The sequence below is a fragment of the Micromonospora sp. LOL_025 genome (assembly GCF_048060285.1).
Taxonomy (GTDB): Bacteria; Actinomycetota; Actinomycetes; order Mycobacteriales; family Micromonosporaceae; genus Micromonospora.
Genome location: NZ_JBHMIR010000035.1, coordinates 1 through 55,033 on the forward strand (window position 1 = coordinate 1; position 55,033 = coordinate 55,033).

The 55,033-nt window shown below is 73.3% G+C and carries 51 protein-coding genes, 3 tRNA genes, 1 pseudogene and 1 riboswitch; of the genes and pseudogenes, 21 read left to right on the forward strand and 34 right to left on the reverse strand.

From position 1 onward, the window contains the following. Positions 1-229, forward strand: a pseudogene (locus ACFHW0_RS27735) (hypothetical protein); the annotation flags it as partial. 13 nt (positions 230-242) lie between these two features. Here the strand turns inward: ACFHW0_RS27735 and ACFHW0_RS27740 are convergent. The 3 genes from ACFHW0_RS27740 to ACFHW0_RS27750 form a co-directional block, all read right to left on the reverse strand. Beyond that, the gene (locus ACFHW0_RS27740; protein WP_416612288.1) at positions 243-1,010 is read right to left on the reverse strand and encodes a Stf0 family sulfotransferase; all 768 of its coding nucleotides are present in this window, start codon (positions 1,008-1,010) and stop codon (positions 243-245) included. 68 nt (positions 1,011-1,078) lie between these two features. Then, positions 1,079-1,588 carry a hypothetical protein gene (locus tag ACFHW0_RS27745; protein WP_416612290.1) on the reverse strand — a complete coding sequence of 170 codons (510 nt, stop codon included), beginning with the start codon at positions 1,586-1,588 and terminating at the stop codon, positions 1,079-1,081. Positions 1,589-1,732: 144 nt separating this feature from the next. Further along, on the reverse strand, positions 1,733-2,167 hold the full coding sequence (locus ACFHW0_RS27750; RefSeq protein ID WP_416612292.1) for a VOC family protein: 435 nt from the start codon (positions 2,165-2,167) through the stop codon (positions 1,733-1,735). A gap of 93 nt (positions 2,168-2,260) precedes the next feature. Here ACFHW0_RS27750 and ACFHW0_RS27755 point away from each other — a divergent pair, with 93 nt between their 5' ends. Further along, positions 2,261-2,599, forward strand: coding sequence for a hypothetical protein (locus ACFHW0_RS27755; protein ID WP_416612294.1), 339 nt, complete (start codon positions 2,261-2,263; stop codon positions 2,597-2,599). Between the two features lie 153 nt (positions 2,600-2,752). Here ACFHW0_RS27755 and ACFHW0_RS27760 read toward each other — a convergent pair whose 3' ends face one another. The 9 genes from ACFHW0_RS27760 to ACFHW0_RS27800 all read right to left on the reverse strand — a co-directional run bounded on the left by ACFHW0_RS27760 (position 2,753) and on the right by ACFHW0_RS27800 (position 9,065). Further along, a complete protein-coding gene (locus ACFHW0_RS27760; RefSeq protein WP_416612296.1) occupies positions 2,753-3,331 on the reverse strand; it encodes a DUF4303 domain-containing protein in 579 nt (192 codons plus the stop codon). Between the two features lie 98 nt (positions 3,332-3,429). After that, a tRNA-Phe gene (locus ACFHW0_RS27765) sits at positions 3,430-3,503 on the reverse strand. Positions 3,504-3,601: 98 nt separating this feature from the next. Further along, positions 3,602-3,678 (reverse strand) — tRNA-Asp (locus tag ACFHW0_RS27770). 32 nt (positions 3,679-3,710) lie between these two features. Beyond that, a tRNA-Glu gene (locus tag ACFHW0_RS27775) sits at positions 3,711-3,783 on the reverse strand. A 153-nt stretch (positions 3,784-3,936) separates the two neighbouring features. Then, a complete protein-coding gene (locus ACFHW0_RS27780; RefSeq protein ID WP_416612298.1) occupies positions 3,937-4,731 on the reverse strand; it encodes a polysaccharide deacetylase family protein in 795 nt (264 codons plus the stop codon). A gap of 76 nt (positions 4,732-4,807) precedes the next feature. Further along, positions 4,808-5,758, reverse strand: a complete 951-nt coding sequence (locus ACFHW0_RS27785; protein ID WP_416612299.1) for a MerR family transcriptional regulator — start codon at positions 5,756-5,758, stop codon at positions 4,808-4,810. Further along, positions 5,748-6,368 carry an isopentenyl-diphosphate Delta-isomerase gene (idi, locus tag ACFHW0_RS27790; protein WP_416612302.1) on the reverse strand — a complete coding sequence of 207 codons (621 nt, stop codon included), beginning with the start codon at positions 6,366-6,368 and terminating at the stop codon, positions 5,748-5,750. Before idi ends, ACFHW0_RS27785 begins: the two co-directional genes overlap by 11 nt. Before the next feature lie 34 nt (positions 6,369-6,402). Continuing rightward, a complete protein-coding gene (gene crtI / locus ACFHW0_RS27795) occupies positions 6,403-7,911 on the reverse strand; it encodes a phytoene desaturase family protein (protein WP_416612382.1) in 1,509 nt (502 codons plus the stop codon). Then, positions 7,911-9,065 carry a polyprenyl synthetase family protein gene (locus ACFHW0_RS27800; protein WP_416612304.1) on the reverse strand — a complete coding sequence of 385 codons (1,155 nt, stop codon included), beginning with the start codon at positions 9,063-9,065 and terminating at the stop codon, positions 7,911-7,913. Before ACFHW0_RS27800 ends, crtI begins: the two co-directional genes overlap by 1 nt. A 65-nt stretch (positions 9,066-9,130) precedes the next feature. On the opposite strand from ACFHW0_RS27800, the gene ACFHW0_RS27805 reads away from it, so the two are divergent. Further along, entirely contained in the window at positions 9,131-10,087 is a 957-nt protein-coding gene (locus ACFHW0_RS27805) for a phytoene/squalene synthase family protein (RefSeq protein WP_416612306.1), read from the forward strand. Positions 10,088-10,144: 57 nt separating this feature from the next. Here ACFHW0_RS27805 and ACFHW0_RS27810 read toward each other — a convergent pair whose 3' ends face one another. Further along, entirely contained in the window at positions 10,145-11,209 is a 1,065-nt protein-coding gene (locus ACFHW0_RS27810; RefSeq protein ID WP_416612308.1) for a serine hydrolase domain-containing protein, read from the reverse strand. 92 nt (positions 11,210-11,301) lie between these two features. On the opposite strand from ACFHW0_RS27810, the gene ACFHW0_RS27815 reads away from it, so the two are divergent. The 8 genes from ACFHW0_RS27815 (at position 11,302) to ACFHW0_RS27850 (ending at position 26,215) form a co-directional block, all read left to right on the forward strand. Next, a complete protein-coding gene (locus ACFHW0_RS27815) occupies positions 11,302-12,759 on the forward strand; it encodes a dihydrolipoyl dehydrogenase family protein (protein ID WP_416612310.1) in 1,458 nt (485 codons plus the stop codon). 112 nt (positions 12,760-12,871) lie between these two features. Next, positions 12,872-13,873, forward strand: a complete 1,002-nt coding sequence (locus tag ACFHW0_RS27820) for a LacI family DNA-binding transcriptional regulator (RefSeq protein WP_416612313.1) — start codon at positions 12,872-12,874, stop codon at positions 13,871-13,873. Between the two features lie 369 nt (positions 13,874-14,242). Further along, positions 14,243-15,622: an ABC transporter substrate-binding protein gene (locus tag ACFHW0_RS27825; RefSeq protein ID WP_416612315.1), complete on the forward strand. Its 1,380-nt coding sequence runs from the start codon at positions 14,243-14,245 to the stop codon at positions 15,620-15,622. A gap of 79 nt (positions 15,623-15,701) precedes the next feature. Further along, positions 15,702-16,658, forward strand: coding sequence for a carbohydrate ABC transporter permease (locus tag ACFHW0_RS27830; protein ID WP_416612317.1), 957 nt, complete (start codon positions 15,702-15,704; stop codon positions 16,656-16,658). 12 nt (positions 16,659-16,670) lie between these two features. Continuing rightward, a complete protein-coding gene (locus ACFHW0_RS27835; protein WP_416612320.1) occupies positions 16,671-17,558 on the forward strand; it encodes a carbohydrate ABC transporter permease in 888 nt (295 codons plus the stop codon). 99 nt (positions 17,559-17,657) lie between these two features. Further along, positions 17,658-19,334 carry a glycoside hydrolase family 13 protein gene (locus ACFHW0_RS27840; protein WP_416612321.1) on the forward strand — a complete coding sequence of 559 codons (1,677 nt, stop codon included), beginning with the start codon at positions 17,658-17,660 and terminating at the stop codon, positions 19,332-19,334. Positions 19,335-19,479: 145 nt separating this feature from the next. Then, positions 19,480-22,344, forward strand: coding sequence for a discoidin domain-containing protein (locus tag ACFHW0_RS27845; RefSeq protein ID WP_416612323.1), 2,865 nt, complete (start codon positions 19,480-19,482; stop codon positions 22,342-22,344). A gap of 178 nt (positions 22,345-22,522) precedes the next feature. Continuing rightward, on the forward strand, positions 22,523-26,215 hold the full coding sequence (locus ACFHW0_RS27850; protein WP_416612325.1) for a discoidin domain-containing protein: 3,693 nt from the start codon (positions 22,523-22,525) through the stop codon (positions 26,213-26,215). A 118-nt stretch (positions 26,216-26,333) separates the two neighbouring features. On the opposite strand, the gene ACFHW0_RS27855 is transcribed toward ACFHW0_RS27850, so the two are convergent. Next, entirely contained in the window at positions 26,334-27,098 is a 765-nt protein-coding gene (locus ACFHW0_RS27855) for a crotonase/enoyl-CoA hydratase family protein (RefSeq protein ID WP_416612328.1), read from the reverse strand. Positions 27,099-27,138: 40 nt separating this feature from the next. Further along, positions 27,139-28,056, reverse strand: a complete 918-nt coding sequence (locus tag ACFHW0_RS27860) for an EamA family transporter (protein ID WP_416612331.1) — start codon at positions 28,054-28,056, stop codon at positions 27,139-27,141. Between the two features lie 109 nt (positions 28,057-28,165). Continuing rightward, positions 28,166-28,364: riboswitch (cobalamin riboswitch) on the forward strand. Positions 28,365-28,402: 38 nt separating this feature from the next. On the opposite strand from ACFHW0_RS27860, the gene bluB reads away from it, so the two are divergent. Both bluB and ACFHW0_RS27870 read left to right on the forward strand, forming a co-directional pair. Continuing rightward, entirely contained in the window at positions 28,403-29,032 is a 630-nt protein-coding gene (gene bluB, locus ACFHW0_RS27865; RefSeq protein WP_416612333.1) for a 5,6-dimethylbenzimidazole synthase, read from the forward strand. A 112-nt stretch (positions 29,033-29,144) separates the two neighbouring features. Beyond that, a complete protein-coding gene (locus tag ACFHW0_RS27870) occupies positions 29,145-29,996 on the forward strand; it encodes a Rieske 2Fe-2S domain-containing protein (RefSeq protein WP_416612335.1) in 852 nt (283 codons plus the stop codon). Positions 29,997-30,140: 144 nt separating this feature from the next. Here the strand turns inward: ACFHW0_RS27870 and ACFHW0_RS27875 are convergent, their stop codons facing one another. The 12 genes from ACFHW0_RS27875 to ACFHW0_RS27930 all read right to left on the reverse strand — a co-directional run bounded on the left by ACFHW0_RS27875 (position 30,141) and on the right by ACFHW0_RS27930 (position 39,576). After that, the gene (locus tag ACFHW0_RS27875; protein WP_416612337.1) at positions 30,141-31,514 is read right to left on the reverse strand and encodes a LysM peptidoglycan-binding domain-containing protein; all 1,374 of its coding nucleotides are present in this window, start codon (positions 31,512-31,514) and stop codon (positions 30,141-30,143) included. A gap of 15 nt (positions 31,515-31,529) precedes the next feature. After that, entirely contained in the window at positions 31,530-31,961 is a 432-nt protein-coding gene (locus tag ACFHW0_RS27880) for a pilus assembly protein TadG-related protein (RefSeq protein WP_416612339.1), read from the reverse strand. Further along, positions 31,958-32,437, reverse strand: coding sequence for a TadE/TadG family type IV pilus assembly protein (locus tag ACFHW0_RS27885; protein ID WP_416612341.1), 480 nt, complete (start codon positions 32,435-32,437; stop codon positions 31,958-31,960). Before ACFHW0_RS27885 ends, ACFHW0_RS27880 begins: the two co-directional genes overlap by 4 nt. Beyond that, positions 32,422-32,805, reverse strand: a complete 384-nt coding sequence (locus ACFHW0_RS27890) for a TadE family protein (protein WP_416612384.1) — start codon at positions 32,803-32,805, stop codon at positions 32,422-32,424. The genes ACFHW0_RS27885 and ACFHW0_RS27890 overlap by 16 nt, the downstream gene beginning before the upstream one ends. 115 nt (positions 32,806-32,920) lie before the next feature. Continuing rightward, a complete protein-coding gene (locus tag ACFHW0_RS27895) occupies positions 32,921-33,124 on the reverse strand; it encodes a hypothetical protein (protein ID WP_416612342.1) in 204 nt (67 codons plus the stop codon). A gap of 26 nt (positions 33,125-33,150) precedes the next feature. Then, positions 33,151-34,020: a type II secretion system F family protein gene (locus ACFHW0_RS27900; protein WP_416612386.1), complete on the reverse strand. Its 870-nt coding sequence runs from the start codon at positions 34,018-34,020 to the stop codon at positions 33,151-33,153. A gap of 120 nt (positions 34,021-34,140) precedes the next feature. Further along, positions 34,141-35,088: a type II secretion system F family protein gene (locus ACFHW0_RS27905; protein WP_416612344.1), complete on the reverse strand. Its 948-nt coding sequence runs from the start codon at positions 35,086-35,088 to the stop codon at positions 34,141-34,143. Next, positions 35,049-36,584 (reverse strand): CpaF family protein, encoded by a 1,536-nt coding sequence (locus ACFHW0_RS27910; RefSeq protein ID WP_416612346.1) that lies wholly within the window; start codon positions 36,582-36,584, stop codon positions 35,049-35,051. Before ACFHW0_RS27910 ends, ACFHW0_RS27905 begins: the two co-directional genes overlap by 40 nt. After that, the gene (locus ACFHW0_RS27915) at positions 36,574-37,374 is read right to left on the reverse strand and encodes a ParA family protein (RefSeq protein ID WP_416612349.1); all 801 of its coding nucleotides are present in this window, start codon (positions 37,372-37,374) and stop codon (positions 36,574-36,576) included. The genes ACFHW0_RS27910 and ACFHW0_RS27915 overlap by 11 nt, the downstream gene beginning before the upstream one ends. Positions 37,375-37,376: 2 nt before the next feature. Further along, entirely contained in the window at positions 37,377-38,033 is a 657-nt protein-coding gene (locus ACFHW0_RS27920) for an SAF domain-containing protein (RefSeq protein WP_416612351.1), read from the reverse strand. Further along, positions 38,030-39,016 (reverse strand): hypothetical protein, encoded by a 987-nt coding sequence (locus ACFHW0_RS27925; protein WP_416612354.1) that lies wholly within the window; start codon positions 39,014-39,016, stop codon positions 38,030-38,032. The genes ACFHW0_RS27920 and ACFHW0_RS27925 overlap by 4 nt, the downstream gene beginning before the upstream one ends. Further along, on the reverse strand, positions 39,010-39,576 hold the full coding sequence (locus ACFHW0_RS27930; protein WP_416612356.1) for a hypothetical protein: 567 nt from the start codon (positions 39,574-39,576) through the stop codon (positions 39,010-39,012). The genes ACFHW0_RS27925 and ACFHW0_RS27930 overlap by 7 nt, the downstream gene beginning before the upstream one ends. Before the next feature lie 602 nt (positions 39,577-40,178). On the opposite strand from ACFHW0_RS27930, the gene ACFHW0_RS27935 reads away from it, so the two are divergent. Next, a complete protein-coding gene (locus ACFHW0_RS27935; protein WP_416612388.1) occupies positions 40,179-40,937 on the forward strand; it encodes a prepilin peptidase in 759 nt (252 codons plus the stop codon). 64 nt (positions 40,938-41,001) lie between these two features. On the opposite strand, the gene ACFHW0_RS27940 is transcribed toward ACFHW0_RS27935, so the two are convergent. Beyond that, positions 41,002-41,640: a phosphatase PAP2 family protein gene (locus ACFHW0_RS27940; RefSeq protein WP_416612359.1), complete on the reverse strand. Its 639-nt coding sequence runs from the start codon at positions 41,638-41,640 to the stop codon at positions 41,002-41,004. A 263-nt stretch (positions 41,641-41,903) separates the two neighbouring features. Between ACFHW0_RS27940 and ACFHW0_RS27945 the strand changes: the two genes are divergently transcribed. Both ACFHW0_RS27945 and ACFHW0_RS27950 read left to right on the forward strand, forming a co-directional pair. After that, complete coding sequence (locus ACFHW0_RS27945; RefSeq protein ID WP_416612390.1) at positions 41,904-44,219, forward strand: glycoside hydrolase family 65 protein; 2,316 nt, start codon at positions 41,904-41,906, stop codon at positions 44,217-44,219. A 32-nt stretch (positions 44,220-44,251) separates the two neighbouring features. After that, positions 44,252-44,743: a GNAT family N-acetyltransferase gene (locus ACFHW0_RS27950; RefSeq protein WP_416612361.1), complete on the forward strand. Its 492-nt coding sequence runs from the start codon at positions 44,252-44,254 to the stop codon at positions 44,741-44,743. Here the strand turns inward: ACFHW0_RS27950 and ACFHW0_RS27955 are convergent. Both ACFHW0_RS27955 and ACFHW0_RS27960 read right to left on the reverse strand, forming a co-directional pair. Further along, complete coding sequence (locus tag ACFHW0_RS27955) at positions 44,687-45,193, reverse strand: hypothetical protein (protein WP_416612363.1); 507 nt, start codon at positions 45,191-45,193, stop codon at positions 44,687-44,689. The genes ACFHW0_RS27950 and ACFHW0_RS27955 overlap by 57 nt on opposite strands. A 122-nt stretch (positions 45,194-45,315) precedes the next feature. Continuing rightward, on the reverse strand, positions 45,316-45,933 hold the full coding sequence (locus tag ACFHW0_RS27960; protein ID WP_416612364.1) for a TetR/AcrR family transcriptional regulator: 618 nt from the start codon (positions 45,931-45,933) through the stop codon (positions 45,316-45,318). 119 nt (positions 45,934-46,052) lie between these two features. Between ACFHW0_RS27960 and ACFHW0_RS27965 the strand changes: the two genes are divergently transcribed. From ACFHW0_RS27965 to ACFHW0_RS27980, 4 genes are all read left to right on the forward strand, one after another. Beyond that, the gene (locus ACFHW0_RS27965; RefSeq protein WP_416612365.1) at positions 46,053-46,919 is read left to right on the forward strand and encodes an SDR family oxidoreductase; all 867 of its coding nucleotides are present in this window, start codon (positions 46,053-46,055) and stop codon (positions 46,917-46,919) included. A gap of 137 nt (positions 46,920-47,056) precedes the next feature. Further along, positions 47,057-48,556, forward strand: coding sequence for a SulP family inorganic anion transporter (locus ACFHW0_RS27970; RefSeq protein WP_416612366.1), 1,500 nt, complete (start codon positions 47,057-47,059; stop codon positions 48,554-48,556). A gap of 83 nt (positions 48,557-48,639) precedes the next feature. Beyond that, a complete protein-coding gene (locus ACFHW0_RS27975) occupies positions 48,640-49,026 on the forward strand; it encodes a MerR family transcriptional regulator (RefSeq protein ID WP_416612368.1) in 387 nt (128 codons plus the stop codon). Between the two features lie 155 nt (positions 49,027-49,181). Then, on the forward strand, positions 49,182-49,856 hold the full coding sequence (locus tag ACFHW0_RS27980) for a hypothetical protein (RefSeq protein WP_416612370.1): 675 nt from the start codon (positions 49,182-49,184) through the stop codon (positions 49,854-49,856). A 197-nt stretch (positions 49,857-50,053) separates the two neighbouring features. On the opposite strand, the gene ACFHW0_RS27985 is transcribed toward ACFHW0_RS27980, so the two are convergent. Both ACFHW0_RS27985 and ACFHW0_RS27990 read right to left on the reverse strand, forming a co-directional pair. Then, positions 50,054-50,332 carry a hypothetical protein gene (locus tag ACFHW0_RS27985; protein WP_416612372.1) on the reverse strand — a complete coding sequence of 93 codons (279 nt, stop codon included), beginning with the start codon at positions 50,330-50,332 and terminating at the stop codon, positions 50,054-50,056. A gap of 29 nt (positions 50,333-50,361) precedes the next feature. After that, positions 50,362-51,264, reverse strand: a complete 903-nt coding sequence (locus tag ACFHW0_RS27990; RefSeq protein ID WP_416612374.1) for a class I SAM-dependent methyltransferase — start codon at positions 51,262-51,264, stop codon at positions 50,362-50,364. A gap of 131 nt (positions 51,265-51,395) precedes the next feature. Between ACFHW0_RS27990 and ACFHW0_RS27995 the strand changes: the two genes are divergently transcribed. Beyond that, positions 51,396-51,860, forward strand: a complete 465-nt coding sequence (locus ACFHW0_RS27995; protein WP_416612376.1) for a DIP1984 family protein — start codon at positions 51,396-51,398, stop codon at positions 51,858-51,860. 276 nt (positions 51,861-52,136) lie between these two features. On the opposite strand, the gene argS is transcribed toward ACFHW0_RS27995, so the two are convergent. Together argS and ACFHW0_RS28005 are read right to left on the reverse strand one after the other, a co-directional pair. Beyond that, complete coding sequence (gene argS, locus ACFHW0_RS28000; protein ID WP_416612378.1) at positions 52,137-53,855, reverse strand: arginine--tRNA ligase; 1,719 nt, start codon at positions 53,853-53,855, stop codon at positions 52,137-52,139. 301 nt (positions 53,856-54,156) lie between these two features. After that, on the reverse strand, positions 54,157-54,561 hold the full coding sequence (locus ACFHW0_RS28005) for a hypothetical protein (protein WP_416612380.1): 405 nt from the start codon (positions 54,559-54,561) through the stop codon (positions 54,157-54,159). Positions 54,562-55,033: the final 472 nt, after the last annotated feature.

Consider the following 55,033-nt stretch of genomic DNA (forward strand, 5'->3'; position numbering starts at 1 on the left):
CGGGCCCGGCGGCGGGCCGGAGACCGGGCGGCGTGAGCCGTCGGGCGGCCCGGCCGAGGGCGGGCAGGGCGGGCAGCCCGAGAACCGTGGCGGCGGCGGTGGCGGTGGCGGCGCGCCGAGCGCGGCCCAGCTCGCCGAGCAGGCGGGGGAGACGCTGAGGCAGGCCGGCCGGAGCGTCTGGGAGGCGATCCAGGGCGGGGTGGCCCAGCACCGCCAGCAGCGGCGCTGACCCGGTCGACGGATCAGGCGTCGGCCACCTCTGCCCGATACCGTGCGATCCACTGCCGGTTGAGTTCGTCGGCCTGGCGTTGGTGACGCGCGACGACGGCGCAGCCGTCCTCGGGCACGTCGAGCCCCAGGAATTCGAGGACGCCGTACGTGGCGGCGACCATGTCCTCGGCCAGTTCCTCGTAGCGCACGACGTGCGGCTGGATCCCCCACGAGGCGAACCACGCCGCCCAGGCCGCGTTGTGCTCCCGGATCTCCTCGATGTAGTGCCTGATGCCGTTCGCGTCGAAGCGGGGCGTCTGCCCGTTGCCGGCGTCGCCGCTGATCTCCCCGCTGCCGCCGACGAACCACCTGCCGGTCTGCTCGGCGCGCAGCCGCGACACCGCCTGTGCCAGCACGTCGTCGCGTCGCAGGAAGACGAAGCCGGTGCGGCCGAACGCCCGGCCGAGGAGTGCGACGTCGTCGCCGTCGAGGTCGGGATGGACCGCCGCGAGCTTCGCGACGACCTCCTCGAGCGTTCCCCACATGAGCTTCGCGCCGAACACGCCGTTCTCGGTCCGGCCAGTGGCGAGCGCGGCCCGGACGAAGTCCGCGTAGGCGAAGCCGCCGTCCGCCGTACGGGGAAGCTGCCACCGGTCGGCCCACAGCGGCTCGTCCGGGGAGCGGAAGTAGGCCTGCGGGCGACCGGCGACACCGGTGGATTCCAGCAACCCGAGCAGGAGCGAGCTGCCGGTGCGCGGGGTGCCGCAGATGAAGTACGAGTCGACACGGTCCGTCGGCATGGCCCGCACACAACCGCAGCGGGGGCGCCCGCCGCAACCGAATTCGTCGGCCACGGCGGCCGGGACGGTCAGCCGAGGGCTCGCAGTGCGACCGTGACCACGACGAAGAGTGCGATGGTGGCGGCGGAGGCGATCCGTACCTGTCGTGACCGGGTGAAGAGGCCCACCACCAGCGCCGCCCCCAGGCCCAGCAACCAGTGACCGACCACGGGGTGCCGGTCGGGCTCGAAGCCGAGGTGGCCGAGGGCGGCACGCCCGTAGCCGACGAGTGCGGCACCGCCGACCCAGACGAGCAGGGTCCAGCCGCACCGGCGGCCGGGGCTCTCGGTCAGCCGCGATCCGTGGCGGGTGAGCGTGCCGAGCAGGTAGGTCACGGTCATCAGCACCGCCACGCCGGCGAGCAGCAAGGCGTGCACACTCACGACGAAGGCGAGCAGCACCCACGGGCCGCCGTTGGTCCCGCGCAGGAACAGGGCGGCCATCGCGCCGACCACCACCATCTGCCCCACCGCCAGGCGCCCCGAGTTCACCACCCGCGGTGCGGCCGGCGCCGACCGTGCGGTCGACTGCTCGGCCACGCTCCGTCCCCCTTCCCCGCCGTGCCGGCCCGCAGCAGGTGGAACCAGGGCGGGTCGGTGATCAGCCTGGCAGAGCCGAGCGGCCCACCGCTGCCCCGGATCCGTCCGTCGACGGAATTCGGGGCGGGCGGACGGCAGACGCCGTCATGCCGAGGTCGCGGCGACGCAGAACTCGTTGCCCTCCGGGTCGGCCATGACGACGTGGTGCCCGGTGAACTCCTCCAGGACGGTCCCGCCCGCCCGCACCAACCGCTCGGCCTCGGCTCTGATCCGCGCCCACCGCTCGTCGGGGGTGCCGTGGCCCGGCACCCGGACGTCGATGTGCAGTCGGTTCTTCGCCGTCTTCGGCTCGGGAACCCTGAGGATGGAGAGCGCGGGCCCGACGCCGTCGGGATCGCACAGCCACGCCACGTCGTCCACCGGGTCGTCCTCCGGCAGGTGGAAACTCGCGTGCCACTCCGCACGGGTCCGGAAGGGCGCGGGCGGCGGCTCGTCCACGTAACCCAGCGCCGTCTTCCAGAACTGGCCGAGGAGCTTCGCGTCCTCGCAGTCGAGGGTCAGGCTGATTCTGGCTGCCATGGCGGGACCGTACTGCGTACCCCCGACAGGCGCGGCCGTGTAGACGGAGCTGGGGCCGCTTGCGACCTTGACCCCCCTTGCATGATGGGCCGCATGAGCCTGAGTGATCCGGACCCGGTGTGGATCGCCGCGCGCCTCGTGGTCGTGCTCCTCAGCCTGGCCCTGATCGTTCTCGGCGTGCGTGTCGCCGTGTCACGACGGTTTCCCCCGGCGTGGGTACGGGTCGCCCGCCCGACGGCGAGCCAGCGGTCCCAACCCGTCCGCGTCGGCGGCGGCCAGGCGCTGCTCGGCGCGTGCCTGCTGGTCCAGCAGGCACCGTTTCTCGTTCCCATGCCCCTCCTGGCCGGGCGCACCCTGCTCGTGGTGGCGCTTCTCCTCGCCGTGACCGGGGCGGGATGGTTCGTCCTGCTCCGGCGCCAGGCACCGGCATGAACGGGGCGACACCGCCCACGAGCAACCCCGGACGGCGTTGAGGACCAGGCCGACGAGCAGCACCGCGGGCAGGTGCGGGTCGCGTGCGACCTCAGGCGTCGGCACTGTCGCCGGTCGGCATCGTCCGAGCGCGCCGCTACCTGCCGGCGGTCGTCAGCCCTCGCCCGTCTCGTCGAAGAAGTCGCGGGCGGAAGCGACGAGGTCGGGGTTCGGGTGGCCGGCGTTGAGGAGGTCGATGCTGCGTACCGTGAGGTGTGCGTTCCCGTCCGTGTCCGTCACGAACAGCACGGGGTGCCAGGCGGAGTTGACGACGGCGATGCCCGCCCGGACGCGGTGGTCGCCCAGGGCGGCCTCCAGCGTCGCGCGTGCCCGGACGCGCCATTCGCCGTACGCCTCGTCGTCGTCGCCGAGGGAGAGGTGGGTGTCGAACATGTCCCGGCTGATCTGCACCAACGACTCGACACCGTGCCCGGGGGTCCCGTGGTCGTCCGCAACGGCCCACTCGTCGGGCCACCAGCGGTAGCCGTCGGCGTACGCGTCGTCGGCCTTGACGAGCGCATCGAGGGCTTCTTCGGTGTGCGCCAGCAGGTTCACCGTGATGACGTCGCTGTCCGTGGTGAGCGCCACCGCGTACAACTCCTCCGATGCGCGTCGCTCGAGCATCGGGCGGATCGTCGCGCAGATGCTCGTGACGATCCGCTCGTGCAGTGCGGGCATGTCGACGGTGGGCACGGCGCTCCTTCCCGGGCCTCGCGGACCCACCCCGCACGCAGAAGCGCCGACCGGCGTTACCGCTGGTCGGCGCTTCAGTAGCCCGGCGAAAGGCTATGTGGCCAGGGGCGGGGTCGAACCGCCGACCTTCCGATTTTCAGTCGGACGCTCGTACCAACTGAGCTACCTGGCCGTGTTGCTCGGTTCATGCTACCCGCACGGCGGGTTCTCCGCCGGGAGGGTCACATGCCCCGATACGCAGAACGCCGCGCAGGGCGCGGCGTTCTGCGCTGGCGGTCCTGACGGGACTTGAACCCGCGACCTCCGCCTTGACAGGGCGGCGAGCACTCCAACTGCTCCACAGGACCTAGCTTTGTTGCCTCCGGCTGAAGCCGGACCGTGCCCCCAACGGGATTCGAACCCGTGCTACCGCCTTGAAAGGGCGGCGTCCTGGGCCGCTAGACGATGAGGGCGGCCCCGCCATCATTGCACACTCGCAACTTCAAGCGGACTTGCTCCCATCCGGCCCCGCCGGAGGCTTGGATAGCTTACGTGATGGTCGGTCCCTCGACCAAACCGGTATGGCCCTAGCCACAACGGCGTACAAAGCCGCAGGTCAGAGGGGTCTAGCGGAGCCGGGCGACGCCGTAGCGGCGCTTCAGGTCGGTGATCAGGTGGGGGCAGGCGGCCAGCGTGGCCGCCCGATTGCCGCCCCCGTCGTGCAGCAGCACGACCGAGCCGGGCCGGGCCGCGGCGCGTACCCGCTTGGCGATCGTCGCGGCGGTCGGCTTGCCCCAGTCCTGCGGGTCGACGTTCCAGTGCAGCGACCGCATGCCGAGCTGCCCGGCGACGGTCACCACCTCCCGCGTCCACCGGCCCCCCGGCTGCCGGTAGAACGGCACCTTGGCGCCCGGCACCGCCTTCCGGATCGCCGCGTTGGTGCGGACGAGGTCCCGCCGGATGTCGGCGACCGGCCGCCGGGCCAGGTCCAGGTCGTGGTTCCAGCTGTGGTTGCAGAGCTGGTGGCCCTCCCGCACGATCCGTCGGACCAGCTCGGGGTGACGTCGGGCCTGCGTACCCACCACGCAGAAGGTGGCGGTGACCCGGGCCGCCCGGAGGCGGTCGAGGACCTTCGGTGTCCAGGCCGGGTCGGGCCCGTCGTCGAAGGTCAACGCCACGGTCCGTACGCCGGTCGTGCGGCGCAACCCCGCCGGCAGCTTCGCCGGCAGCGGGCGGACCAGGGGCCGGGGCGGGGCGCTGCGGGTCGGTCGCGGGGTGGCCGACGGAGCCGGCTCGGCCGGCAGCGGGGCCGAGGCGACAGGCTCGGGGCCGGCGGCCCGCCGACCGGTCGCGGTGCCGTCGCCGCAGCCGCCGAGGAGGAGCAGGGCCAGCGCGGTGGCCAGCACGGCGCGTGCGCGCATCGTTCGCTCCCGGAGGGGTCGGGGTCGGCGGACCTCCCGACGCTAGTGGACGGCGTTCCGCCCCCGGCACCCCCGGTCAGTCCGTCGTCGCCTGGTCCAGGGAGTCGCGTAGGGCGAGCGCCAGCGAGACCGCCTCGGTGAGGTCGACCGGCCGCACCACCCCGGCGGGCAGCGAGTCCGCCAGCCAGCCCGGCCCGGCGGCGAGCACCAGCAGCGGCCGGCGGGGCGCGGCGAGCAGGGCGTTGAGCTGGGTGGGGTCGGCGGTGGCCCGGGTGTGCGACCAGATCACCACGGCGGCCGGCCCGGTCCGGTTGACGGCCTCGAGCAGCGCGGGCAGCGGCATCCGGGCGCCGAGCATCCGGTAGCCGACCCCGGCCTCGGCGAGCGCGGCGGCGAGCGCCTCCAGCGGCAGGGTGTGCTGCTCCTCGTCGGCGCAGGTGAGCACGATGCGCGGCGGGCCGGCGGGCGCGCCGGTCCGGGCGGCCACCGCGAACGCCTCCGAGACGCAGCGCGACATCAGGTGCTCGACCTCGACCAGGCCACCGGTGGCGGCGTGCCGCTCCCCGATGCCGGCGAGCACGGAGCGCAGCAGCCCGTCCCAGGTGGCGATCACGCCGTCCGCCTGGACGGCCCGGGCGATGGTCTCGCCGATCGCGACCGCGTCCAGCCGCATGGCGGCGCGGGCCAGCCCCCGGGCCGCCGGTCCGGCCCGGCCGACGGGGATCGTCGACCCGCCGCCGTCCCGGCCGGCGACGGCGCGCGCCCGTGGGCGTACGGCGGCGTCGGCGGGCACGGCGTCCGGCGCCCGGCGGGCCCAGCGGGCCGCCTCCGCCGGGGTGACCCCCTGGGCGGTGAGCCGTCGCATGATCTCCAGGCGCGCGAGGTCGGCCGGCGTGTAGCGCCGGTGGTGCCCGGGTACGTGCTCGCTGGGCCCAAGTCCGTAGCGCTGGTGCCAGGTGCGCAGGGTGGTGACGGCGACGCCCAGCCGTCGGGCGACGGCTCCCGCGCTCAGCGCCTCATCGGCCACCCGACCGCTCCGACGCGTCGTCCGCCGGCGGGCCGGGCGGGTTGGCGGCGGGACCCGGCGGTCCGCCGGCCGGCCCCGAGGGGGCCAGCAGCCGATTCACCACCCCGCCCAGCCACGGTGCGTACGCGCGGGGGTCGGTGTCGAGGTCGGCCGTCAGCGTGACGGGGTCCACCCAGCGCAGCTCGGTCACCTCGTCGGGGTCGGGCAACAGCGGGCTGCCCGGCCGGAACCGGCCCCGCAGGACGTGGTCGTACTCGAACTCCACCCGACCGGTGGCCGGGTCCTCGGCGTAGTAGACGTACACCCCGACCTCGGTCAGCTCGACCGGGTCGGCGCCGAGCTCCTCGTGCAGCCGGCGGTTGGCGGCGTCGACGAGGGACTCGCCCGGCGTCGGGTGGCCGCAGCACGAGTTGGCCCAGCGCAGCGGGAAGCGGGTCTTCACCGGTGCCCGCCGTTGCAGCAGCACCCGGCCGTCGGGGGCGACGAGCAGCACCGAGAAGGCGCGGTGGAGCTGCCCCGGGGGCTGGTGGGCGGCGGCCACGGTGGTCTCGCCCTGCGGCCGCCCGGCGTCGTCGACGAGCTCGACGAGGTGCTTCTCGCGGGTGGTCACGGCAGGTGTCTCCAGGGTTCGAGGGGAAGCGCCATCAGGCTTCCCCGGTGATGCGGCCGGCGGCGAGCTTGCCGGAGATGAGCACCATGGGCACGCCGACGCCGGGCTGGGTGCCCGAGCCGACGAAGACGACGTTCGACAGCGTCCGGTGCAGGTTCGACGGGCGGAACGGGCCGGTCTGGAAGAGGCTGTGGGCGGCGGCGAACGGGGTGCCGGCGGCCATCCCCTGCTCCGCCCACTCGGCCGGGGTCACGGCCCGCAACACCTCGACGCCGGCGCCGAAGCCGACGTAGCCGCGCTCCTCCAGGGTCCCGACGAGCTGGTCGGCGTAGCGCCGGGTGAGGTCGCCCCGCCAGTCGAACGGCGCCCGGTCGAGGTTGGGCACCGGGGCGAGCACGTAGTAGGTGTGCCGCCCGGCCGGGGCCACCGACGGGTCGGTCCGGCTCGGGTTGGTGACCAGCAGGGACGGGTCGCTCATCAGCTCGCCCCGCCGGATGACCTCATCGAAGGTGCCCTTCCAGGACCGTCCGAAGTGGATGTTGTGGTGGGCGATCTTCCCATACCCCTGGGTCGACCCGACGTGCAGGACCACGCAGGAAGGGGAGTAGGTGAGCCTGCGCGGGCGGCTCGGCGGCAGCAGGTCGCGGTAGGCGACCGGCAGGTCGGGATTGAGCACGACCACGTCGGCCGGGACCAGCTCGCCGTCGGCGGTCACCACGCCGGTGGCCCGGCCGTGGGCGGTCTCCACCCGGGTCACCGTGGTGTCGTAGCGGATCTCGACGCCGTGCTTCTCGGCGGCGCCGGCCATGCCGCGGGAGACCGCGTGGATGCCGCCGCGCGGGAAGTAGACCCCGGCCACCGAGTCGAGGTACGCGATGACCGCGTAGATGGCCAGCGCGTCGTGCGGCGCGAGGCCGGCGTACATCGCCTGGAAGGAGAAGATCCGCTGCGTGCGCGGGTCCCGGAAGAACTGGTCGATCTTCGTCTGAAGCCGCCGGAAGGCGCCGCCGGCCAGCAGCTTGACCAGGTTGCCGGTGAGCAGGTCGGTGGGCGCGTCCAGGTTGCGCTCGATGAAGTCGGCGCGTTCCCACTGCCAGAGCTTGCGGGCGTAGTCGACGAAGCGCAGGTAGCCGTCGGCCTCGCGCGGGCCGCAGACCCGGGCGATCTCGGCGGCCATCCGGGTGGTGTCCGTGATGACGTCGAGCGTCGACCCGTCCGGGTAGTACGCCCGGTAGGCCGGGTCGAGCGGGGTGAGGTCGAGCCAGTCGTCCAGCTCCTCGCCGACCGCGCCGAGCGCCTCGGCGATCAGGTCGGGCATGGTGAGCACGGTGGGCCCGGTGTCGAACTCGTAGCCGTCCACGCCGAGCCGGCCGGCCCGGCCGCCCGGCACCGGCTCGCGCTCCAGCACGGTCACCTGCCGACCGCTGCCCGCCAGGTGCAGCGCGCAGGCCAGCCCACCCAGCCCGGCGCCCACGACGACCACCCGGTCCGTACGCCCGTCGACGGTGCGCACGCGACCACCTCCTTGTCCGAAGTTGCCCATCATGCCCGCCGGTTGGTGGCGGCGGTCGCGAGGCCGGTGAGCGCGGTGCGCGCGGTCTCGTCGATCGACGCGGTGCCGAGCGCGGTCAGCGCCTCGGCGACCCGGTCGGAGATCATGCGTTCGACCCGGTCGACCGCGCCGGTGTCGGCGACCAGTTCGGCGAGGCGGGCGACCTCCGCGTCCCCCGCGTCGGCGCCGACCCCGTCCAGCGCGCGCCGCTGGGTCGGCGTGGCGAGCTGCCGGGCCAGCATGAGCAGCACGGTCGGCTTGCCGGTGCGCAGGTCGTCGCCGGCCGGTTTGCCGGTGGTCGCCGGGTCGCCGTAGACGCCGAGCAGGTCGTCGCAGAGCTGGAACGCCTCGCCGACGGCGAGCCCGTAGCGGGTGTACGCGGCGGTCAGCGGGGCGTCGCCGCCGACGCCGGCCAGGTAGGCGCCGAAGAGCAGCGGCCGCTGCACCGTGTAGCTCGCGGTCTTGTAGCGGGCGACCCGCAGCGCCCGGTCCACCGACCAGTTCGCCGCGTCGCTCTCGCCGAGCACGTCGAGGTACTGCCCGGCGATCGTCTCCACGCGCATCTGGTCGTAGCAGCGCCGGACGTCGAGCAGACGGGCCGGCGGCAGCGTCGCGCGGGCGAGGAGCCGGTCGGCCCAGACCATGCAGAGGTCGCCGATCAGCACCGCGACCGCCTCGCCGAACCGACGCGGGTCGCCCCGGTGGCCGGCGGCGGCGTGCCGGGTGGCCAGCGCCACGTGCGCGGTCGGCCGGCCACGGCGGGTGGCGGAGGCGTCCATCACGTCGTCCTGGACGAGGGCGAAGGTGTGCAGCAGCTCCAGGGCGGCGAACGCGGGCAGCACCGCCGGCAGCGGACCCGTGCCGCCGGGCGCGCCGCGCCACCCCCAGTAGGCGAACGTGGGACGGACGCGCTTGCCGCCGGCCAGCACGCAGTCGCGCGCCGTCGCGGCGAATCCGCCCATCGCCGCGTCGATCTCCCTCAGCGCGTCGACCTCGGTGGCCAGGAAGGTGGCGAGGGTGCCCTCCACCGCCGTGACCAGGTCCTTCGTGTACGCGGCCAGGACCGCCCGGACCGGGTCGTCCCCGTCTGTCGGGCCGGCGGGGGCCACGCGGAGGGAGTTACCCGCAACTGCGTCGTTGGCCATGTGACCGAGCGTACCCTAGGCTTACGAGTTGCGTCGATTCGTGCGTCGATTAACGAGGAGGGCCGGTGGACACCGATCTCACCGCGGCCTATGGCCGCTGCCGTGAGCTGCACAGACGGCACGGCCGCACCTACTATCTCGCCACCCGGCTGCTGCCCGCTTGGAAACGGCGGCATGTGCACGCCTTGTATGGATTCACCCGCTACGCGGACGAGATCGTCGACCGCACCGAGGAACTCCCCCCGGCCGAGCGCGCCGCCCGGCTCGACGACTGGGCCGGCCGCTTCGTCGCCGGACTGCACGGCGAACCGGTGGACGACCCGCTGCTCCCCGCCGTGCTGCACACGATCGCCGTCTTCGATCTCGACCGGGACGACTTCGCGTCGTTTCTCAAGAGCATGGCGATGGACCTGACGGTCACCTCGTACCGCACCTACGACCACCTGCTCGACTACATGGAGGGTTCGGCGGCGGTGATCGGCACCATGATGCTGCCGATCCTGGGCAGCTCCGACCCGGCGGCGGCCCGGGAGCCGGCCCGCCAGCTCGGCTTCGCCTTCCAGCTCACCAACTTCATCCGGGACGTGGCCGAGGACCTCGACCGGGGGCGGACCTACCTGCCCGACGACGACCTGGCCCTGTTCGGCGTCACCCGCGAGGACCTGGCCGAGGCGCGCGCCCGGGGACGCGCCACGGCGCGGATCCGGGACCTGATCGCGTACGAGGTGGCCCGCGCCCAGGCGCACTACGCCGCCGCGGCCCCCGGGATCACCCTGCTCGCGCCCGCCTCGCAGGCCTGCATGCGCACCGCGTACGCGCTGTACGGCGGGATCCTGGACGAGGTGGCCGCGCGGGACTACGACGTCTTCGTCGACCGGGCGCTGGTGCCGCAGCGCCGCCGGCTGGCGGTGGCCGCCCGCGCCCTGCTCACCCCCGTCGGCGCGCCGGTGGTGATCCCCGGGCCGGCCCTGGTGCCCGGCCCCGCCGACCCTGTCCGCCCCGTGACGGGCTCTTGCCGCTGACCGTCCGTCCCGCCCCGTGACGGGCTCCCGCCGCCGGCCGTCCAGGCCGCCGTGCGGTCAGAGGCAGCAGTGCAGGGCGTCCGTCAGGGCGTCGACCCGGTCGTGGTCGGCCAGGTGGGACGTGACGTAGGCGAAGGTGTAGCCGCGCCCGGGATCGGCCCAGGCGGAGCTGCCGCCGATCCCGCCCATGCCCCAGCTGCCGTCCTCCTCCCACTGCATGCCGAGGGTCCAGCGGGTCCGCCGGCCGAGCAGCAGGTCGTCGCCGTCGTACTGGACCCGGGTCGCCTCGGCCACCAGTTCCCGGCTGAACAGCCGTACGCCGTCGAGGACGCCGCCGGCGAGCAGTCCCGCGTAGAGGCGGGCCAGGGCGCCCGCGGTCGAGTGCAGGTTGACGGCCGGCACCTCGGCGCCGCGCCAGAGCGGGCTGTTCACCACCGACAGGTCCCGCCCGCCGGGCGGGTTGTCCAACGCCCGCGCCCAGAGCGAACCCGGCTCGCCCGCCACCCGGTCCGGCCACCCTGGATCGCCGTAGCGCAGGTCGGCGCAGCGCCGCTGGTCCGCCGCGCCGAGGCCGAAGCCGAGGTCCAGCCGCCACGGCCGGGCGATCTCCTCGGCCAGGAAGCGGCCCACCGGCCGCCCGTCGACCCGCCGCACCAGCTCGCCCACCAGGTGCCCGTACGTCCAGGCGTGCTCGCCCGCGACGGACCCCGGCGGCCACTCGGGCTCGGCGGCGGCGAGGTCGGCGCAGAGCAGGTCCCAGTCGGCGACGGCGGCGGCCGGCCGGGGCACCGGGAAGGCCGGCAGCCCGGCGGTGTGCGTCAACACCTGGCGGACGGTGGCCGGGGCGCGGAAGCCGGACCAGTGGTCGGCGACGGGGTCGTCCAGGTCGAGCCGGCCCCGGTCGACCAGCGCCAGCAGGCAGAGGGCGGCGACCGGCTTGGCGACGGAGTAGACGTTCACCAGCGTGTCCGGCAGCCACGGCCGCCCCGGTGACCGCTCGCCGCCGACGACGTCGACCACCGGCTCGCCGTCGTACCAGATCGCCAGGCCGGCGCCGGTCTCCCGGCCCTCGGCGAGCAGTTCGGTGAAGCAGTCGTGGACGGCGGAGAAGCGGGTGCGCATCCGGCCACGGTAGGAGGCCGGGACGTCCGTGGGCAGCGGATTTCCGGTGCGACCTGCTGGCCGGTCGCCGGGCGGTGCGCGATGCTGGCGGGATGGCGGATCCGGAACTGGTGGACGTGGTCGTGATCGGGCTCGGGGTCGGCGGCGAGGAGGTGGCCGGGCGGCTCGCCGAGGCGGGGTTGACCGTCGTCGGCGTCGAGCGTGACCTGGTCGGCGGGGAGTGCCCGTACTGGGGGTGCGTGCCGAGCAAGATGATGATCCGCGCGGCCAACGCGATCGCCGAGGCCCGCCGCGTGGACGGGCTCGGGGGCACCGCCGAGGTCCGGCCCGACTGGGCGCCGGTGGCGAAGCGGATCCGCGAGGAGGCCACCGACACCTGGGACGACACGGTCGCGGTGCGGCGGTTCACCGGCAAGGGCGGGCGGTTCGTCCGGGGCAGCGCGCGGCTCGACGGCCCCGGCCGGGTCCGGGTCGGCGAGCGGGTCTTCCAGGCCCGGCACGGGATCGTGCTGGGCACCGGCACCAGACCGTCCGTGCCACCGGTCGACGGGCTGGCCGACACGCCGTACTGGACCAACCGGCAGGCGATCGAGGTCGAGGAGCTGCCGGAGTCGCTGCTGGTGCTGGGCGGCGGGGCGATCGGGCTGGAGCTGGCGCAGGTCTTCGCCCGGTTCGGGGTCCGGGTCACCGTGGTCGAGGCCCTGGGCCGGGTGCTCGCCGTCGAGGAGCCCGAGGCGTCCGAGGTGGCCGCCGCCGCGCTGCGCGCCGACGGGGTGGAGATCCACACCGGGGTGCGGGCGGAGCGGGTGGGCCACGACGGGCGCGGCTTCCACCTGCACGCCGCCGGTGGGGCGGAGTTCACCGCCGAGCGGCTGCTGGTGGTGACCGGTCGCCGGGCCCACCTGGCCGAGCTGGGCCTGGACACCGTCGAGGTGGACGCCGGCCGGCGCTACCTCACCGTGGACGACCGGCTGCACGTCACCGAGGGGATCTGGGCGGTCGGCGACGTCACCGGCGAGGGGGCGTTCACGCACGTCGCGATGTACCAGGCGGGGATCGTCGTCGCCGACCTGCTCGCCCGCGCCCGGCGCGCCGACGGCGGGCCCGATCCCAGCGGCACCGCGAACGCGACGGGTGGCGCGTCGGGTACCACCGGCGTGGGCGGCTCCGCCGGTGCGGTGCCGCGCGCCGACTACCGGGCGCTGCCCCGGGTGACCTTCACCGACCCCGAGGTCGGCGCGGTCGGCCTCACCGAGTCGCAGGCCCGCGAGCGGGGCGTCAACGTGCAGGTCGGCCTCGCCCGGTTGCCGTCGTCGGCCCGGGGCTGGATCCACAAGGCCGGCAACGAGGGCTTCGTCAAGCTGGTCGCGGACGCCGACCAGGGCGTGCTGATCGGCGCGACCTCGGTGGGGCCGGCCGGTGGCGAGGTGCTCTCCGGTCTGGCGGTGGCGGTGCACGCGGCCGTGCCGATCGCCCGCCTCCGGCAGATGATCTACGCGTACCCGACCTTTCACCGGGCGGTCGAGGAGGCGTTGCGGGACATGTCCTGACGACCGGGCCGCACATCGGATGCCGGATGCCGGGCAGCACGCGGCAGCGCTACGCAACCGCCCGGCAGATGGCTGCTCATTTCTTTCACCGAGGTGACGTACGATTGCGGCCGTGACGAAACGGTTGACCGAAGTTGCCAAGAAGGCGGGCGTCAGCGAGGCCACCGTCAGCCGGGTGCTCAACGGTCGGGACGGGGTCTCCGAGGCCACCCGGACGGCCGTGCTGACCGCGCTGGACGTGCTCGGCTACGAGCGGCCGACCAAGCTGCGCGGCGAGCGTGCCCGGCTGGTCGGGCTGGTGCTGCCCGAGTTGCAGAACCCGATCTTCCCGGCGCTCGCCGAGGTGGTCACCGGGTCCCTCGCCCAGCGCGGCTTCACCCCGGCGCTCTGCGCCCGCACCATCGGCGGCGTCTCCGAGATGGACTACGTGGAGATGCTCCTCGACCACCAGGTCTCCGGGGTGATCTTCGCCGGTGGCTCGTACGCGCTCGCCGACGCGCGGCACGACCACTACCGCCGGCTGACCGACCGGGGCCTGCCGGTGGTGCTGGTCAACGCGGGTGTGGACGAGCTGGGCTTCCCCCGGGTCTCCACGGACGACGCGGTGGCGGTGGAGCAGGCGTACGGGCACCTGCGCTCGCTCGGGCACGACCGGATCGGGATGGTGCTCGGCCCGGAGGGGCACGTACCGTCCCGGCGCAAGCTGGACGCGATGGCCCAGGCGGCGGGCTGGGGTGACGACACGGCGTACGTCGAACGCTCCAGCTTCTCGATGGAAGGGGCGCGGGTCGCCGCGACCAAGCTGGTCGAGCGCGGCGTGACCGGCATCATCTGCGCCAGCGACGTGCTGGCCCTGGGCGCCATCCGGGCCGCCCGGCGGCTGGGTCGTGCGGTGCCGGCCGACGTGTCGGTGGTGGGCTTCGACGACTCCGCGTTCATGACCTGCACCGACCCGCCGTTGACCACCGTGCGGCAGCCGATCGAGACGATGGGGCAGGCCGCGGTGGACCTGCTGGTGACCCAGATCGAGGGTGCCGGCGTGCTGCACGACGAGCTGCTGTTCGAGCCCGAGCTGGTCGTACGCGGCTCCACCGCGCCCGCCCCCGGTCGCTGACCCCGGGGGGACCGCCCCGCCCTCCTGAGACGACGGAACGGCCGTCGACCGCTGCCCGCGGTCGGCGGCCGTTCCGTCTTTGCCGGTGACCGCGGCAGGCATCAATCGGGCCCAAAGGTGCAACTCGGTCGCCTTCCAAGATCCTGTCAAAATCTGTCGGAGCGAAGTCTCGTCTTTTCAGTCGAGGATCGATACCTTGCTGGGACAAGTTCGCTTGGCTACAGTGACCCCACTCACACCTGGCTCCGACGCAGCTGCCCGGGGCCGGGTCGCTCAGCAGATGCAGATCAGTGACGGCGCATCGGCGCGGTGACGACCACCGGGCATCAGCGCAGGTCATGGAGACACCGTTCCCGAAGGGATGGACAGATGTCCGTACCGCAGTACCGGAAGACTGCGGCGTTGGCGCTCGTGGCCGGCCTGGGGCTCAGCCTTGCGGCCTGTTCGACGAAGAGCGACGACGCGACAGGCAGCGCAGGCGGCAAGGTCACCGTCACCGTCGACTGCCAGCCGGTCGGCTCCCAGAAAGAGCTGTTGAAGAACTGGAACGACGACGTCGCCGAATTCCAGCGGCAGAACCCCGACATCGTCATCAAGAGCGTGAGCGTCGGCGAGCAGTGCAACAACCCGCCGGACTTCACCGCCCGCCTGGCCGGCGGCACCGTGACCGACCTGTTCTACGGGTACATGACCGACCTCCAGCAGGTGCTGGACTCCGGCCAGGCGATGGAGATCACCGAGTACGCCAACAAGGACACGGTCCCCACCTGGGACAGCGTCGACCCGGCGCTCAAGGAGGTCTTCAGCGACGGCGGCAAGCTCTACGCCGTCCCGGCGAAGAACTACTCGATGGGCCTGGTCTACAACAAGGCCCTGTTCCAGCAGGCGGGGCTCGACGTCAACAACCCGCCCAAGACGTGGCCCGAGGTCCGGGCGGCGGCCAAGAAGATCTCCGCGCTCGGCAACGGGATCGCCGGCTACTCGGAGTACAGCGCCGGCAACACCGGCGGCTGGCACTTCACCTCCCTGCTCTACTCGCAGGGCGGGCAGGTGCTGACCGAGGACGGCAAGAAGGCCGACTTCAACAACGCGATGGGCAAGCAGGTCCTGCAGAACCTCAAGGACATGCGGTACGGCGACAACAGCATGGGCAGCCGCCAGCTGCTCCAGTGGGGCGACCTGCTGACCAACGCCGCCGCCGGCAAGGTGGGCATGTTCATCGGCGCGCCGGACGCCACCCAGGCGATCGTCAGCCAGTTCCAGGGCAAGTTCCAGGACTGGGCGATGGCACCACTGCCCGGCCAGGACGGCCCGGCGAAGGCGACGCTCGGTGGCGGCGAGGGCTACTTCTTCAAGAAGGGCCTCTCTCCGGAGCAGGTCAAGGCCGGTCTGAAGTGGATCGCCTACCAGAAGCTGACGCCCGGCAAGGGCCAGTTCGACTACGTCCGGGCCAAGCCGCAGAACTACCCGGTCGGCCTGCCCCAGCCGCTGCTCTTCGCGGGCGGCAGCGAGGCGCAGAAGCAGGAGCTCGAGCTGCGTAAGGCGAACGCGAACGTCGACACCGCGAACTTCGCGCTCTTCGAGGCCAACCCGGTGCCGATCAAGGGCGAACCGCGTAACGCGCAGGCGATCTACGCGGTGCTCGACGCGGCGATGTCCGGGGTGCTGACCAACCCGAACGCGAACATCGACGCGCTGCTCAAGACGGCCGAAGACAAGGTAAACCAGCTCCTCGCCGCGGAGAGCTGATCCGACGGTGGGGGCCGGCGCGCCGGCTCCCACCCAAGTCCGCACCGCACGTCCGGTCACTGACTCACCAGGAGTTGCCTTGGCGATCATCTCCGCCCCGGGGGCCACCAGAGAAGCGGGTCGTCCCGCGCCGCCGTCCCCGGTACGGCCGCAGCGTACGAGCCTCGGCCGCAAGGTGCGGGACAACCTCACCGGCCACGCGTTCCTGATCGGGGCGGTGCTCTGCTTCGCGGTCTTCTCCTGGTACCCGATGGTCCGCGGCATCGTGATGAGCTTCCAGCGCACCCGGCGCGGCGAGACCACCTGGGTGGGCTGGGACAACTACACGCGCATCATGGCCGACCCGAGCTTCTGGACGGCCTGGAAGAACACGTTCTCCTTCACGGTCCTCGCGCTCGTCCTCGGCTACGTGGTGCCGTTCTTCGTGGCGATCCTGCTCAACGAGTTCCGCCACGCCAAGGGGTACCTGCGGATCCTGGTCTACCTGCCGGTGATGCTGCCGCCGGCCTCGGCGCTCTTCCTGTTCAAGTTCTACGCGTACGACCCCAGCGACGCGGGGCTCTTCAACGCGATCCTCAAGGCGCTGCACCTGCCGACGTCGCAGTGGATGCAGTCCCCCGAGATGACGATGCCCGCGATGGTGCTCGCGTCGACCTGGATGAACATGGGCAGCGCGGTGCTGATCTACCTGGCGGCGTTGCAGAACATCCCCGGCGAACTCTACGAGGCGGCCGAGCTGGACGGCGCCGGGATCTGGCGGCGGATCCGGCACGTGACCATCCCGCAGACCCGGCTGATCCTCGCGCTCCTGGCGATGCTCCAGATCGTCGCCACCATGCAGCTCTTCATCGAGCCGCTGATCCTCGCCAACGGCGCGGGCGCGGAGGACTCGGCGACCTCGGTCGCGTACCTCATCTACCAGCACGGCTTCTTCCAGAACGACCTCAACGGCGCCGCCGCGCTCGGCGTGATCATGCTCGTGGTGCTGGCCGGCTTCTCCGCCGTCTACGTGCGGCTGACTGCGAAACAGGACTAGGACGGACGCGGAATGGCACAGGACTCCGGGACCCGGACACTCGTCTCCCACGCCCAGCTCAGGCGGGGGCGCGGCAGGGTGATCTACTGGACGCTGCTCGCCGTCGTCGTGGCGGGATTCACGCTCGTCTTCCTCGGGCCGCTCTACTGGATGGTCACCGGCGCGCTCAAGTCGGGCCAGGAGATCGCGCAGACCCCGCCGTCGTTGTTCCCGCAGGATCCCCAGTGGCAGAACTACGTCGACGCGTGGCACAACCTGGATCTCGCCAAGCTGCTGTTCAACACGTTCTACTACGCGACCGGCGCGGTGCTGTTCCAGCTCGTACTCGACACCGCCGCGGCGTACTCCCTGTCGAAGCTCCGCCCGGTCTTCGGCAACGTGATCCTCGGCCTGATGCTGGCGACGCTGATGATCCCGGCGATGGTCCTCATCGTCCCGCAGTACGTGACCGTGATCGACCTGCCGATCCTGCACGTCAACCTGCTCGACTCGCCGTTCGCGATCTGGCTGCCCCTGGTCGCGAACGCGTTCAACATCTTCCTCCTGAAGCGGTTCTTCGACTCGATCCCGGAGGAGCTGATGGCGGCGGCCCTCATGGACGGGGCGACCCCGCTGCGCACGCTCTGGTCGATCATCCTGCCGATGTCGCGCCCCATCCTCGGCGTGGTCTCGATCTTCGCCGTGACCGCGGTCTGGAAGGACTTCCTCTGGCCGAAGCTGGTCATGCCGTCACCCGAGACCCGGACGGTCAGCGTCGGCATCTACGCCTTCTCGGGCGGTACGCCCATGAACGTGGTGGTCGCCGCCTCGGTCATCGCCGCGATCCCGACCGTCATCGTCTTCCTGATCTTCCAGCGGAACATCATGTCCGGCCTCACCACGGGCAGCCTCAAGGGATAGCCCCCGGCGCAACCTTCCGCGGCGGACAACGACCGTTCGCCCGGGACACATCAAGGTCCGGCGAACCCGCCGACGCACTGACGCAGAAAGCAGGTGCTCGTGTCCAGAGCAGACAACGGTCCGTGGTGGCGTGGAGCGGTGATCTACCAGGTGTACCCGCGTAGCTTCGCCGACGGCGACGGCGACGGCATCGGCGACATCGCCGGCATCCGGTCGCGGCTGGACTACCTGTCCGCGCTCGGCGTCGACGCGATCTGGTTCAGCCCCTGGTACCCGTCCCCGATGGCCGACGCCGGCTACGACGTGGCGGACTACCGCGACATCGATCCGGTCTTCGGCACGCTGGCCGAGGCGGAGGCGCTGATCGCGGAGGCGCACGCCCTCGGCATCAGGACCATCGTCGACGTGGTGCCGAACCACTGCTCCGACGCGCACCCCTGGTTCCAGGCGGCGCTCGCCGGCGGGCCGGGCGCGCCCGAGCGGGACCTGTTCTGGTTCCGCCCCGGCCGGGGCCCGAACGGCGACCAGCGGCCCACCGACTGGGTCGGCGAGTTCGGCGGCGAGACCTGGACCCGGACCACCAACCCGGACGGCACCCCCGGCGACTGGTACCTGCACCTGTTCGCCCCGGAGCAGCCGGACTTCAACTGGGAGCACCCCAGGGTGCGGGCCGAGTTCGAGGACATCCTGCGGTTCTGGTTCGACCGCGGCGTGGACGGCATCCGGATCGACTCGGCCGGGCTGCTGGTCAAGGACGGCACGCTGCCCGAGACCCTGCCGGACCGGCCGCACCCGTTCCGCGACCTCGACGGGGTGCACGACATCTACCGCGACTGGCGACGGATCGCCGACGAGTACCCCGGCGACCGGGCACTGATCGGTGAGGTGTGGATGCCGGACCGGCAGCGGTTCGCCAACTACCTGCGCCCGGACGAGCTGCACGCGGCGTTCAACTTCGACTTCCTCGGCTGCGCCTGGGACGCCTCGGCGTTGCGCGAGAGCATCGACGGGACGCTCAGCGTGCACGCGCTGGTCGGCGCCCCGGCCACCTGGGTGCTCTCCAACCACGACGTCACCCGGCACGTCACCCGCTACGGCCGGGCGGACACCACGTTCAGCTTCGCCGCCAAGCGCGAGGGCACCCCCACCGACCTGGAGCTGGGCACCCGCCGGGCCCGGGCCGCCGCGCTGCTGTCGCTGTCGCTGCCCGGCGCCGCGTACGTCTACCAGGGCGAGGAACTGGGCCTCTGGGAGGTCGAGGACATTCCGCGTGAGCTGCGGCAGGACCCCATGCACTTCCGCTCCGGCGGGGTCGATCCCGGCCGGGACGGCTGCCGCGTCCCGATCCCCTGGTCCGGCGAGACGCCGCCGTTCGGCTTCAGCCCCGACGACGCGGCGGCCGAACCCTGGCTGCCCCAGCCGGCCGACTGGAAGGACCGCACCGCCCGCGCCCAGACCGGCGACGTCCACTCGATGCTGGAGCTGTACCGGGCCGCCCTCGCCGTCCGGCGGGCCGAGCCGGCACTCGGCGACGGGGGGCTGACCTGGCTGCCCGCCCCCGAGGGGGTGCTCGCGTTCCGGCGGGAACCCGGCTTCGCCTGCCTGGTCAACCTGTCGGACACGGCGGTGCCGCTGCCGCCCCACACCGACCGGCTGCTGACCAGCGGGCCGCTCGACGACGACCGGTTGCCCCCGGACACCGCCGTCTGGCTGCGTACCGCCGAGGCGGCGCCCACCGCGACGCGCGGGACGGACCCGACGCCCGGAACGGCCTGACCCGACGGTGCCGGCGGCCCGTCCCGGCCGCCGGCACCGCCACCCGCAGGCCCCGCGCAGACCGAGGCCGACAGGGAGGTACGCGCACCGCACCGAACCGCACGACACGGGGGACCTGGCCACCTCAGGAAAGGGAGCGCCGCTCATGGCCGACCACACCACCCCGCACCACCAGCGAAGACACCGCATCCGCGCGGGGCTCGCCGCCCTCACCGGAACCGCCCTCGCGGCGGCCTCGATCTCCGTCGTCGCGCTGACCACCACCGCGACCCCGGCCCGCGCGGCGGGACTCTCGCCGTTCGACATCCCGGGGCGGGGCGCCACCGTCCCGTTCGTCGAGCAGGAGGCGGAGGAGGTCGCGCACACCGGCACGAGGATCGGCCCGGACCGGCGCTACGGCATGCTGCCGTCCGAGGCGTCCGGCCGGGAGGCCGTCACCCTCGACGCCGTGGGCGAGTACGTCGAGTTCACCCTCACCGCGCCCGCCAACGCGGTGACCTTCCGCTACAGCCTGCCGGACAACGCCGCCGGCACCGGCCGGGACGCCAGCATCGACCTGCGGGCCAACGGCACGCTGGTCAAGGCGGTGCCGGTCACCTCGCGGTACGGCTGGTACTACGGTGGCTACCCGTTCAACAACAACCCGGGCGACACCAACCCGCACCACTTCTACGACGAGACCCGGACCATGTTCGGGACCACGTACCCGGCCGGCACGAAGATCCGGCTCCAGGTCTCCTCGACCGCCCAGTCGCCGACGTTCACCATCGACCTGGCCGACTTCGAGCTGGTCGGCGGGCCCATCGCGAAGCCGACCGGCGTGCTCGACGTGGTCACCGACTTCGGCGCCGACCCGACCGGCGCGACCGACTCGACCGCCAGGTTCCAGGCGGCGGTGGACGCCGGCCGGGCCCAGGGGCGGGCCGTCTGGATCCCGACCGGTACGTTCACGCTCTGGGACCATGTCGTCGTGGACGGGGTGACCCTGCGCGGGGCGGGCCCGTGGTACTCGGTGCTCGGCGGGCGGCACCCGACCGACCGCAAGCGGGCCGCCGGCATCTACGGCAAGTACGTCCCCGGCGGCGGCTACAGCGGCGAGATCCGGCCGCACGAGGCCGGCGGTCCCAGCCGCAACGTCACGCTGCGCGATTTCGCGATCATCGGCGACATCCGGGAGCGGGTGGACGAGGACCAGGTCAACGCCATCGGCGGGGCGATGTCGAACTCGGTGGTCGACAACGTCTGGATGCAGCACACCAAGGTCGGGGCCTGGATGGACGGCCCGATGGACAACTTCACCATCCGCAACAGCCGGATCCTCGACCAGACCGCCGACGGGGTGAACTTCCACTGGGGCGTCACCAACTCCACGGTGACCAACACGTTCGTGCGCAACACGGGTGACGACGCCCTCGCCATGTGGGCGCAGAGCGTGCCGAACGTGAACAACTCCTTCACCCGCAACACGATCGGCGTGACGATCCTCGCCAACCACCTGGTGACCTACGGCGGGCGGGACATCAAGATCACCGACAACGTCACCGCCGACTCGGTCACCAACGGCGGCGGCATCCACGTCGCCAACCGCTACCCGGGCGTGACCGGCCCGACCGCCGTCTCCGGGACGATCACCGTCGCCCGGAACACCCTGATCCGCAACGGCAACTCGGACTACAACTGGCGCTTCGGCGTCGGCGCGATCTGGTTCTCCGCGCTGAACGAGCCCATCCAGGGCGCGGCGATCAACGTGACCGACACCGACATCCTGGACAGCTCGTACGCGGCGCTGCACTGGATCGAGGGGCAGTCCAGCGGGATCAGCTTCAACAACGTACGGATCGACGGCGCGGGCACGTACGCCCTCCAGGTGCAGGCGCCCAGCCAGGTCTCCTTCACCAACGTGCGGGCCACCGGGATCGCCCAGGCCAACCCGATGCACAACTGCGTCGGCAGCGGCTTCCAGATCACCCAGGGCACCGGCAACTCCGGCTGGAAGACGTCGACGCCGTACTGCGGGCCGTGGCCGGAGCCGCAGTGGGGCGGTGGGCCGACCAGCCCGCCCCCGACGACGACGCCGCCGACCACCGCGCCCCCGACCACCCCGCCGCCCACCACGCCCCCGCCGACCACCCCGCCCCCGACCGGCGGGAACCTGGCGCAGGGCCGGCCGGCGACCGCGACCAGCACCAACCAGAACTACGGCGCGGCGAACGCGGTGGACGGCAACGCGGCCAGCTACTGGGAGAGCGCCAACAACGCGTTCCCGCAGTCGCTGACCGTCGACCTGGGCGCGGCGCGCACCGTCGACCGGGTGGTGCTGAAGCTGCCCGCCGGCTGGGAGCGCCGCACCCAGACGCTGTCGGTGCTCGGCTCGACCGACGGCTCCTCGTGGGCCACCCTCGCCGCGTCGGCCGGACGTACGTTCGACCCGGCCGGCGGCAACACGGTGTCGATCAGCGTGCCGGCCGGCGAGCGCCGGTTCGTCCGGCTGACCGTCACCGGCAACACGGGCTGGCCGGCGGCGCAGCTCTCCGAGTTCGAGGTGTACGGCGGCGGCCCCACCACCCCGCCCCCGACCACGCCGCCGCCGACCGGGAACCTGGCGCTCGGCCGACCGGCCGCGGAGACCAGCCACGCCGACGTGTACGTGGCGGCCAACACGGTCGACGGCAACCCGAACACCTACTGGGAGAGCGCCAACAACGCCTTCCCGCAGTCGGTGACGGTGGACCTGGGCGCCAACCGGACGGTGTCCCGGGTCGTGCTGAAGCTCCCGCCGTCCTCGGCCTGGCAGACCCGCACCCAGACGCTGTCGGTGCTCGGCTCCACCACCGGCTCGTCGTTCACCACCCTGAAGGCGTCCGCCGGCTACACCTTCAACCCGGCCAGCGGAAACACGGTCACCGTGACCTTCGCGGCGACCAGCCAGCGGTACCTGCGGCTGACGTTCACCGGCAACAGCAGCTGGCCCGCCGGCCAGCTCAGCGAGTTCGAGGTCTACTCCAGCTAGCCCGGTGGCCCCCGCCCGTCCCGGGCGGGGGCCACCCCGGTCCGGGCGGCCCGGCGCAGCGCCGCCCCGACCCCCGTCCCGCACCGTCCCCCACCTGTCGCGGCACGACGGGCGTACCCCTGCGCCCGTCACCGGGCAACGCACCCGCACCCCACCCCCGAAAGAGGTGTAGCGACCCATGTCCAGACTCGGCACCAGACCCGGGACCGCGCCGACCGGCGCGCGCCGTCCCGTCCCCCGGTCCACCCGCCCGGCCCACCGACGGCTGCTCGCCGGCGTGCTCGCCGGGCTGCTCCTCACCGCCGTCCCGGCCGTGACCCCGGCGGCCGCCGCGCCACCGGCGGACCCGGCCGCGACCGCCGCCCGCGCCGCCCTGCTCGCCGGGCTCTCCGCCACCATGAGCGCCAGCAGCCACAACCAGAACTACGTGGCGAGCAACGCCAACGACGGCAACGCCGACACCTACTGGGAGAGCGCCAACAACGCGTTCCCGCAGTGGATCCAGGCCGACCTCGGCGCCACCGTCAACGTCGACCGGGTGGTGCTCAAGCTGCCGCCGTCGTCGGCCTGGCAGACCCGCACCCAGACGCTGTCGGTGCTCGGCTCCACCACCGGCTCGTCGTTCAGCACCCTGAAGGCGTCCGGCGGCTACACCTTCAACCCCGCCACCGGCAACACCGTCACCGTCAGCTTCGCCGCGACCAGCACCCGGTACGTGCGGGTGCAGGTCACCGGCAACACCGGCTGGCCGGCAGCCCAACTCTCCGAGGTCGAGGTCTACGGCGCCGCCGGCAACCCCGACACCCAGGCCCCCAGCGTCCCCGGCAACCTGGCGTACACCCAGCCCGTCAGCGGCCAGATCCGGCTCACCTGGTCCGCGTCCACGGACAACGTCGGGGTGACCGGGTACGACGTCTACGCCAACGGCGCGCTGCGCGGCAGCGTCAACGGGTCCACGCTGACGTACACCGACAGCCAGCCGACCACGGCCACGGTCTCCTACCACGTCCGGGCCCGGGACGCCGCCGGCAACCAGTCGGCGAACAGCAACACCGTGACCCGGACCGGCACCGGCAACCCGCCCGTCGGCACCAACCTGGCGGTCGGCAAGCCGATCACCGCCTCCGGGCACGTGCACACGTTCGTGGCGAGCAACGCCAACGACAACAACGTGGCCACCTACTGGGAGGGCAACGGCAACCCGAGCACGCTGACCGTGCAGCTCGGCGCCAACGCCAGCCTCAGCCAGGTCGTGCTGAAGCTGAACCCGGACTCCGCCTGGGGGGCGCGTACCCAGAACATCACCGTGCTCGGCCGGGACCAGGGCTCCTCGACCTTCACCACCCGGGTCGCTGCGGCGAACTACGCCTTCAACCCGGCCAGCGGCAACACCGTGACCATCCCGGTCTCCGGCGCGGCGGCCGACGTGCGGCTCTCGATCGCCTCGAACACCGGCGCCCCGGCCGGGCAGATCGCCGAGTTCCAGGTCATCGGCACCCCGGCGCCCAACCCGGACCTGACCGTGACCGGCATGTCGTTCAGCCCGTCCGCGCCCGTGGAGACGAGCGCCGTCACGCTCTCGGCCACCGTCCGCAACGCCGGCTCGGCGGCCTCCGGCGCCACCAACGTCAACTTCTACCTCGGCACCAACCGGGTGGGCACCGCCCCGGTCGGCGGCCTGGCGGCCGGCGCCTCGGCCACGGTCACCGCCAACATCGGCACCCGGGACGCGGGCAGCTACCCGCTGAGCGCGAAGGTCGACGAGTCGAACACCGTCGTCGAGCAGGATGACACCAACAACAGCTACACCAACCCGAGCCCGCTGGTGGTCAGCCCGGTCGCCAGCTCCGACCTGGTCGCCGCCGCGGTGGCCTGGTCGCCCGGCACCCCGGCGGCCGGCAACACGGTCAGCTTCTCGGTGTCGATCCGCAACGCCGGCAGCATCGCCTCCGCGTCCGGCGCGCACGGCATCACGCTCACCGTGCTCAACGAGGCGGGCACGGTCGTCCGTACCCTGACCGGCTCGTACTCCGGCGTGATCAACGCCGGGGCCACGGTCGGCCCGGTCAACCTGGGCACCTGGACCGCCGCGAACGGCAAGTACACCGTCCGGGTGGTGCTCGCGGCCGACGGCAACGAGCTGCCGGTCAAGCAGGCCAACAACACCAGCGACCGCGCGCTTTTCGTGGGGCGCGGCGCCAACATGCCGTACGACATGTACGAGGCCGAGGACGGCGTCGTCGGTGGCGGCGCCAGCGTCGTCGGGCCGAACCGGACCGTCGGCGACCTCGCCGGTGAGGCGTCCGGCCGGCGGGCGGTGACCCTCAACTCGACCGGCAGCTACGTCGAGTGGACCACCCGGGCCAGCACCAACACCCTGGTCACCCGCTTCTCCATCCCGGACGCCCCGGGCGGCGGCGGCATCAACTCGACGCTGAACGTCTATGTCAACGGCAGCTTCCACAAGGCCATCGACCTGACGTCCCGGTACGCCTGGCTCTACGGCAACGAGGCCAGCCCGGGCAACTCGCCGAGCGCGGGCGGACCGCGGCACATCTACGACGAAGCCAACGTCATGCTCAACTCCACGGTGCCGGCCGGCAGCCGGATCCGGCTCCAGAAGGATCCGGCCAACACCACCACGTACGCCATCGACTTCATCAACACCGAGCAGGTGGCGCCGATCGCGAACCCGGACCCGGCGCGCTACACCACGCCGACCGGCTTCACGCACTCCGACGTGCAGAACGCCCTGGACCGGGTGCGGATGGACACCACCGGCAACCTGGTCGGGGTGTACCTGCCGGCGGGCAACTACTCCACCGCGTCGAAGTTCCAGGTGTACGGCAAGGCGGTCAAGGTGACCGGCGCCGGGCCCTGGTACACCCGGTTCAACGCGCCGTCCGGCCAGGACAACACCGACATCGGATTCCGGGCCGAGAACTCGGCGGCCGGGTCGTCCTTCGCGAACTTCGCCTACTTCGGCAACTACACGTCGCGGATCGACGGGCCGGGCAAGGTTTTCGACTTCTCCAACGTGTCGAACATCGTGATCGACAACATCTGGAACGAGCACATGGTGTGCCTCTACTGGGGCGCGAACACCGACTACATGACGATCAAGAACTCCCGGATCCGGAACATGTTCGCCGACGGCATCAACATGACCAACGGCAGCACCAACAACCTGGTCAGCAACAACGACGCCCGGGCCACCGGCGACGACAGCTTCGCGCTGTTCTCGGCGATCGACGCGGGCGGCGCGGACATGAAGGACAACATCTACGAGAACCTGACCTCGACCCTTACCTGGCGTGCCGCCGGCTTGGCCGTCTACGGCGGGTACGGCAACACGTTCCGCAACATCCACATCGCGGACACGCTGGTCTACTCCGGCATCACCATCAGCTCGCTCGACTTCGGCTACCCGATGAACGGCTTCGGCGCCAGCCCGCCCACGCGGTTCGAGAACATCTCGATCGTGCGGGCCGGCGGGCACTTCTGGGGCGCGCAGACCTTCCCCGCGATCTGGGTCTTCTCCGCCTCGAAGGTGTTCCAGGGCATCCGGGTCAGCGACGTCGACATCGTCGACCCGACCTACAGCGGCATCATGTTCCAGACCAACTACGTCGGTGGGCAGCCGCAGTTCCCGATCACCGACACGGTCTTCACCAACGTCTCCATCAGCGGCGCCCGCAAGAGCGGCGACGCCTACGACGCGAAGTCCGGCTTCGGCATCTGGGCCAACCAGATGCCGGAGGCGGGGCAGGGCCCGGCCGTCGGGTCGGTCACCTTCAACAACCTTCGCCTGAGCAACAACGCGGTGGACATCCAGAACACCACCTCGACGTTCACCATCAACCGCAACTGACCCACCCCGGTCGCCCGAGCGGCGGCCGATCTCCCGGGCGGTGCGGCCACCGGACATCCGGTGACCGGCACCGCCCGGCCCGTCGGTCGGTGCGTCGCGCTGGTCGGGCCTCCGCCGGTCAGTGGGCCGGGGCGCCGTGCCGGCCGGCGCCGGCGGCGAACCGGGCCGCGCCCGCCGCCGCGTCGGCGGCCAGCGACTCCATCCCGTACGCCAGCTCCACCTCCAGCGCCGTCGGTTCCGGCAGGCCGGCGCCGGCGAGCAGCGCCGCCCGGTCGTTGCGCAGGCAGGTCTGCGGGTGCCGGGCGATCTCGGCGGCCAGCCGCTCGGCCGCCGCCCGGGACTCTCCCGGCGCGACCAGCCGGTTCACCAGCCCCATGGCGTACGCCTCCTCGGCCGGCACCGGCCGGCCGGTCAGGATCAGGTCCATCGCCCGGCTCTCGCCGATCAGTCGGGGCAGCCGGACCGTGCCCCCGTCGATCAGCGGCACCCCCCAGCGGCGGCAGAACACCCCGAGCACCGCGTCGGACTCGGCGACCCGCAGGTCGCACCAGAGCGCCAGTTCCAACCCGCCGGCCACCGCGTGACCGGAGATCGCGGCGATCACGGGCTTGCTGAGCGTCATCCGGGTCGGGCCCATCGGGCCGTCCCCCTGCGCCTCGACGCGGTTGCCGCTCGGGGTGCCGATGGCCTTCAGGTCGGCCCCGGCGCAGAACGTGCCGCCGGCTCCCCAGAGCACGGCCACGGAGGCGTCGGGGTCGGCCTCGAAGGCGCGGAACGCGTCGGCCAGCGCCCTGGCGGTCGGCCCGTCGACCGCGTTGCGGGCCGCCGGGCGGTCCAGGATCACCGTGGTCACCGCCGCGGCGCGTTCGACGCGTACCCCCATTGCGACAGCATGCCCCCGGCGGTGCCGGCGGCGCCAGGCGTCAGTGCGGGGCGGACCGGTCCGGGCGGACCAGGGTGGCGCCCAGCGCGGCGCCGACCACGCAGGCCACCCCGGCCACCTGCGGCCAGGCCAGCAGCTCGCCGAGCAGGACCAGCCCGACCAGCGCCCCGATCGCCGGCTCCAGGCTGAGCAGCACCGCGAAGACCCGGGCCGGCATCCGGCGCAGCGCCGCCATCTCCGCCGAGTACGGCAGCACCGACGACAGCAGCGCCACCGCCGCGCCCAGCGCGAGGGTCCACGGGTCGAGCAGCGCCGTACCGCTGCCGGCGACCCCGAAGGGCAGCACGGCCAGCGCGGCGACCGCCATCCCCAGCGCGAGGCCCCGGCTGCCCGGCACGCGGGCGCTGACCGCCTTGCCGAGCAGCACGTAGCCGGCCCAGCCGACCGCGACGGCCACGCAGCACAGCAGCCCCAGCCGGTCCACCCCCGTCCCGCCGAGCCCGCTGATCAGCAGCACGCCGCCGCCGGCCAGCGCCGCCCACGCCACGTCGGCGAGCCGGCGGCTGCCGGCGAGCGACACCAGCAGCGGCCCGGCGAAGCCGATGGTGACCGCGACGCCCAGCGGCACCCGGTGCAGGGCCGCGTAGAAGGCGAGGTTCATCACCGCCAGGGCCAGCCCGAACGCCCCGACCAGACCGGCGGTACGCCAGCCCAGGCGCAGCCCCGGCCGGACCAGGACCAGCAGGATGAGCGCGGCGAAGCCGAGGCGCAACGTGGTCGTACCGCCGGCGCTGGTGCTGCCGAAGAGCTGCTTGGCGACGGCCGCCCCGACCTGGGTGGAGAGCATGCCGAGCAGCATCAGCAGCGGGGGCGGCACGGCCCGGGGCTGTCCCAGCGCGAGGGTCAGTCGGGTCGCCGGTCGACCGGCCGGCAACGGGCGGGAGGAGAGTGCGTACACCCGGACCACAGTGGTACCGGAGCGGGCGGCCCGCGACCGGATTTCCACTGCCGCGGGCGCACCGCGCTGCCCGCCGGACCGGGGCGGGCCGGGCGGCGCTAGCATCCCCGACGGCACGATCATGTGAGGTGCCCCGCGCGAGCGGGGAGAATCGGGAAGCCGGTGCGAATCCGGCACGGGCCCGCCGCGGTGACCGGGGAGCCACCGTCCACGCGTACGCGCAGCCACTGGCCCGCCCGGGCCGGGAAGGCGGACGGCCAGGCGTCGATCCGGGAGTCCGAAGACCGGCCTCGCGTCCGGTGCCCGCGTCCGGCGTGGCGTGGGCCGAGCGCAGCGGGAGCCTGCCTTGGATCTGTACGACGTCATCCACCGCCGCCGGGACGTACGCGCCCAGTTCACGGGGGCGCCGGTGCCCGAGGAGACGCTGGACCGGGTGCTGGCGGCGGCGCACGCGGCGCCGAGCGTCGGCTACTCGCAGCCCTGGGACTTCGTCCTGGTGCGCGACTCGGAGCTGCGCCGCCGGTTCCACGAGCACGTCCGCGCCGAGCGGGACACCTTCGCCGCGACGCTCGACGGGGAGGCGGCCGAGCGGTTCGCCCGCATCAAGATCGACGGCGTCCTGGAGTCGACGCTGTCGGTGGTGGTCACCCACGACCAGGTTCGGGGCGGCCCCGCCGTGCTCGGCCGGCACGCCATCGCCGACACCGGGCTCTACTCGACCTGCCTCGCCATCCAGAATCTCTGGCTCGCCGCGACCGCCGAGGGGCTCGGGGTGGGCTGGGTGTCGTTCTACCGGGAGCCCTGGCTCGCCGGGCTGCTCGGCATCCCCGACGGGGTCCGGCCGGTGGCGTGGCTCTGCCTCGGGCCGGTCACCCACTTCGAGCCCGTACCCGACCTGGCCCGGCACGGCTGGCGGCAGAGGCGCCCGCTGGCCGACGCGATCCACCACGACCGCTGGGCGGCACGTGAGCGCTGACCTCGGTGGTGGGGGCGTCCCGTTACGGGTCGGTGGGGGCCCGATCACGTACCGCTGCGGATCCGTCACCGCCGACCGGTTTGCGCCGGCTCCTGCCGGGAAGTCGGTACGGGTGCGAGCACTCTTGACGAAGATCGAACAGGCATCCGGCCTGGACCGGGTCGGCGACCGGTTGCAGCGCGCCGTCCAGGCCACCCTCCGACCGCAGCGGGTCCGCGACCTGCTGCACGGCGTCTGGCTGGGCCATCCGCTGCACCCGGCGATGGTGCAGGTGCCGGTCGGCGCGTGGATCAGCACGGCGGTGCTGGACCTCATGCCGGGACAGCGCCGGGCCGCCACCACCCTGTGCACGGTGGGCACCGTCAGCGCCCTCCCGGCCGCGGTCGCCGGCCTCAACGACTGGGCGGCACTGGCCCGTGACCAGCGCCGGGTCGGCCTGGTGCACGCCGCGTCCAACAGCGTCGGCCTGGCGTTCTACGCCGGCTCGGTGGCCGCCCGGATGACCGGCCGGCACAACCTCGGCCGTACGCTCGGCTTCCTCGGGCTCGGCGCCGCCAGCATGGGGGCGTACCTCGGCGGGCACCTGGCGTACAAGCAGGGCGCGCAGGTCAACCAGAGCATCTCCGAGCTGCACCGGATGAGCGACGGCTGGCACTCCATCGCGGACATGTCCGCCCTGCCGGAGCGCAAGCTGATCACCCGGGAGGTCGACGACGTCTCGGTGATCCTCTATCGGCACGGCGACGAGGTCACCGTGATGCTGGAGCGCTGCCCGCACCAGAGCGGCCCACTGGGTGAGGGCGAGGTGCAGGAGATCGACGGGCACGCCTGCGTGGTCTGCCCGTGGCACGGCAGCGCGTTCCGCCTCAACGGCGGTGAGGTGGTGCACGGCCCGTCCGGCAACGACCAGCAGGTCCTGCCGACCCGCGTCGTCAACGGCGTCCTGGAGACCCGCCTCCCCTGACCGCCCCGACCTCCGGCCCCGACCTTCGATGGCGATCAAGAAGTTTGGGTCGAGTTCGATCTCCCTGCCGTGACCAGGCCTCTTGATCACCCGGGCGCTGTCGGTTGGCGAGCCGGAGGCAAGGCGGTATCGGTGGTGGGTGGGTCAGGGGCGGCGGTGGCGGCCGATCGGGGTGTCGTGGGACGAGCCCGGCCGGGTTCGGCCGTGGCCGGTCGGATCGCTGTCGCGGCTGCCAGTGGTCAGCCCGCCGTCGAAGGTGTCGGCGCCGGTGGCCGTGCCGACGGTCGTGCCCCCGCGAACGACGGCGGTGCCACGGCGGGCGGCGGCCGTGGTCCGGGCCGCGCCGGCCGGTACGCGGCCCGGTCGACGGCGTAGGCCCAGGACCGCGCCGATCTGCGCGCCGACGATGCTCGCCACCGCCAGGACGGCGGAGACCGCGAGGGGCCTGTTCACCCGATCGGGTTCACCGGCCCGGGCGGCTCCCACCGTCACCGTCGGGGCCTGACCGGCGTCCGTCTCCGCCGGCGGCGGCACCGGGGCCTCGGCGGCCGGTGGGGGTGGCGTCGCCCGTTCGGGAGCGACCTTCCCCGGCGCCGGCTGCGGGGCCGGCCGGGCGGGAGCGGGCGGGGTCGGGTGCGCGACGAGACGGCCGGTGGCGTGCCGGCGGGCCCCCCGGTCCTCGGCGTCCCCGGGCAGCTTCAACAACTGGCCGGGGTGGATCCGGTCGGGGTCGCCGAGCCGGTTCAGCTCGGCCAACTCCCGGTAGTCGGCGAACTCGTCCAGGTAGCGCTGGGCGACGGCGCCCAGGTGGTCGCCCCGGGCCACCCGGTAGACCGCCACGCTGTCATCCGAGTCGGCCAAGGCGGACAAGTCGACCCGTGCGGACAAGTCGGCCGGCGGGGAGGAGCCGGCCGGTGCCGGCCGTGCAACCGGGACAGTCGTCGGTGGCTGAGCAGGCAGGCCGGCCGACAGTGGCCGGGCGACCTGGGCGGCCGAGGCGGGCCGGGCGAGCGGAGCGGCCGAGGCGGGCCAGGTGTGCGCGGCCGGGCCCGGCCAGGCGGCCTCCGCGACAGTCGGCTGCGCGGCCGCCGCCGGCAGTGCGTACGGGCCGGCGACCGCCGTCGCCGCGCTCGCCGCGGGGCTGGCCGCGAGGATCAGCGCGACCGAACCGACCAGCGCGGCGGCGGCCCGTTGCTGGCGACTCATTCCCGGCAGCCGGGGCGCGGGTCGGCGCAGCGCCTGCGCGCAGAGTTCGACCAGGACGGAGAAGGCGAACGTGGCCCAGCCGAACCAGCCGGCCAGCGCCAGCGCCCGCAGGAACAGCCGCCCGTCGTCGCGGCTGGTCAGCGTCGAGCCGATCTCCGCGACGGTGGGCAGGTGATCGGGCAACGGGTTGCCGGCGAGGGCGAGCAGCGCCACCGGCGCGCCGACCAGCACCGCGCAGAGCACGACGAGCGCGCCGAACCCGGTCAGGATGCGTCCGGTCCGGCGTACGGCGGAACGCCCCGATGCGGCCATGGCTGCCTTCCCTTCCTACGGTGCCCCGGTGAGCGGCCGCGCGGTCGCCTCGCCGGAGACGGTGACGGTCTCGTCGAAGCCGAACAGGCTGAGCATGGATCTGCGGTGCGTGACGGTGACGCGTACGCGGACCCGGGTCTCCCCGTCGACGACCGGGAAGCTGACGGTGTGGCCGGCGGCGCCGGCGGCGGCGAGGTAGTCGGCGACGGCGCGGCGGGCCTGGGGACGGTTGATCCGGGTCGGCCCGCCCTCGATGGCGGTGGCCCGGTCGATGGCCTGGCCGCCGGCGCGGGCGGCCTCGGCGGCGAGGTTGTCGGCCCGCTGCAACGTGCGCAGCTGGCCCGCGCCGTCGAAGGCCAGGCCGATGACGGAGAGAACGCCGACCATCGCCACCGCGAGGAAGATGCTCACCCGGCCCTGGTCGTGTCGGCCGGCCACGGCGGTCATCCCCGGCTCCGGTAGCGGTCCAGCGGCGACGTGAAGCTCGCCGACACACGCTTGCCGGCGGGCATCCCCGGCAGGACGGACAGGTGCAGGTCACCGTGGGAGACGGTGCACGCGATACGGACGGTGACCGAGGCGTCCTGCCCGGTCGGGCTGCGGAACGCCTCGTCGAAGCTGGTGGGGGCGCCGCGTACCGCGCCGCTGAGGGTCACCTCGGGGGCGCCGGCGCAGTTCAGGCCGCGCCAACCGAGCTGCCGGCGGGCCGCGTCCCGGGCCTCGGCGCGGGCGGTGCGGGCGTCCCGGGAGATCGAGGCGGCGCGGGCGGCGTCGTGGGCGGCGGCGTCGATCGCCTCGGCCGCCACGGCGGTACGCCCGGCGACGCCGGCCAGCACCATCAGCGCGATGAAGGCCGGGGCGAGCACCGCCACCTCGATCGAGACCGAGCCCCGCTCGGCGGTACGGCTCACGGCGTGGTCCACCGTTCCACGGTTCCGTGCGCCGTCTGGTGCACCGGGAAGCTGACCCCGGGTACGACGGACAGGGACCGCCCGCGCACCGTGCAGGTCACCTCCGTCGTGGTGGTCTGGCAGCTCGGTGCGGGATCGTCCCAGCCGACGAGCCAGCCGCCGGCGGCCCGCAGGAACCGGACGGCCCGGGCCTCACCGGCCCCCGCCGGCGCCTGGTGCAGCCGCTGCGCGTTGACCGCGCTCTGCGCGGCGTTGAGCGCGGTGGAGCGGGCGACGAACCAGGCCGCGGTCTGGATCGAGGCGAAGAGCAGCAGCAGGATCACCGGCATCACCACGGCCAACTCGACCGGGTTGGCCCCCCGGTCGACCCCGCCAACCACGAGCCGCCGCCGGACGGCCGGGACAAGGCGCCCGGCGGCAGCCGGGACGGGACGCCGGGCGGCGGTGGCCGCCCGGCGTTCCGGGACGGAGTCTGCTCGGCGCACGGGCCCGGCGTTACTTCGGGTCCTGGTGGGTCGGGATGTTTTTCATCCAGTCGTTGGCGGACGCGAGCGCGGCGGCGGTGACCGCCATCGCGACGGCGACCAGACCGAAGATGATCACTGCGGTCGGTACGGGGCTGTCGCCCCGCTCGCCGTCCTCGCGCAGCTCGGCCAGGCGTATCGACAGCGCGACGTGCAGGCGGGTGATGACGGACATGACGTGCTCCTTCTCTCGGGGACGGATCACATGCGGGCGATGAACGGATAGACGGCGAAGCCGAGCAGGACGAAGACGAGCAGCGCCCCGGGGATGTCGAGCCGGCTGGTCACCCCCTCGGCCCTTGCCAGGTTGTCGGTACGGATCTGGTCGCGCAGCGAGTCGGCGCGGCTGCGCAGCGTCTCGTGCACCTGCGCGCCCTCGCTGCCGGAGGAGCGCATGATCGCCCCGACGTCGCCCAGTTCCGCGATGCCGATGCGCTCGGCGAGGTCGCGAAGCTCGTCCCACGGCGAGTGCATCTGCATCTGCGCGATCCGCAGCGACTCGGAGATGCGGTCGAAGACCCAGCCGTCGCAGACCGCCGCGGCCCGCTCCAGCGACTGCACCGGCCCGTGCGCGGCGGAGAGCTGGAGGGCGACCAGGTCGAGGTAGGTGCAGACCGCCTGGCGGAACTCGTCGCGTGCCTTGTCCGCCCGGTTCAGCACCGACCGGTGCGCGATCAGGGCGCAGAGCAGCGCCAGCCCGAGGCTGCCGAGCACGGGTACGACCACCGGAAGCCGGATGCCGACGGCGAACAGGGTGACGCCGAGCAGCGTCGGCGCGGCGAGCCCGATCAGCGCGGAGAGCAGCATCGACAGGGCGTACTGCTCGGGTGTCCGGTCGATCAGGGCGAGCTGCCGGTGCGGTGGCCGCAGCCAGCGGGACAGTCCGGTGAGCCACTCCAGCCGCCGGTCGGCGGGCGTGGCGAGCTGCCCGGCGCCGGCCGGCTGGTGCAGCCGGCGCAGCGCGGGCCCGAGCGCGGGGGTGGCCGGCACCAGCTCGCGGACCACCAGGAAGGCGCCCAGCCCGACCGTCGCCCCGCCGCAGACGGCGACGGCGAGCTGCCAGTTGAGGATCACGGCGTTCACGGGGCTCGCCTTTCGTTCGCGGCTGCGGGGCTCGCAGGCTCACTCCTCGCGCTCACGGGGCTTGCCTTTCGTTCGCGGCTGCGGGGCTCGCAGGCTCACTCCTCGCGCTCACGCGAGCACCTCCTCCGGGTCCGGGGCGGGCAGGAAGCGCGCCGGCCGGCGGGGCTGGCTCATCGACCGCACCCAGGCCAGCAGGCCGACGAAGGCCGCGCCGAGCGCGGCCATCACGAGCTGCCCGAAGGGCGTGCCGTACGGGCTGATGTACTCGGTGTTGAGCAGCCCGTACGCGACGGTGGCCAGGGTCATCCCGGTGAGGAAGCGGACCGCGAAGCGGGGCTGGGTGCGCTTCGCCTCGATCTCCCGGCGGGTGGCCACCTCGGCCGCCGCCGCTCCGGCGATCGAGCCGAGCACGTCGCCGAGGCGTTCGCCCCGGTCGGTCACGTGCAGGATCAGCGCGGCCACCACCTGGTCGCAGACCGGGTCGCCGATCTCGTCGGCGAAGGCGAGCAGCGCGGAGCGGGCCAGCCAGCCGGCCTGGAGGCGGGCGGCGAGCAGCCGTACCTCCTCCTGGATCTCCTCGGGCGCGGTGGCGACCGTGCCGATGATCGTCTGCTGGAGGCCCTGGCCGGTGGCGGAGACGTCCTTGAGCCGGCGGGTCCACTCGCCGACCGCCTCGATGCGGGCGATGGCCCGCTGCTCGGCCTTGCCGACGGAGAACAGCCACGGGGTGCCCGGGACGGCCACCGCGACCAGCAGGCCGACGACCGGCAGGCCGGTGACGAGGAAGGCCAGCGCGCCCGCGACCAGGGCGGCGACCAGCAGCGCCTGGTGGGCCCGCTGCTCGCGCGGGGTGGGGCCCGAGCCCTTCCACAGCCGGTCGAGCCCACGACCCGCGCCGGGCCCACCGCTGGGAGGCCGGCGGGTGCCGACCAGCGCGACGACCGCGAGCAGCAGCCCGGCCACGCAGGCGGCACCGGAGGCCACCGCGACGAGTTCGACGTTGTCCGGCACCGGGGTCACCGCCGTCCGAGCCGGGTGTGCCGGGGCCGCCGCCACGCGCCCGTGCCGGCCTCGATCCACCGGCTCAGCAGCCGGGCGTCGTAGCCGACCCGGAGGAGCTGGGCGCGCACCCGCTCGGGCAGGTGCCGGGGCACGGCCCGCCCGTCCGGCCCGGGCCCGAACACCTGGGTGGTCGTGATCCGGTTGCTGTCGCCGACGCCGATGACCTCCTCGACGTGCGAGACGAAGCGGTGCTTGCGCCCGCCGATCGCGGTCTCGTCCTCGACGGTGACGTAGACGATCAGGTCGAGCGCGTTGCCGGCCATCCGGCGGGCCTGGTCGACGGTCATCTCCCGGCCGTGCGCGAGCGCCAGTTCGATGATCCGCTCGCTCACCCCGGCGGGCGTCCGCGCGTGGATGGTGCACATCGAGCCGCGGCTGGTCGTCATGGCCTGGAGCATCGGGACGATCTCCCGGGACCGGACCTCCCCGACGATGATCCGCAGCACGCCCATCCGCAGCGAGACCGGGATCAGGTCGGCGATGCTCACCTCGCCCGCCGGGCGGCCGTCCGCCCCGCGTTCGCCGTGGCCCTCCCGGGCCTCGAAGCTCATCACCGCCCGGTGCTTGAGCCGGCGGCGGGCCGGCAGCAGCTCGCGGCTCTCCTCCAGCAGCACGTACGGCTCGTCGGCCGGGATCTCGTCCATCAGCGCCCGGATGACGGTGGTCTTCCCGGCGCCCGCGAGCCCGGCCACCATGATGTTCAGCCCGGCGCGCATGGACGCGCGGAGGAAGTCGCGCACCAGCGGGTCGATCATCTCGTCCAGGTCGCCCCGGCCCCCGGCGAGGTCGTCGAGGCTCACGTCCAGCGTGTTGTGCTTGCGGATCACCGCGTACGGGCGGTGGCTGACCAGGAACACCGCGGCGAGCCGGCTGCCGTCGGGCAGTTGCAGGTCGAGGGTGGGCTTGGACGTCGACAGCGAGCGTTCGGTGGCCCCGGCCCGGCGGGCCGCCGCCTGGAGGATCTCCACCAGCTCGTCGTCGCTGTCGGCGATCGGCTCCACCCAGTCGACCCCGCCGCCGTGGCGGGTGACGCGCACCTGGTCGCAGCCGAGGATGTGCACCTCCTCGATGGTGTCGTCGATCAGCAGCGTCTGGAGGCGGCCGAGCCCGGCCAGCTCGGCGGTCACCTGGTCGAGCAGGAGCCGCTCCTCGCCGGCCGCCATCGGGGTGCCGGCCCGTCGCACCGCGTCGGCGTACTCGGCGACCACCGTCACCGCGAGCCGGGCGCGCTCGGTGTCCTCCTCGTCGACGGTGAACTCCCGGCCGCGCTGCCACAGGGCGAGCCGCTCGCTGAGCTCCCGGCGCAGCTCGCGGACCACCTGGAAGTCGACCCGGGGCCGGGGCGGCGGCTGCTCGGGCCTCGGCGCGGTGATCGGCACCGGCAGCGGGACGGGGTGGTGCCGGCCGTTGGGCGGGGTCAGCGGCGGTGCCGTGGAGGTGGCGCCGGGCGGCTGCCGGCGCGGGTCGCCGGAGACCGGTTCAAACCGCATCCGGCACCCCCTGCGACACGGGCCAGGCCAGCCGGGCGCGCCGGCGTTCCAGCAGCGCCCCGACCGGCACCTCCAGGGCCCCGGCCGCGCGCATCAGGGGCCGCCCGGCCCGCACGTTGCCGCCCAGGCAGAGCACCTCGGCCGTACGCGGATCGTGCGGCATCCGGGCGATGACCGGCAGCCGCAGCGCCTTGCTGACCTCGCCGTTGCCGTGGCCGTCGCCGACCAGCAGCAGCCGCAGGGTGCCCGGCGGCACCCGGTGCTCGGCGAAGTCCCGCTCGATCGTCCTGGCCATGGCCCGGGTGCCGGAGAGGTCGGGGAGCCGGGCGCCGCTGACCAGCAGCACCACCGAGGCGGCGCGCAGGATCGGCCACGGTGGACCGACGACGTGCAGCCGCCCGCAGTCCACCACCACGTCGTACGGCGGGTCGCCGCCCTCCAGGCTGCCGAAGAAGTCGGCGAACCGCTGCCAGAGCGGGGTGACGCTGCCGGCCTGGGCGGGATCGACGACGCCGGGCAGCAGCAGCCGCTCCCGCTTCGGCGCGTCCAGGTCGACCAGTTGCGACCAGAACGCCGACTCCAGGTTGCCGTCGCGCAGCTCGCCGACCGCCAGCTCGCCGATGCCCCGGGGGCCGTCGAGCGCGCCGCCGAGGTAGCCGGCGAGGATCGACCCGCCGGCCGGGTCGCACTCGGCGAGCACCAGCCGCCGGTGCCAGGTCAGGGCGCAGGCCAGGGCGGAGGTGGTGACGCCCGGGGAGCCCTTCGCCGACACCAGCGCGATGATCGCCACGGTCAGGCCGCCTCGGTCAGTACGAGGGCGATCCGCTCCTGGCTGGACAACGCGACGACGGCCGGCACGTCCCGGACGGCGAGCGCCAGGTAGACCACCACCTCGTCGTCGTCGGAGGTGACGGCGTCGATGACCGTCGCCTGGAACCGGGTGGCGGCGCCCGCCGGGCGGTCGTCGTCGCCGTCCGGCGTGCTGACCAGCAGGAGCTTGTCGCCGGGGTGGAGCTTGCGGGCGGGCACCTCGGCGGGGCCCAGGCCCAGCGCGACCTGCTGCTGGCCGGGCCCGAGCAGTGGGTCGTCGGTGAGCTGGGCCATCGTCAGCAGCGTGCCGGGGGTCAGCGACACGGCGGCCCGCTTGCCGACCACCTCGTCGAGCCGGCCGGCGGGCACCGGGGCCAGCCCCTGGCCGCCGGCCACCTGCACCGGGACCAGGTCGTCGGCGCTGACCTGCCGGCCGACCTCGACCGGCCGCGCCACCGCCAGGTAGCTGCCGGTGGCGCGTACCGAGGTGACCGCGAACGCCGCCCCCAGGCCGCCGAGGGCGATCAGCAGCACGGCCAGGCCGAGCAGTCCGGGCCGCATCCGGCGCTGCCGGACCACCCGGGGCGGGGCGACCGGCGCGTCCACCGGCCCGGTCCCGTTCCTGGTCGCCACACTCATTGAGCCACCACCTGTAGTTCGTTGATCCGGACCGGGACCGTTCCCGTGGTCCGGTTGACCGGGATGACGCCGCTCTGGCCGCCGCCCTCCCACGTCACCGTCCAGTAGGTCGTGGCCCGTACCCGGTAGTCGCCGGCCTTCGGGTAGCCCTTGGCGTAGCCGCAGTCGGGGGAGGGGCGGCCGGCGAGCGGGCCGTCGGCCCGGTACGGGGTGCCGGCGCCGGAGCAGGTGACGGTGCGGCCGTTGCCCATGTTCCAGACGATCCGGTCGAACTTCGCCGTGATGCCTACGGTCAGGCCCCGCTCGCTCTCCGACGCCTCCTGGGCCGGCCCGAAGTACTTGGGATCGTCGCTGAGACCCCACATCCAGACCGGCAGCCCGACCAGGCCGGGACCGTTGTGGCGGCGGGGGGCGACCGCGATCCGGGGCGCCGCGATGGTGATCTTCGCCAGCGCCCTGCGGGCGAGTTCCTCCGGGTCGGGCGGCGCGCCGAAGCCGGGCGGCGGGGCGTCGCGCAGGACCGTGGTCTGGGAGCCGAGGTGGCCGCCGTTGCAGGTGCGCACGTACCACTGCTGGCCCTCAGGGGCCTCGGGCTGAGGCTCGGCGAGCTTGTAGTAGCAGCCGTCGCCGTTGTTGAACCAGCCGAGCACGCTGTCGTAGCACTTGACTGTGCGGCCGTTCCACTGGCACTTGGCGCTGCCGCCCCCGCCGCCCGGGCCGCCGCCCCCGCCGTCGTCCCCGCCGCCGCCGGGATCGCCCGGGTCGCCGGGATCGTCGTCCCAGACGCTGCAGTCGCTCTGCCCCGGCGGGCACTCCGCGCCGGGGTCCGCGCGCTTCGCGGCGGTCGCGGGCACGGCCGCCCCGAGCGCCAGCAGCAGGGCCAGGCCGACGCCCGCGAGCGACCGGCGGGCCGTCCCGCCCCGGCCGCCACCGTGGGCGGTAGGGACGAGTTCCGGCCCGTCCCGTCCCGCCCGCGTCAGCACGGCAGGTCCTCGTGGGCGGCGCCGGCGCTGATCAGCCAGCGACCGTCCGGGAAGCGGGTGGCGGTGGCGGTGGCCAGGTGCCGCGTTCCGCCGGTGCCGGGCACGACCCGCTTGTCCCTGGCGTAGACCAGCCGGTAGCCGGTGGCGTCCAGGCAGTCCTGGATCTCCACCGTCGGCGGGCTCGAATCCAGGCTCACCGAGGTCACGGTGGGGTCGGAGACCAACGTGCCGGTACGCATCGCGCCGTGCTCCTTCGCCTTGCGGATGGTCAGCCGGACCCGGGTCAGCAGCGGGTCGGCGAGGAACCGGGACAGCTCCGGATGGTGGGGGTCGCCGCGCCCGCTCGCCTTGCGGGAGGCGGCGAGATATCCGGCGTACGCGGCCAACGCCGCCTTCTTCGCCGCCTGCTCGTCGGCGGCCCGGTGGGTGGGGGCGGGAGGGTCCCCGGCGGTCGCCGCCCCGGGGGCCGTCCCGGGCCCGGCGCCGCAGGCCAGGGCCGCGCCGAGCGCCGCGATGGCGAGCAGGCAGGTTGCCCATCGGCTGAACCGCCGTCCGCGCACGTCGTGCCTCCTCGGTGGCCGCCCGGATGCCGGACTGGCGGCCACCGGGCATGCGACGGCGCGACCGGATGGGACCATCCGGACCTGTCGGAAAGCGCCGATGCATTTGCCGTTACTGATCTCTACGAAAGCGATGTCCCGCGTCGTCCCGTCTTTTAGCTGTGGGTTGCACCACACTCAAGGGGCGAGCATAGGCTGACGATCGCCGATGCGACAGAGGCAATTCATTCGAACACGGTGAGTGATGGCAGGTGGTGGCGGCGGGTGGTAGCGGCTGGTGCGGGCGAGTCGGGCGGCGGGGATCGGCGGGACTGCGGCGTGGGAAGCGCGCGCGGTGGGGGAGGCGTCGTGGCGGTGGCGGGCGGTTGTCCCGGACGTGGTGTCTGGTCCGATCCGTCCCCCGCGCCGACGCATCGACATTTCGCCTGGGTGGGATTCCCGCTTATGTGGAAGCGCCATTTCCGCGCGCTGTGCCGCGCTTCGTGGGGCAGGGGCGCGGGCCCTTCCGCCCGTTACCGGCGGTCAGTCGACGCACTACCCACCGTGGTCGTCACCGGCGCCGGCCTCCGGGGGCGATCGTGACGCTGACCGGGCCGCCAGCGGTGGCGGAGCCGACCGCACCGAAGGCCGCCGCGCGCGGGGCGCGGCTGCTGGCCGTCCTCGCGCTCGCCCCGGCGCTCCGGCTCGCCGTGATCCGGCACGCCGTACCGCCGGGGGTGGCGACCCGGACCGGGTGCGACGCGTGCGGCGCCCCGGTCGGGTTGGCCCGGCCCCGGCCGGCGCTGGGCCCGACGGCGCGGTGCGGGCGGTGCGGGGCACGCGTGGGTCCGCCGCCCGGCACGGTGGAACTCGCCCTCGCGGCGGCCGTCGGGGCGCTGGTGCTGCTCAGGCCGCCCGGCGTCGTGCTGGCCGCCACGGCCTGGTGGCTGGGCTGGGCGATCCCGCTGGTCTTCGTCGACGCGGCCGTGCGCCGGCTGCCGGACCGGCTCACCCTGCCCGCCGCGGCCGGCACCTGGCTGCTGCTGGGGCTGGCCGCCCTGGCCGGGGCCGGCCCTGCGCCCTGGCTGCGTGCCACCGCCGCCGGCGTCGCGCTGGCGCTCCTCTTCGCCACCACCACACTGCTGCTCGGCCGGCGCGGCTTCGGCCTCGGCGACGCCAAGCTGGCGCTCGGCGTCGGCGCGCTGCTGGGCTGGTACGGCTGGGCGGCGCTGGTCGCCGGGCTGGTGTTCGCCCTGCTGCTGTCCGGGCTGGTCGGCGTCGCGCTGCTGGCCGCCCGCCGGGTCGGCTGGCGCAGCCACCTTCCCTTCGGCCCGTTCCTCGTCCTCGGCACCCTCGCCGCCCTGGCCGTCCTCCTCGCCTGACCCGGGCGGTCTCCCGTTCAGGCAGTCCCCGGCCGGGGCCCGGTTCCGCCGTCCCCGTGGGCGGTCAGCGGCGGGACGTCGGGGTGGCCGGGTCGCGGACGGGGCGCTCGGCCTGCCGGGCGCGGCGGTGCAGCAGCCCGGCGGCGGGGCGGGCGAACAGCGGGGTGAGCAGCGCGGCGAACAGGGCGCCGAGCAGGACGCCGGCGACCACGTCGTGCGGGTAGTGCACGCCAACGAAGGTGCGGGAGAACGCGGCCAGCGCCGCCAGCGGCAGCGCCACCAGGCCGACCCGGCGGGACAGCAGCAGCGTCGCCACCGCCAGGCCGCCCGCGATCGTGGAGTGGTTGCTGGGGAACGACCAGTCGCCCGTCGGCGGGCACTCGCCGGCGATGATGGCGAGCTCGGTGGCGAGCGCCCGGCAGGGGCGTTCCTGGTCCACCACCGTCTTCAACAACTCGCTGCACCCGTACGCGAGCACCACCGGCGCCGGCGACACCAGGGCGTACGCGCGGTCGCGCGGCCCGCCCCCGAGCCGGGACACGGCCGCGATCAGCCACAGCGCGCCGAGCAGCAGGATCGCGCCCTCGGTGAAGTGCTCGGCGAACCACTGCACCGGTTTCGGGGTGTCGGCGGCGAACCCGACGATGTCCTGGTACCACTCGACACTGATCTTCGGAACATCCGGCGTGTCCACATCAACCATGACTCACCTCACCGATCGTTCATACCTCGTTTAGCTCCCAGACAACCCTGGAATACCTGGAAGTCGGGCGCAGTGTGCATTGGTCGGGGGACGACCCCGACTTTCGTCTCAGCGACCTCTCAGCCCCATCTGCTTCGATTGACCCGGTACGTCGGACTTCCACTGGAGGCGCTGTGCACGACACCCCCATCGCCGATCGGCCGCCGACCGGGCAGGTCACGGGGGACGACGAGGCCTGGCGGATCCGGCGTACGGAGGCGGACATGGACCGTCTCGCCGAGACAGAGTCGATCTTCGCGTTGGGCAACGGCTGGGTCGGCTGGCGCGGCACCCTGGACGAGGGCACGCCCTACGGCATGCCCGGCACCTACCTCAACGGCTTCCACGAGCGGCGCGAGCTCGACTACCCCGAGGACGGGTACGCCTTCCCGCAGTTCAGCGACACGGTGATCAGCGCGCCGAACGCGGCCCTGATCCGCCTCTGGGTCGGCGGCGAGCCGCTGGACGTGCGCACCGGCACCCTGCGTACCCACGAGCGGGTGCTCGACCTGCGGGCCGGCGTGGTCGAGCGGCACACCGAGTGGATCTCGCCGGCCGGGCACGGCGTACGCGTCCGCAGCGTCCGGCTGGTCTCCCTGCCCCGCCGGCCGGTGGCCGCCGTCCGGTGGTCCGTCGAGCCGTTGGACGGCACGGTCGAGGTGCGGGTCTGCGCCGACCTGCTCGCCAACGAGCGGGTGCCCGAGCGCGCCGACGACCCTCGCGCCGCCTCCGTCATCACCGACCCGCTGACCGCCGAGTACCGCCACTCCGACGGGCACGACGGCGTCCTCGTCCACCGCACCGGGCACAGCGGACAGCGGGTCGCCGTGGCCGTCGCGCACGAGGTGCGGGCCCCGGACGGCTTCGCACCCGGCGTGGACTGCACCCCGGACCGGCTACGCCTCACGCTGACCGGGACGCTGCGCGCCGGCGAGCGGCTCCAGCTGACCAAGTTCGCCGCGTACGAGTGCACCCCGGTGGACGCCATGCCCCCGGAGGAACTGGCCCGCCTGGTCGTCGCGGAGGCCGACGCGGCCCGCGCGGAGGGCTTCGACGCCCTGCTGGCCGGCCAGCGCGCGGCGCTGGACGTCGCCTGGCAGACCGCCGACGTGCAGCTCGACGGCGACGCCGAACTCCAGCAGGCCACCCGGTTCTCGGTGTTCCACCTGCTCCAGGCGGGCCGGGCGGACGGCGACCGGACCATTCCCGCCAAGGGCCTGACCGGCAACGGCTACGACGGGCACGTGCTCTGGGACACGGAGGGCTACGTGCTGCCCGTGCTGACCTACCTCGACCCGCCGCTGGCCCGCTCGGCGCTGCGCTGGCGGCACGCCCACCTGCCGGAGGCCCGCGAGCGCGCGGCGGAGCTGCGGCTGACCGGGGCGACCTTCCCCTGGCGGACCATCGGCGGGCGGGAGTGCTCCGGCTACTGGCCGGCCGGCACGGCCGGGCTGCACCTCAACGCCGACATCGCCGACGCGGTGCTGCGCTACGTCGCCGCCACGGGCGACGAGGAGTTCCTCGCCGGGCCGGGGCTGGAACTGCTGGTCGAGACGGCCCGGCTCTGGCACGGCTTCGGCCACTGGTCCGACACCGGCACCTTCCACCTGCACGGCGTGACCGGCCCCGACGAGTACAGCGCCCTGGCCGACGACAACGTCTTCACCAACCTGATGGCCCGGCGCAACCTGCGCGGGGCCGCCGACGCCGCCGAGCGGCACCCCGGGGCGGCGGGCCGGCTCGGGGTCGACCCGGCCGAGGTGTCGGCCTGGCGCGCCGCGGCGGACGCGGTCTTCGTCCCGTACGACCGCAAGCGCGGGGTGCACCAGCAGGCGGCCGGCTTCACCGAGCAGCCGGAGTGGGACTTCGCGGACACCTCCGACGACGACTACCCGCTGCTGCTGCACTTCCCCTACCTGGAGCTGTACCGCAGGCAGGTGGTCAAGCAGGCCGACCTGGTGCTCGCCATGCAGCGCTGCCCAGGGGAGTTCACGGCCGACGAGAAGGCCCGCAACTTCGCCTACTACGAGGCGCGGACCGTCCGGGACTCGTCGCTGTCGGCCTCCCCGCAGGCCGTGCTCGCCGCCGAGGTCGGGCACCTCGACCTGGCGTACGACCTGTTCGCCGAGTCGGTGCTCCAGGACCTGGCGGACCTCGGCGACAAGACCGGCGACGGGCTGCACCTGGCGTCGCTGGCCGGGGCGTGGCTGGCCCTGGTGCAGGGCTTCGGCGGGCTGCGCGACGACCGGGGGGTGCTCTCCTTCGATCCCCGGCTGCCGACGGCGATCGACCGGCTCGCCTTCAGCCTGCGCTGGCACGGTCACCGGCTGCGGGTCACCCTGACCTCCGACGAGGCCCGCTACGAGCTGCCGGACGCCGACCCGGAGACCGGCGTCGAGGTGTGGCACCACGGCGAGCCGCTCCGCGTCACCGGCGCCGCGCCGGTGACGCGGCCGATGCCCGAGGTGCCCGACCCCGGCCCGGAGCCGCACTCCCCGCCCGGCCGCCGCCCCACCCGCCGCTCCACCGGCGACCGCTGAGGCGTACGGGCGCAGCTCGGTAGGGTGGCGCGGTGTCCGATCTCCAGCGGCTCGCCGCCCACCACGCCGCCGCGCTGCTGCGCTTCGAGCGGGAGAACCGGGAGTGGTTCGCGCGGTCGGTGCCGGACCGGGGCGACGCGTACTTCGCCGACTTCGCCGCGCGGCACGCGGGGCTGCTCGCCGAGCAGGAGACCGGCCGTTGCCACTTCCACGTCCTGATCGAGGCGGACGGGACGGTGCTGGGCCGGTTCAACCTGGTCGACGTCGCCGACGGCGAGGCCGAGCTGGGCTACCGGGTGGCCGAGCGGGCCGCCGGGCGCGGGGTGGCGACCGACGGCGTCCGCCGCGTCGCCGCGTCGGCCCGCCGGGAGTACGGGCTGCGCCGGCTGACCGCCCGGACCACGCTGGACAACGCGGGCTCGCTCGCGGTGCTCCGGCGCACCGGGTTCACGCCGGTGGGCGAGGTGTCACTCGACGGGCGCCCCGGGCTGCGGTTCGCCCGAGAGCTGACGGCCGACGACTGACGCGCCGGACATCCGCTGCCGGACGGTCTCCAGCGCCTCGAAGGCGTACGCCCAGTTGTGGCACTTGAAGCTGCGCAGCCCCTCGATCGCGGTGCGGCAGTCGGTGCAGCGCACCCCGGCGATCGCGTCCGGGACCTCGGTGTTGACGTACCTGCGCTCGCCGAGGATGACCGTCGCGATCATCATCCGGTCGTGTACGCCGGAGAGGGCGGACGAGACGATGTCGTACCAGTTCACCCGTCGGCCGCACTTGGGGCAGTCCGGCTCGTCGCCGCTGACCCAGAGCGGGGCGCCGATGCTGCGCAGCGGCATGCCGAGCAGTTTCTCGATCCGCCGTACGTCCGACTCCGGGGTCGTCCACCGGTGCCTGCCGGGCAGCGAGGCGGGCGAGTCGTAGACGGCACGGAACAGGACCGGGTCGACCTCCACGGTCTCGCGCTGACTGGTCATCGGCGTGCCTCCTCCACGGTCGGCGCCCGCACCGTCGAGGCAGGTGGGGCGGGTACGACCGGATCAACGACGACCGGGGGTCAGGTGTTGTCCACCCGGTGACGCGGGATGGGCCGCCGGGCCTACGCTCCGTGCCGCCGCAGGCCGCGCACCGCCGTGTCCACCACCTGGTCGGCGTACTCGTGGGTCAGCGCGCCGGTGCGCTGGAGCCACCGGTTGAGAACCGGCCCGAAGAGCAGGTCGACGGCCACGTCGAGATCGACGTCCTCGGCGAGCTGCCCCGCGCGCCGGGCGGCCCGCAGGCGCTCCTTCTTCAGCTCCCGCATGGGCCCGTCCAGCCGCTGCGCGTAGTCGGCGGCCAGGGCGGGGTCGTGGACGATCTCGGTGTGCAGGGCGCGCATGGGCAGGTCGTAGCGCGGATCGTTCAGCTCGTCGACGATGGCCCGCAGGACCAGCTTCAGGTCGGCGGCCAGGTCGCCGGTGTCGGGCAGGGCCCCACCCCCACCGTCCTGCCCGCCGTCGGTCGTGAGCGCGAGGAAGGCGTCGAACAGCAGGGCGCCCTTCGAGGGCCACCAGCGGTAGATCGTCTGCTTGCCGACGCCGGCGGCGGCGGCGATGCCCTCGATGCTGAGCCTCGTGTAGCCCACCTCGCCGACGAGGTCGAAGGCGGCGGCGAGGATGGCGCGGCGTGCCGTCTCGCTGCGACGGCTGGAGTCGGGGGCGACCTTCTGCGTGGGCACGGGCCCAATCTAGCAAGAGGATGAGACGAGACGGTCCGTCTTGACAGCGGGGCTCGATCGGGTAGGGTCACTCGCGTCAGCAAGACGAGACGGTCCGTCTCGTTAGTGAAGGAGTCCCCATGGAAGCCTCAGCCACCGCCACACCCCGGGTCTGGTTCATCACCGGTGCCAGCCGTGGCCTCGGCCGCGCGTTCGCCGAGGCCGCGCTCGCCGCCGGCGACCGGGTCGTCGGCGCGGCCCGGGACGTCTCGCCGCTCTACGACCTCGCCGCCCGGCATCCCGACCGCCTACTGGCGTTGCGCCTCGACGTCACGGACCGCGCGGCGGTCTTCGACGTCGTCGCCCGCGCGGTACGGCACTTCGGCCGGCTCGACGTCGTCGTGAACAACGCCGGGGCGCTCTTCATGGGCATGGTCGAGGAGTTCACCGAGGCCGAGGCCCGCGCCCAACTGGACCTCAACTTCTTCGGCGCGCTCTGGGTCAGCCAGGCCGTCCTTCCGCAGTTGCGCGCCCAGGGCGCCGGGCACGTCGTGCAGATCTCCAGCATCGGCGCCCTCTGCGGCTTTCCCAGCACAGGGCTCTACAGCGCGAGCAAGTTCGCGCTGGAGGGCATGAGTGAGGCGCTGGCCGCCGAGGCCGCAGGGTTCGGCGTCAAGGTCACCATCGTCCAGCCGGGCGGCTACTGGACGGACCTCTACACCAGCAGCACGGCGGCCGCCCCGCAGCCCGCCTACGACCCGCTGCGGGAGGAGCTGGCGCGGCAGTGGGCGGAGGGGTCGGTCGACAGCGAACCCCGGCTGGCCGCCGAGGCGCTGATGAAGCTCGTCGCCAGCGACGACCCGCCGCTGCGGCTGCTGCTGGGCAGCATGGTCTACGACCTCGCCCTCGACATCTCGAAGCGACGCATGGATGTCTGGGCCGGCTGGGAAGAGGTGAGCCGCGCCGCCGAGAAGGCGGTCCCGGCCCCGGGGGCCGGGCCGACCTGACCGGCCGGGCGCCCTCGGCGGGGCGCGCCCGCGGCGGCCGTGACGATCGCCACGCGGACGGGAACTCTTCCGTCACGGAAGAGTAGGGTCCGCTGGGCCGCCGCGCCGCGCGAGCCCCCCCGAGTGGAAATGGCCGTATGTCGTCTGTGCTGTCCGCGGCCCCCCGGCCGCGCCTGCCCCGCCCGTCCTGGCTCTCGCCGAGGGTGTTGCGCACCGAGGTCCTCGCCGGCCTGGTCGTCGCCTTGGCGCTGATCCCGGAGGCGATCTCCTTCTCGATCCTGGCCGGGGTCGATCCCCGGGTGGGCCTCTTCGCCTCGTTCACGATGGCGGTCACCATCGCGATCTGCGGCGGGCGACCGGCGATGATCTCCGCCGCCACCGGCGCGGTCGCCCTGGTCGTGGCGCCCCTCGCCAAGGAGCACGGCCTGGATCACCTCGTCGCCGCGGTGATCCTCGGCGGCGCGATCCAGATCCTGCTGGCGGTGCTCGGGGTGGCGAAGCTGATGCGGTTCATCCCGCGCAGCGTGATGGTCGGCTTCGTCAACGCCCTGGCCATCCTGATCTTCGTCGCCCAGGTGCCGCATCTGCTCGGGGTGCCGTGGCTGGTGTACCCGCTCGTGGCGGTCGCGCTGGCGATCATGGTGGGGCTGCCCCGGCTCACCCGGGCCGTCCCGGCGCCGCTGGTCGCCATCGTGGTGCTGACCGTGGTCACCGTGACCACCCACGCGGCGGTGCCGACCGTGGGCGACGAGGGGGCGTTGCCGGACAGCCTGCCCACGCTCGGCCTGCCGCAGATCCCCTGGACCATGGACACCCTGACCCTGATCGCCCCGTACGCCCTGGGCATCGCGCTGGTCGGGCTGATGGAGTCGCTGATGACCGCGAAGCTGGTCGACGACATCACCGACACCCCCTCCAGCAAGACCCGGGAGTCGTGGGGGCAGGGCGTGGCGAACATCGTCACCGGGTTCTTCGGCGGCATGGGCGGCTGCGCGATGATCGGCCAGACGATGATCAACGTGAAGGCGTCCGGCGCCCGTACGCGACTGTCGACCTTCCTGGCCGGCGTCTTCCTGTTGATCCTGGTGGTCGCGCTCGGCGACGTGGTCGCGGTGATCCCGATGGCCGCCCTGGTCGCCGTGATGGTCATCGTCGCGGTGTCGACGTTCGACTGGCACTCGGTCGCCCCGGCCACGCTCCGGCGGATGCCGTACGGCGAGACGGTCGTCATGGTGACCACCGTCGTCACCACCCTGGCCACCCACAACCTCGCCGTCGGCGTCGTCGTCGGCGTGCTCACCGCGATGGTCGTCTTCGCCCGCCGGGTCGCCCACCTGGTGGAGGTGACCAGCGTCCTCGACCCCGAGGGGACGACCCGGATCTACTCGGTGCACGGCGAGCTCTTCTTCGCCTCCAGCAACGACCTGGTCGGTCGGTTCGACTACGCGAACGACCCCGACAGCGTGGTCATCGACATGACGCACGCCCACGTGTGGGACGCCTCCTCCGTCGCCGCCCTCGACGCCGTCACCACCAGGTACGCCGCCCGAGGCAAGACCGTGGAGATCGTCGAGCTGAACCGCCCCAGCGCCCACATCCACGGCACCCTCGCCGGCCGGCTCGGCGTCGGCCACTGATGGCCGGCGACCGTACGCCCGAACGGGAGCCCGCGCCCGGCTCGGGCGTGGCGTCGGTGCCCGCCCCCGGCGGAGGGCGGCTGATGCAGATCGGCGAGGTTGCCGAGCGGGTCGGGTTGAGCATCCGCACCATCCGGCACTACGAGGACGTCGGCCTGATCGTCCCGTCGGCCCGCAGCGACGGCGGCTTCCGCCTCTACACCGCGCCCGACCTCGACCGGCTCGCCGTGGTCAAGCGGATGAAGCCCCTCGGCTTCACCCTCGACGAGATGCGCGACCTGCTCGCCGTCCTCGACGCCCTCGACACGGCCGCGGGCGCCGAGCGGGCCGCCCTGCTCGACCGGCTCGGCATGTTCCACACTGCCGCCACCGCACGCGTCGGCGCACTGCGCGACCAGCTCGCGATGGCCGAGGACTTCGCCGGCACGCTCCGCGACAGGCTCGACCAGCACGGCGGCCCGCCCACCTGACCGGGGCCTCGTCGGGCCCGGCCCAGCTCCCACTTCCTCCCACCGTAAGCCCACCCCGCTCCGGCGGGAGCCGACAGCGCCGCCCTCCGTCCGCTGGCCGCTGACCGTGGCGGAGGCGCACTACGCTCCGGGCCACCCGAGGAGAGAGAAGATCAATGCGTAGGACCCTGCTGCCCGTCGCGGCACTCGCCCTGGTGGCGGCGCTGAGCGGATGCGTCACGATCACCACGCCGCCGGACGCCCCGGACCCGGCGGCCTCCGCACGGCCGACGGCCAGCACCGCCGGCGCGGACGACGAGACAGCGGACCCCGACCCGGCGCCGTCGGCCGTACCCGACACATCGGGAGCGCCCGCCACGCTCCGGGCCCTCACCTGCGAGCAGCTCAAGACCGCCGCGCTCGGCAACGGGACCGAGCGGTACAACGGCTACGCGGAACCGATCCCGCTGGTCGACGGCGTGTGGTCCGGCGAGGACGGCACCGTCGTGCACATGCAACAGCCGTGTGCCGTCGGCGACCTGACCGGCGACGAGGCGGCCGACGCGCTGGTCCCGGTGCTGATGGACGGCGGCGGGACCGGCAAGTTCTGGCAGGTCGTGATGTACGGCAACATCGACGGCCAGCCCGTCTACGTCACCATGGTCGACATCGGCGACCGGACGCCGGTCGAGTCGGTCTCGATCAGGTCGCGTCGGGCGACGGTGGTCTACCTGACCCGCCCCGAGGACGCGTCCTCGGCGGAGGTCGCCGTGCGGCGTACGGCCGTCTACGAACTCAGCGGCAGCCGGCTCGTCGAGATCAGCCGCACGGACACGCCGTACACCCCCTGAGCGGTCAGCCCCGCGCGGTGGGTGTCGTCGCCGCGCCGGTGGGGGCGGGTGCGGTGGGGCGACGCCCGACCGCACCCGCCCTGCCGGTGGGCCTACCCGGTCAGCGAGGGATTGCCGCCGCGGGGCGAGCAACACGGGTCGCCCCGCGGCGCGCCGCTGAATGACGACCGGCAGGACCGACTCGGAGGGCCGCTCACCTACTCCTTGAGGTAGCCGGTGGCGGGGTCTATCTCAGCGAGGAAGTCACGGATGGCCTCCTTCATCTCGGGCACCGTCATCGCGGCGCCGGCAGCTCTGCTGATCCCGAAGCCGTAGTCGTGCGGTCCGTTGAGCCAGTCGAAGTCGTACTCGCCGGGCTTCTCACGCTCACGAACGCGAAAGTCCTGCCCGTCGACCGTCACCACGATCGGGTCGACCGGCGCGTAGCGGGGCCTCGTGTGCTCGGGGGCGAGACCCGGCTCCGGTTCCGTCGACACACCCGCTCCTCGGCTCGGACTGATGGATCTCAGGAACCGGCCAGTTGGAAATGCCAAACGACCATCGCGGGCACCCCGGCGTTGGCTGCGCGCGTCGCCTCGGGCACCAGTTCAGCCAGACACCATGGCCAGAGATCCCAAGCCCCTACCGCCTCGGCCGTCATCGTGGGGTCCGGCGGCCGGGAACGCTCCCTCGTCGGCAGGCGGGGTTCCTCGCAGCGTCGCAGTTGCAGTCCCACCGGCAGGGCGGCGCGTAGGTAGTCGCCGACCAGATGGCGATAGGTGACAAGGCGTCCTGGCCGCCCGCTCGGGTCGCGCAAGGTGGGAATCGAGCCGCGCGCCACCGCTTCGGGATGGACGTCGGAGATCACCAGATGACCACCCGGCCGCAGCACCCTGGCGAACTCGGCCACCACCGCGTCGAGTTCAGGGACATGCGTCAGTGCCAGGGCACAGACGACCAGATCCACTTCGGCGTCGGCCAGTGGGAGTTGGCGCAGATCGCCAAGCAGGAACTCACCCTGCGGCACACGCACGCGTGCCCGCGCGAGCATGTCGGGCGAGCTGTCCACGCCTGTCACCCGATGGCCACGGTCCGCCAAGCACCGGGCGTACCGGCCGGTGCCGCACGCGGCGTCCAGAGCGACACCCGCCGGCAACGTGTCGAGGATCTTCCTGACGAGAGGCCCGTCGATGTCGAACGCCGCGTTGTCGACATCGTCGTACGTCCTCGACCACAGTCGATAGCCCTCGACCGTGTCCACACGGTCGACGTCCACGGCTGCGCCTGACAGCACCTCATCGTCGAGCAACCCGCGGATCTCGGCGATTCGAGACTCCACGAAGTCACGGTCGTGCTCCCCGGTAAAGGCGCGCAGCAGGGCAAGGCCCTCAAGCCCGAGCAGGTACGCCAACGGATGCTCGTGAATCATCGGTGTCGACGCTAGTAATGCTTATCTGGACGCGCCACCGATTTAGCTGGCGCCGACCAATTCCGGCGGCGGACAGTCTCGACGTCGGAATTGGGCAGCGGTGCTGATCTTCGCTGGCCATACTGGTGTCCATGAAGCTTGCCGAGGCACTTGCGCTGCGTGCGGATGCGGCGCGTCGCGCCGAACAACTCCGTGCCCGCATCGCTGCCAGCGCCCGCTACCAGGAGGGTGAGGCGCCCGCCGAGGACGCCTCGGCTCTGCTCGCGGAGGCGGGCGAGGTGCTCGGTGGGCTGGAGTCGCTCATCCGGCGGATCAACCGCACCAACGCCGCCACCCTGGTGGAGGGTGGCACGCTCACCGACGCGCTCGCGCGCCGCGACGTGCTCCGCATGCGGCACAGCCTGGTCACCTCCGCGGCGGACGCCGCGGCCGGCGAGGGCCAGCGCGGGTACCGGCAGCTGCGGTCGGAGCTGAAGATGATCCCGGCGCTGCCGGTGGCGGAGTTGCGCAGGCAGGCTGACGACCTCGCCCGGCAGGTGCGCGAGGTCGACACGCTGATCCAGCGGACGAACTGGGAGGTCGACCTGCTGGACTGACGAATTGCGGAGCAGGTAGCCGACGTGGAGGCGTGCACGAACCCGAGAGCCGGCGGGCAATCCGGCTCACTCCTGGTGCGCCAAGGGCAGGCGCGGGGGTTCGATTCCCCGACACACATCGCACGCCCAGCACGGAACACAGGTGACGGCGCACAGGGCACGGCACACCACCGGGTGCAGATCCACGACGGCGAGGGTGGGACAGGGGACTTCCGCAACCTCGTACGGCAGCTTGCCGCCTAGACATCGACCTGAGCGCGGCAGGCGTAGAACGAATCACATGCGTTCGGGAGTCCGGATGCCGAGCAGGTACAGCCCCTGCTGGAGCACCCGGGCGGTGAGGTCGCAGAGCACCAGCCGGCTCTCCCGGACCGGCTCGTCGGCGCGCAGCACCGGGCAGCGCTCGTAGAACGCGCTGAACGCGGCGGCCAGCCGGTACAGGTATCCGGTCAGGTGGTGGAACTCCAGGCTGTCCGCCACCTCGCCGACAACAGCCCCGAAGCCGACCAGCTCGAAGGCGAGCGCCCGTTCGGCCGGATCGGCCAGCGAGATCGCCGCCTCCGGCCGGGCCGCCACCCCGGCCCGCCGGAAGATCGACCGGATCCGCGAGTACGCGTACTGGAGATAGGGCGCGGTGTTGCCGTCCAGCGACAGCATCCGCTCCCAGTCGAGCACGTAGTCCTTGCGCCGGTCGCTGGACAGGTCCGCGTACTTGATCGCGCCGATGCCGACCGCCCGGCCCACCTCGTCCGCCTCCGCCTCGCTGAGGTTCGGGTTCCGCTCCCGGGCCAGCGCGATGGCTCGGACGATCGCCTCCTCCAGCAGTCCGACCAGTTTCACCGAGCCGCCGGCCCTGCTGCGCAGCATCCGCCCGTCCGGCCCGAGGATCGAGCCGAACCCGATGTGCTCGGCCCGGGCCGGCGGGGCCAGCCAGCCGGCCTGCGTGGCGGCGGCGTAGACCATGTCGAAGTGCCGCCGCTGCGGTAGCCCGACCACGTAGAGCAGCCGGGTGGCGCCCAGCGTGCCCGTCCGGTGGCGGATCGCCGCCAGGTCGGTCGCCGGGTAGCCGTACCCGCCGTCGGACTTGCGGACGATCAGCGGCAGCGGTTCCCCGTCACGACCCACCGAGCCGGGCGGGAACACGCAGGCCGCACCCTCGCTCTCCCGCAGCAGCCCCAGGCGGTCCAGCTCCTCCACCACCGGGCCGAGCAGGTCGTTGTAGCTGCTCTCACCGTGGAAGTCCCGCTCGGTGAGGGTCACGTCGAGCAGGTCGTAGACGGTCATGAAGTACCGCTCGGACTGCTCCACCAGCAACCGCCACAGCCGCAGCGTCGAAGGATCGCCGCTCTGCAGGGCCACCACCCGCCGCCGGGACCGTTCCCGGAACGCCTCATCCGCATCGAACGTGGCCCGGGCCGCCTTGTAGAACGAGTCCAGGTCACCCATGGACAGCTCGCGCGCTGCCTCGGCCCCGCCCAGGTCGACCAGGTGCTCGATCAGCATGCCGAACGGCGTACCCCAGTCACCCAGGTGGTTGGCCCGCAGCAGCCGGTGCCCCAGCCACTCCAGCAGCCGGGCCGCCGCGTCGCCGATCACCGTCGACCGCAGGTGCCCGACATGCATCTCCTTCGCCACGTTCGGCGCCGAGTAGTCGACCACCACCGTCTCCGGCTCGGCCACCAGCGGCACCCCGAGCCGTGGGTCGGTGGCCAGCGCGGAAACCAGTCCGCCGAGGGCCCGATCGGCGATGGTCAGGTTGAGGAAGCCCGGCCCGGAGACCTCCGCCGCGCCGCACAGGTCGGCCAGTTCCGCGTGGTCCAGCACCTCGGCGGCGATCGCGCGCGGCGGCCGGCCGAGCCGCCGGGCCAGCGCCAGCGCCGCATCGGACTGGAAGTCCGCGCGCTGGGAACGCCGCACGACCGGGTCCACCGGCCCGCCGGCCACCGTCGCGAACGCCGGCGCCAGCCGGTCGGTCAGCAGTTTCTCAAGGTCCATGGGTACGCCGATCTCGCTCGGATCCGCCGCGCGGATCACCGGATGGGGATGCGGGCGGACCGAGGACGATCGACGATGACCGGCGGCTCGATCCGCCGGTCGCAGGAGAAGAAGACTCAGCGCAGGCGGTCGCGGGACCGCCGGCGTCGCCGCGCGCCGACCTGGACGTCGGAGGACGTCATCGGGTACGCGGGCGAGCTGGTCATGGCAGCAGCCTAACCGGCCGGCCCGGGGGTCGCGCAACGCCGTTCCCTCAGCGAGCGGGTACACCTGGACGCAGTACGCCCAGGTCACGACTGTGTCAGTCCAACCTCGGGCGCAGCGCTTCGCGCATCTCCCGGTAGTTCGCCGGCTTCACCGCCCAGCGTTCCTCGTCCTTGTCCTCGAACGTCACCTGGTACCTGCCGGTCGTCCGGTCGAACTGCACGAGGATCTTCACGGGCAGCAGATCACCGGGCTTGTAGTGGCTCCCCAGGTACGCATGGACCGCCGATTCGATGCTCGGCCAGCTACAGGACACGGCCGTGACGACGCCGTCGGGCGAGTACGCGTACCCGTGCGCGCTGCGATAGCCCTCGCCGAACTCGAGGATCATCGCCAGCGACTCCCAGCCCTCCACGGGCCCGCGCCTCTCCCTGGCCAACGACGGTCCGTTCATGGCCTCGATCAACGACCGGATGAGATCGACGGTGACGTCCTTCGACATGGTTCTCCTCGGATCCAGGCGGTGAGCAAGACCCTGCCACGAGGTCACGCGTTGCTGACGCTGCGGTCGGCCAGATGCGTCAACGACTCGCCCGCCTCGCGGAGCCCGTCCTGCCAGTGGACCGGCTTCGTATCGCAATCGCAGAGATCGACCACCGGGGGCACCGGGGTTACCGCCGGTCCAGCCCGTTCGGCTCACCCGTGACCAGCCCGAGGAAGCCGACGGCCGGGGCGGGACACGCCCGGTTGGCGTCGTTTCCGTAACCCGACCCAACGATCGCCATCGACTGCTGGCAGCAATGATCGTCTAGTTCTACGCTCGCGGGTGACAATCGCTGCCCGCCCCAGACCAGCGGTTCGGCCGACGGTGCGGCTAGGGCCACCAGCCGGCTGGGGCCACCCGACTGGCAGGGTCGTGTAAACGATCTATCGCGTATTCACTCTTGAAGAGCAGCGGGGATCACCGTGAGTGA

Bases quoted from the DNA above. Each gene is read 5' to 3' on its own strand.
- ACFHW0_RS27945 (WP_416612390.1), top strand. From the start codon at position 41,904: ATGGACCGTCTCGCCGAGACAGAGTCGATCTTCGCGTTGGGCAACGGC.
- ACFHW0_RS27975 (WP_416612368.1), top strand. From the start codon at position 48,640: ATGCAGATCGGCGAGGTTGCCGAGCGGGTCGGGTTGAGCATCCGCACC.
- ACFHW0_RS27835 (WP_416612320.1), top strand. From the start codon at position 16,671: ATGGCACAGGACTCCGGGACCCGGACACTCGTCTCCCACGCCCAGCTC.
- ACFHW0_RS27810 (WP_416612308.1), bottom strand. From the start codon at position 11,209: ATGCGCACCCGCTTCTCCGCCGTCCACGACTGCTTCACCGAACTGCTC.
- ACFHW0_RS28005 (WP_416612380.1), bottom strand. From the start codon at position 54,561: ATGTCGAAGGACGTCACCGTCGATCTCATCCGGTCGTTGATCGAGGCC.
- ACFHW0_RS27755 (WP_416612294.1), top strand. From the start codon at position 2,261: ATGAGCCTGAGTGATCCGGACCCGGTGTGGATCGCCGCGCGCCTCGTG.
- ACFHW0_RS27995 (WP_416612376.1), top strand. From the start codon at position 51,396: ATGAAGCTTGCCGAGGCACTTGCGCTGCGTGCGGATGCGGCGCGTCGC.
- ACFHW0_RS27895 (WP_416612342.1), bottom strand. From the start codon at position 33,124: ATGTCCGTCATCACCCGCCTGCACGTCGCGCTGTCGATACGCCTGGCC.
- ACFHW0_RS27845 (WP_416612323.1), top strand. From the start codon at position 19,480: ATGGCCGACCACACCACCCCGCACCACCAGCGAAGACACCGCATCCGC.
- ACFHW0_RS27965 (WP_416612365.1), top strand. From the start codon at position 46,053: ATGGAAGCCTCAGCCACCGCCACACCCCGGGTCTGGTTCATCACCGGT.
- ACFHW0_RS27780 (WP_416612298.1), bottom strand. From the start codon at position 4,731: ATGCGCGCACGCGCCGTGCTGGCCACCGCGCTGGCCCTGCTCCTCCTC.
- ACFHW0_RS27815 (WP_416612310.1), top strand. From the start codon at position 11,302: ATGGCGGATCCGGAACTGGTGGACGTGGTCGTGATCGGGCTCGGGGTC.
- ACFHW0_RS27880 (WP_416612339.1), bottom strand. From the start codon at position 31,961: ATGACCGCCGTGGCCGGCCGACACGACCAGGGCCGGGTGAGCATCTTC.
- ACFHW0_RS27955 (WP_416612363.1), bottom strand. From the start codon at position 45,193: ATGACCAGTCAGCGCGAGACCGTGGAGGTCGACCCGGTCCTGTTCCGT.
- ACFHW0_RS27875 (WP_416612337.1), bottom strand. From the start codon at position 31,514: ATGGCCGCATCGGGGCGTTCCGCCGTACGCCGGACCGGACGCATCCTG.
- ACFHW0_RS27940 (WP_416612359.1), bottom strand. From the start codon at position 41,640: ATGGTTGATGTGGACACGCCGGATGTTCCGAAGATCAGTGTCGAGTGG.
- crtI (WP_416612382.1), bottom strand. From the start codon at position 7,911: ATGGGCAACTTCGGACAAGGAGGTGGTCGCGTGCGCACCGTCGACGGG.
- ACFHW0_RS27920 (WP_416612351.1), bottom strand. From the start codon at position 38,033: ATGAGTGTGGCGACCAGGAACGGGACCGGGCCGGTGGACGCGCCGGTC.
- ACFHW0_RS27800 (WP_416612304.1), bottom strand. From the start codon at position 9,065: ATGGCCAACGACGCAGTTGCGGGTAACTCCCTCCGCGTGGCCCCCGCC.
- argS (WP_416612378.1), bottom strand. From the start codon at position 53,855: ATGGACCTTGAGAAACTGCTGACCGACCGGCTGGCGCCGGCGTTCGCG.
- ACFHW0_RS27970 (WP_416612366.1), top strand. From the start codon at position 47,057: ATGTCGTCTGTGCTGTCCGCGGCCCCCCGGCCGCGCCTGCCCCGCCCG.
- ACFHW0_RS27990 (WP_416612374.1), bottom strand. From the start codon at position 51,264: ATGATTCACGAGCATCCGTTGGCGTACCTGCTCGGGCTTGAGGGCCTT.
- ACFHW0_RS27825 (WP_416612315.1), top strand. From the start codon at position 14,243: ATGTCCGTACCGCAGTACCGGAAGACTGCGGCGTTGGCGCTCGTGGCC.
- ACFHW0_RS27750 (WP_416612292.1), bottom strand. From the start codon at position 2,167: ATGGCAGCCAGAATCAGCCTGACCCTCGACTGCGAGGACGCGAAGCTC.
- ACFHW0_RS27850 (WP_416612325.1), top strand. From the start codon at position 22,523: ATGTCCAGACTCGGCACCAGACCCGGGACCGCGCCGACCGGCGCGCGC.
- ACFHW0_RS27855 (WP_416612328.1), bottom strand. From the start codon at position 27,098: ATGGGGGTACGCGTCGAACGCGCCGCGGCGGTGACCACGGTGATCCTG.
- ACFHW0_RS27740 (WP_416612288.1), bottom strand. From the start codon at position 1,010: ATGCCGACGGACCGTGTCGACTCGTACTTCATCTGCGGCACCCCGCGC.
- ACFHW0_RS27910 (WP_416612346.1), bottom strand. From the start codon at position 36,584: ATGCGGTTTGAACCGGTCTCCGGCGACCCGCGCCGGCAGCCGCCCGGC.
- ACFHW0_RS27980 (WP_416612370.1), top strand. From the start codon at position 49,182: ATGCGTAGGACCCTGCTGCCCGTCGCGGCACTCGCCCTGGTGGCGGCG.